This window comes from Pseudomonas sp. SZ40 (assembly GCF_052958135.1).
The window spans coordinates 1-55,546 of record NZ_JBQWIF010000003.1 but is presented as its reverse complement, the minus strand read 5'-3'; the positions used below and the strand labels follow the sequence as shown (position 1 = coordinate 55,546).

Below are 55,546 nucleotides of genomic sequence, written 5' to 3'. Positions count from 1 at the left end.
CTCCATCTCGAACAGCTTGCCGTACTGCTTGGTCAGTGCGTTCTTCGGTTCGGTAAGGATCTGCACCAAAGCAGCCTCATCGAGCTCTTCGAGGGTCGCGATAACCGGCAAGCGACCTACGAACTCGGGGATCAGACCGAACTTGACCAGATCATCCGGCTCGATTTCACGCAGCGATTCACCGATTTTCTTATCGGCTTCCTTGCTGCGCACTTCAGCCCCGAAACCGATGCCACCTTTGGTGGAACGGTTCTGAATGACCTTCTCGATGCCGGCGAAAGCACCACCGCAGATGAACAGGATATTGCGCGTGTCGACCTGCAGGAACTCCTGCTGCGGATGCTTGCGACCGCCCTGCGGCGGAACCGAGGCAACGGTGCCCTCGATCAGCTTGAGCAGCGCCTGCTGAACACCCTCCCCCGACACGTCGCGGGTAATCGACGGGTTGTCAGACTTGCGGGAAATCTTGTCGATTTCGTCGATGTAGACGATGCCCATCTGGGCCTTCTCGACATCGTAGTCGCACTTCTGCAGCAGCTTCTGGATGATGTTCTCGACATCCTCACCCACATAGCCGGCTTCGGTCAGCGTGGTAGCGTCAGCGATGGTGAACGGTACGTTGAGCAGACGCGCAAGCGTTTCGGCTAGCAGAGTCTTGCCCGAACCGGTCGGGCCGAGCAGCAGGATATTACTCTTGCCGAGCTCGACATCATCCTTCTTCTCGCGCTGATTGAGGCGTTTGTAGTGGTTGTACACTGCGACTGCCAGGATTTTTTTCGCGCGCTCCTGACCGATCACGTACTGATCGAGGATCGAGCTGATTTCCTTGGGAGCCGGCAATTTGTGCGCGTTATTCTCGGCCTGTGCTTCCTGCACCTCCTCGCGGATGATGTCATTGCACAGGTCAACGCACTCGTCGCAGATAAAGACGGAGGGTCCGGCAATCAACTTGCGCACTTCATGCTGGCTTTTGCCGCAGAAGGAGCAATAAAGCAGCTTGCCGTTGTCTTCGCCATTGCGGGTGTCAGTCATTCGTTCGATCCAAATCCGATAGGCTTACACAGAAGATGAAGGCTCTTGCGGGCTTTTTCAAGCCCGCAAATGATCAGACTAGCCGATCAAATCCATTCTGAACGGATTGAGTCAGGCTGGCCGCTGAGCGATGACTTCGTCGATCAGCCCATACTCAAGAGCGGCATCCGCACTCAGGAAGTAGTCACGGTTGGTGTCGCGCTCGATTTCTTCAAGCGTACGCCCACTGTGCTTGGCCATCAGCGTGTTGAGGCGCTCACGGATGAACAGGATTTCCTTGGCGTGGATTTCGATATCCGACGCCTGCCCCTGGAAACCGCCCAGCGGCTGGTGAATCATCACGCGCGAGTTCGGCAGGCAGTAACGCTTGCCGGCTGCCCCAGCGGTCAACAGGAATGCACCCATGCTGCATGCCTGACCGATACAGGTGGTCGAGACATTCGGCTTGATGAATTGCATGGTGTCGTAGATCGACATACCAGCTGTCACCGAACCGCCTGGCGAGTTGATGTAGAGGTGGATGTCCTTGTCCGGATTTTCCGCCTCGAGAAACAGCAGTTGCGCACAGATCAGGTTGGCCATGTAGTCCTCTACCGGTCCAACCAGAAAGATCACGCGCTCTTTGAGCAACCGCGAATAGATGTCATAAGAGCGCTCACCACGGGCGGACTGCTCGACAACCATAGGGATCAGACCGCCAGCGGCCTGAATATTGGGCATTTGCTGCATGAAAGGATTGTGCGACATTTCCAGCACTCGCTCCCTAATAAAAGTCATGTCTCGAATACGCATAAGCCAGCACTGAGGCTGGCTTATGGTTTTCTCGAACGAGGTGAAGAAATCAGGCGGCTTGTGGAGCTTCTGCCGGCTTGACTGCTTCTTCGTAAGAGACCGATTTGTCAGTCACATTGGCCTTCTGCAAAACAGTATCTACAACTTGCTCTTCCAGTACAACCGAACGCACTTCGTTCAGCTGCTGGTCGTTCTTGTAGTACCACGCCACGACCTGCTCTGGCTCCTGGTAGGCCGAGGCCATTTCCTGGATCAGCTCACGGACGCGGGCGTCATCCGGCTTCAGTTCGAACTGCTTGACCACTTCGGCGACGATCAGGCCGAGGGACACGCGGCGCTTGGCCTGCTCTTCGAACAGCTCAGCCGGCAGTTGGTCGGGCTTGATGTTGCCGCCGAACTGCTGAACGGCCTGCACACGCAGGTTGTTCACTTCGTTGGCGATCAGCGCTTTCGGCACGTCGACCGGGTTGGCAGCCAGCAGGCCTTCCATTACCTGGTTCTTGATCTTGGACTTGATGGCCTGACGCAGCTCACGCTCCATGTTCTTGCGAACCTCGGTACGGAAACCTTCCAGGCCGCCTTCCTTGATACCGAACAGGGTGAAGAACTCATCGTTCAGCTCTGGCAGTTGCGGAGCGGAGACGCTGTTCACCTTGACGGTGAATTCGGCGGTCTTGCCGGCCAGATCGAGGTTCTGGTAGTCCTCGGGGAACGTCGGGTTGATCACGCGCTCTTCACCGGCTTTGGCGCCGACCAGGGCGTCTTCGAAGCCAGGAATCATGCGGCCGGAGCCCAGAACCAGCTGAGTGCCGGTAGCGGAACCGCCAGCGAAGGCTTCACCGTCGATCTTGCCGACGAAGTCGATGTTCAGCTGGTCATCTTTCTCGGCAGCACGCTCGACAGCTTCGAAACGGGTGTTCTGCTTGCGCAGGATATCCAGCATGTTGTCTACGTCGGAATCGGCAACGTCAGCCTGCTGACGTTCGATGGCGATGCCCTCGAGGCCACCGACCTTGATTTCCGGGAACACTTCGAACGTGGCGACGAACTCCAGGTCCTTGCCCTTCTCCAGCACTTTAGGCTCGACCGAAGGCTGGCCGGCTGGAGCGAGCTTCTGCTCGGCAATGGCTTCATAGAAGGAGGACTGGATGACGTCACCGACCGCTTCCTGACGCGCGTCAGCTTCGAAACGCTGACGGATCACGCTCATTGGCACTTTGCCAGGACGGAAACCGGGGATCTTGGCCTTCTGTGCAGTCTGCTGCAGACGCTTGTTGACCTGAGTCTCGATACGCTCGGCCGGCACAGTAATGCTCATGCGGCGCTCGAGAGCGGAAGTGCTTTCAACAGAAACTTGCATGGATATTCCTCGTTGCACAGACGTATGCCGGCCGTTTACCGGCCCCATTCAAGGGCATGCATTCTAGAGGGAGGTGTTGCAGAAGTCACCCTAGATGCAGGTGGCAAACGGGAGGGGCGCTAAATATGGTGCGGACGGAGAGACTCGAACTCTCACGCCTTGCGGCGCTGGAACCTAAATCCAGTGTGTCTACCAATTCCACCACGTCCGCGTGGTAATACATTTTTTACAAACAAAAACGCCAGGCTTTTTAGGGCCTGGCGCTTTCAGAATATGGGGTGGACGAAGGGGATCGAACCCTCGACACCAGGAGCCACAATCCTGTGCTCTACCAACTGAGCTACGCCCACCATATTGCTTTACCGCTTCACTTGTGCCGATTCACCTAGTGGCGCACCCGGCAGGACTCGAACCTGCGACCATCCGCTTAGAAGGCGGATGCTCTATCCAGCTGAGCTACGGGCACTTATCCATCCACTAGAGCAGACTTCAAGCTTCGACTGGAGCGGCGACTTTCGTTGCTGCCTTTGCCGCTTTACCCTGTCACTTGCTGTGCTCGCCAAGTGGTGCGCATCTTATAGAGGCACCCCAAAGCCGTCAACACCCAAATCTAAAAAAATTCATTTAGATAAAGGAGTTACACCAAATCTGCTGTCTGGCGCCTTTGCCCTTCCTTAATGCCATGCGAGAATGCGCGTCCTTTTTCACTCCCCTTCAATGGTTAATCGAGCGCAATGACCGCACAACTGATAGATGGCAAAGCGATTGCCGCCAATATCCGCCAGCAGATCGCCCAGCGCGTCGCCGAACGGCGCCAGCAAGGACTGCGTGCGCCCGGCCTGGCAGTGATCCTGGTCGGCAGCGACCCCGCCTCTCAGGTTTATGTCGCGCACAAGCGCAAGGACTGCGAGGAAGTCGGTTTCGTTTCCCGCGCGTATGACCTGAGCGCCGAAACCAGCCAGGACGAACTGCTGGCCCTGATCGACTCGCTGAATGACGACGCCAGCATCGACGGCATTCTGGTTCAGTTGCCGCTGCCGGCACACCTCGATTCCTCGTTGCTGCTCGAGCGCATCCGTCCGGACAAGGACGTCGATGGCTTCCATCCCTATAACATTGGCCGCCTGGCCCAGCGCATGCCGCTGCTGCGCCCCTGCACCCCCAAGGGCATCATGACCCTGCTGGCGAGCACCGGCCAGGATCTCTACGGCCTGCACGCCGTGGTGGTAGGCGCTTCGAACATCGTTGGTCGGCCAATGGCCATGGAGCTGCTGCTGGGCGGCTGCACCGTGACCGTCACGCACCGTTTCACCAAGGATCTGGCCGGCCACGTGGCCCAGGCCGATATCGTCGTGGTGGCGGCCGGTAAACCCGGACTGGTAAAGGGTGAATGGATCAAGGAAGGCGCCATCGTCATCGACGTGGGCATCAACCGGCAGACGGACGGCAAACTGATTGGCGACGTGGTGTACGAAACCGCCCTGCCCCGTGCGGGCTGGATCACCCCGGTGCCAGGCGGCGTAGGCCCGATGACCCGCGCCTGCCTGCTGGAAAACACCCTGCATGCAGCGGAGCACCTGCACGCCTGATGGCGTTTCGCAGCAACGAAAACGGCGCCTTCGAGGCGCCGTTTCTATTTCAGTGCACCCGTCGCTCCCTGCGGCTTGCGCACGAACCACAGTACCCGGCTGACGCCGCGGGTCACCGCCACATAGCCCAGGCGCAGACTTTCATCGGCCATGGCCTGATCGTAGCTGTTGGCGAAGAAGCCACAATAGGCGTACAGCGCGTTGCGCAACGGATGAGGCGTTGACGGCAGGCAGTCGTCGATGATGATCGCCACCTCGGCCTGCAGGCCCTTCGCGCGATGGATGGTGTAGGCCTTGACCGGGAGCTTGCGATCGAGCCCGGCCTGCACCTCCTTGAGGGTCTCGTTACGCCGCCCCAGCAGCAGCACCGCGGTGCGCTCCCCGGAATCGATGGAGCTGGCGTATGCACACTGGGCGGCGATTTCCTTCAGCAGATCGGGCATCTGCCGGGCCAGATCGAATGGCGTCACCAGTTGCACGCCATGCCCGCCGGGCGGCGTGGCCCTGATCGCTTCGGTGGTCTTATCCTGCTTCACGGCCACTTCGCGCAGTATCGACTCGGCGTCACGGATCACCGGCTGGATCGAGCGGTAATTGGCCTGCAGCATCAGCACCGCGCTCTTGCCCTTGCCTTTGCTCGGGAAGTGCCGATCGAAGGCCATGAACAACTCCGGCGAACTGCCGCGCCAACCGTAGATCGACTGCCAATCGTCACCGATGGCCGTCAGGCTCACCGCCACCGAAGCGCCGGCCAGGCGCCGATGCACGGCCTGCAGCCATTGCACGATCTGCGGTGAGACATCCTGGAATTCGTCGATCAACAGGTGGGTGAAGCTGGCCAGCGCCTCGGCGGGCAGCCGCTCGTCGCCGTCCTCGAGCATCTGCGTCAGTTGTTGAAAGGCGCCGTTGAAAGTCATCAGGCCCTGCTCGCCAAGACGCTGCCGCAGTGCCTGCCAGAAAGCCTGCAAGGCGAGGAGAAAAAGGCGCTCCTGATCCGAACAAGGCACCGCGGCCACCGCCAGCTGGTCGATACGAATGCCGATGCTCTCGATAAAGCCCGCCTGCCCGTGGAACACCTCGAACAGTGGTGCGGCATGCAGCTCGCCTGCCAGCCTGAATGGTTGCATTGGCGCTTTGGGCAAAGGCTTCTGCTCATCCGGCGCTGGCGAACCCAACAAGGCGTGAACCTGCGAGCGAAACGCCGGACTCTCGGCGTAGCACGCCTGGTAGACCTCTTTGAGCAGCCGCCCCTGCGCAGCCCCCAGACGCCCGCCGGCCAGCGGATTATCGGGCTCGCCGGGCGAGGCCTGTCGATCACCGAGCTGCTCGAACCAGCCTGGATTGCCCAATACCTGACGGGCCAGCACGCCCATGGCGGAGTGAAAGGTACGCACGCACTGCTGTACAGCCCGCTCGTCGACCGGCGACGACCAGAACCCCAGCACCTTGAGCAGCCGCTCGCGCAGCTCGACGCAGGATGCGTTGGTAAAGGAAATCACCGTCAACCGCTCGGGCTCGATGTTCAGGTGACAGAGCATGAAGACCACACGCAGCACCAGCGTCGTCGACTTGCCCGATCCTGCACCGGCAAAGATGCGCGTCAATGGCGCGCGCCCCAGGATCATCGCCCACTGCTCGTCGGAGGGCGCACCGACCACTCCGACCGCTACGGCTCGGGCGACGGTGTCACGCATGGCCTGCTCCTGAGCCGAGCTGATTTTCATCGCTGCAGCCGAGTAGATACCGGCGCTCGTGCGCCTAACGGGCTTTTTTGTTGCGGAGCTTGCGCCCTTCCCTGCGCGTTTTGGAGCTGCAGCTTTTTTGGCAGAGGTGGTTTTTCCTCTGGCTTTCGGTGCAGCCTTCAGGCGTTCGGCCGCCGCATGCTTCTCAGCCTCGAGATAAGCGGCGGTACGCGGAAAATAGCGGGCCAGCGTGGTGGACAACAGAAGTTTGTAACGCGTCAGCATGGTTTTCCCATAGCGAATTGGATGCAGGCTTCTGGAAACGAAAAGGCCGCATCAGCGGCCTTTTCGTTGCGACGCTCGCTTACTCGGCGAGTCGCCAGGTGGTGCCACCTTTGCCATCCTCGAGCACCACGCCCAGCGCAGTGATCTGATCACGGATACGGTCGGACTCGGCCCAGTTCTTCTCGGCACGAGCCTGCAGGCGCGCAGCGATCAATGCCTCCACTTCGGCCGCATCGACCTTGCCTTCGGCGCCGGCCTTGAGAAACGCATCCGGCTCCAGTTGCAGCACCCCCAGCAGACCAGCCAGCTGTTTGAGCTGAGCGGCCAGACCAGCAGCGGCCTGCCGGTCGCTTTCGCGCAGGCGGTTGATCTCGCGGATCAACTCGAACAGCACCGCGCAGGCTTCCGGCGAGTTGAAGTCGTCATCCATCGCCGCGCCGAAACGCTCGACGAACGCCTCGCCACCGGCCGGAGCGACGTCGGGCAAGCCTTTGAGACCGTTGTAGAAGCGTTCCAGGGCGCCCTTGGCTTCCTTGAGGCTTTCTTCCGAGTAGTTGATCGGGCTGCGGTAATGGCTGGACACCAACAGGTAGCGAACCACCTCCGGGTGGTACTTCTCCAGCACCTCACGGATGGTGAAGAAGTTGCCCAGGCTCTTGGACATCTTCTCGCCATCCACACGCACCGCGCCAGCGTGCATCCAGGCATTGGCATACTGCTTGCCGGTCGCCGCTTCGCTCTGCGCGATCTCGTTCTCGTGGTGCGGGAAGACCAGGTCCGGGCCGCCGCCGTGGATGTCGAAGGTCTCGCCCAGGCAGCAGGTGGACATTACCGAGCACTCGATGTGCCAGCCCGGCCGGCCGGCGCCCCAGGGCGACGCCCAGCTCGGCTCGCCCGGCTTGACGCCTTTCCACAGGACGAAGTCCAGCGGGTCCTGCTTGATCTCGTCGACCTCGATGCGCGCGCCGATTTTCAGGTCTTCGATCTTCTTGCGCGACAGCTTGCCGTAGCCGACGAACTTGCCGACGCGGTAGTACACGTCACCATTTCCCGGCGCATAGGCATAGCCCTTGTCGATCAGGGTCTGAATCATCTCGTGCATGCCGGCAATATGCCCGGTGGCACGTGGCTCCTGGTCCGGGCGCAAGACCGACAGGCGCGCTTCGTCTTCGTGCATCGCCGCGATCATACGTTCGACCAGCGCCTCGAACGGCTCGCCGTTCTCGTTGGCACGCTTGATGATCTTGTCGTCGATGTCGGTGATATTGCGCACGTAGGTCACGTCATAGCCGCGATGACGCAGCCAGCGGGTGACCACGTCGAACGCGACCATCACCCTGGCATGGCCGATATGGCAGAAGTCGTAGACCGTCATGCCGCACACGTACATGCGCACGTGATTGCCGACCAGCGGCTTGAAGGGCTCTTTGACCTTGCTCAGGGTGTTGTAAATGCTCAGTGCCATTTACTGCCCCCAGGAATCGCGCAGGGTGACGGTGCGGTTGAAGACCAGAGCCTCCGGCTTGGAGTCCTTGGCGTCCAGGCAGAAATAGCCTTCGCGCTCGAACTGGAAGCGATCTTCGACAGCAGCCTGGGCCAGCGACGGCTCGGCGCGGCACCCCTTGAGCACCACCAGGGAGTCGGGGTTGATGTTGTCGAGGAAGCTGCCGCCCTGCTCGCCATCTTCACCGGCCTTCTCCGGGTTGGCCGAACGGAACAGGCGGTCATACAGGCGCACCTCGCACTCGACGCTCTCGGCCGCCGGGACCCAGTGGATCACGCCCTTGACCTTGCGGCCTTCCGGGTTCTTGCCCAGGGTGTTTTCGTCGTAGGAGCAGCGCAGCTCGACGATATTGCCGGCGGCATCCTTGATCGCTTCGTCGGCGCGAATCACGTAGCTACCGCGCAGGCGCGCTTCGCCGCCAGGAACCAGGCGCTTGAAGCCGTCCGGCGGGGTTTCTTCGAAGTCGCCGGCGTCGATGTAGATCTCGCGGGAGAACGGCAGCGCGCGGGTGCCGATATCCTGCTTGGGATGGCGCGCCAGCTCCAGGTTCTCGACCTTGCCTTCCGGGTAATTGGTGATCACCACCTTGAGCGGCTTGAGCACGCACATGGCGCGCGACGCGTTGGCGTCCAGGTCTTCGCGGATGGCGAACTCGAGCATGCCGATGTCCACCAGGCCGCCGGCGCGGTTGACGCCGATCATGTCGCAGAAGGTGCGGATCGAAGCCGGCGTGTAACCACGGCGACGGTAGCCCGAGAGCGTCGACATGCGCGGGTCATCCCAGCCATTGACGTGCTTCTCGTCGACCAGTTGCTTGAGCTTGCGCTTGCTGGTGATGGTGTAGTTCAGGTTCAGCCGGGCGAACTCGTACTGACGCGGCTGCGCCGGCACCGGCAGATTGGCCAGGAACCATTCGTACAGCGGGCGATGGTCTTCGAACTCCAGGGTGCAGATGGAGTGGGTCACGCCTTCGATGGCATCCGACTGACCGTGGGTGAAGTCGTAGCTCGGGTAGATGCACCACTTGTCACCGGTCTGGTGATGATGGGCGTGGCGGATGCGATAGAGAATCGGGTCGCGCAGGTTCATGTTGCGCGACGCCATGTCGATCTTGGCGCGCAGGGCGCGGGCACCATCCGGGAATTCACCGGCTTTCATGCGTGCGAACAGATCGAGGTTCTCGGCGACCGAGCGCTCGCGGTACGGGCTGTCCTTGCCGGGCGTATTCAGGGTACCGCGGTATTCGCGGGCCTCGTCCGGCGACAGATCGTCGACATAGGCCTTGCCCGCCTTGATCAGTTCGACGGCCCAGTCATGCAGCTGGTCGAAGTAATTGGAGGCATAACGCTCCTCGCCGGCCCATTTGAAGCCCAACCACTCGACATCTGCCTTGATGGCATCGATGTATTCCTGATCTTCCTTGGCGGGGTTGGTGTCGTCGAAACGCAGGTTGCACTCGCCACCGAACTCCTCGGCCAGGCCGAAATTCAGGCAGATCGACTTGGCATGGCCGATATGCAGGTAGCCGTTGGGCTCCGGCGGGAAACGGGTGATGATCTTGGCGTGCTTGCCAGCGTCCAGATCAGCCTGAACGAGGGGACGCAGGAAGTTGGCGGCTTTTTCGACGGTGGGCTTGCTCATGGTGTCCTTAGCGCGTGCGGATTGCGGCACAGGGTAGGCCGACTAAAACAAAGCGCTTATCATAGCCCAAGCTGTCAACCCCCTGACAGGCCTTGGTGCCTGCTCCTGACCTTCGGGCGACATAAATGTCCGTACCGAACCGGGAGCAGCCCGCGATTTTCTCGACAGAGCGATAACCACATGATCAAGCTGCACACCAACCACGGCGTCATCACCCTCAACCTGTTCGAAGACAAGGCGCCGGAAACCGTCGCCAACTTCAAGGAATACGTGAAGAGCGGCCATTACGACGGCACTGTGTTCCACCGCGTGATCGGCAACTTCATGATCCAGGGTGGCGGTTTCGAACCGGGCATGAAGCAGAAGCCGACCAAGGCGCCGATCAAGAACGAAGCCAACAATGGCCTGAGCAACAAAACCGGTACCGTGGCCATGGCTCGCACCATGGAACCGCATTCGGCGTCCGCGCAGTTCTTCATCAACGTCGCCGACAACACGTTCCTCGACCACAGCGCACAGACCGTACAGGGCTGGGGTTATGCCGTGTTCGGTGAAGTGGTCGAAGGCCTGGACGTGGTCGAAGCCATCAAGGGCGTCGCCACTACCATGAAATCCGGCCATCAGGATGTTCCGGCTGAAGACGTGATCATCGAGAAGGCCGAGATCGTCGAGTGATCCTGCTGATCTCCGACCTGCATCTTGAAGAGGAGCGCCCGGATATCAGCCGGGCGTTCTTGCATTTCCTCGCCCACCGGGCGCCCCAGGCCGAGGCGCTGTACATCCTTGGCGATTTTTTCGAAGTCTGGATTGGCGACGACGCCATGACCCCCTTTCAGCGCGGCATCGCCCAGGCGCTGCGTCGCTTGAGCGACAGCGGCACGCGGGTCTACCTGATGCACGGCAACCGTGACTTCCTGCTTGGCAAGGCTTTCTGTCGCGAGGCCGGCTGCACGCTGCTCGGCGATCCTCACGAAGTGCGCTTCGCTGGCGAGAAGGTGCTGCTCATGCACGGTGACAGCCTGTGTACCCTGGATGTCGGCTACATGAAGATGCGCCGTCTGCTGCGCAACCCCATCAGCCTGTTCATCCTGCGCAACCTGCCGTTGAGCACCCGCCACAAGCTGGCGCGCAAGCTACGCTCGGAAAGTCGCTCGCAGACCCGCATGAAGGCCAGCGACATCGTCGACGTCACGCCGGATGAAGTGCAGCGGGTGATGGCGGCCCATGGCGTACGGACACTGATCCACGGCCACACCCACCGCCCTGCCACCCACGACGTGCTGATCGATGGCCAACCGGCACGGCGAATCGTCCTGGGCGACTGGGATAAACAGGGCTGGGCGCTGCAGGTCGATGAAAACGGCTTCAACCAGAGCGCCTTCGCCCTGGATTGAAACGACAGGTAGCCCGGCGTAGAGCGAAGCGATACCCGGGAATGACCTCTCATCCCCGGATGATGCGCAAGACTGATCTACGCCTGCGGGACGCCACTGTGGAAGCGAAACTCCGTATCGGGTGATTCGATGAGCTCCTGCTCGACCGCCCTCACCCGCTCGATGGCCTGATCGACATCCGCCGCATCGCCATATTGATAGGCGAGCTTCAGGTAACCCTGAAAGTGCCGCGCCTCGCTTTTCAACAGGCCGAAGTAGAATTTGCCGAGCTCTTCGTCCAGATGCGGCACGATCGCTTCGAAACGTTCGCAACTGCGCGCCTCGATAAAGGCACCGACCACCAGGGTGTCGACCAGCTTGTACGGCTCGTGATTGCGCGTCACCTTGCGCAGGCCCGAAGCGTAGCGCGCGGCGGAAACCGGACGCAGGCCGATCCTGCGGCGTTTCATGATGCGCAGCACCTGCTCGTGGTGCACCAACTCCTCACGGGCCAGGCGCGACATCATGGTGATCAAATCCGCGTGGCAACTGTACTTGGCGATCAGGCTGAGCGCCGTGCTGGCGGCCTTGAACTCGCAGTTCTTGTGGTCGATCAGCATGATTTCCTGGTTGGCCAGGGCAGCATCGACCCAGGCCCGAGGCGTGCGGCAACCGAGAAATTCATGGATTTCCGGCAGGTTCGGCATGGCGCTGCGGCGGCTGGGCGATGGCTGATCGGGAGCAGTGGCTGGAAACAACACGGGTCTGGGCTCTGGCGGCTGGTTAGTCGATAAGCCGGCCATTATAAGGCCGCCAGAGCGGCGCGTCCTGCCTATCGACCCGCGCAGAGCGTGGATTGGTCGAACGGCTCAGTTTTCCAGCCAAGCCTTCATCTGGGTGATTTCCTGCTCCTGCGCGGCGATGACCTGTTTGGCAAGCTTCAGCACTGCCGGGTCGGAACCGTAAGCCAGTGCGACCTTGGCCATGTCGATGGCGCCCTGATGGTGCGGAATCATCCCGCGCATGAAGTCCTGATCGGCGTCACCGCTCAAATCAACGGCCATGGCACCGTGCATACGATGGTTGACGGCCTCGAACGCGGCCTTGACTTCAGCGCTCCTGCCGGCGTCGACGGTAGCCTCGTATCGCGCCGCGTTAGCGGCCAGCCACTCGTTCATCAGGCCGATCTCCTGATCCTGCGCGGCAATGACCTCGCTGGCCAAGGCACGCACCCTTGCATCGCTGCCGTACTGCAGCGCGACCTTGGCCATCTCGATGGCGCCCTGATGATGGGGAATCATGCCGCGCATGAAATCCACGTCGGCACTGCCCGTCAGGGTGACGGCCATCGCCTTGTGCATCCTGTCGTTGATCGCCCGGTAGGCGGCCGTCGAGGCACCGGCCTTCGCCGACGCGACCTCGGCCGAGTGTGCGGCATGCCCGCCCGCATGACCATTGGCGGCATCTTGAGCGGCCGCCAGGCCGGCGGTCAGTGCGGACGCCCCGGCAAACAGAAGTAAACCCAGCGCTTTGGCTTTCATTGACGGTCCTCGACCATTGATAGGAGCTCAGAACCTACACCTTGCCACGACGGGAAGGTCAAGATGCAGCCTGCCGCCGCAGCTTGCGCCACCGAGCCACGGTCCGAGGCGCATCAAGCCATCTATAGTGAATAGGGCGAGCCATACGCCGAGGAAACCCCATGCAAGCCATCCGCAGCATTCTCGTTGTCATCCAGTCGGATCATCTGGAGGCACTTGCCCTGAAACGCGCCAAGCTGATTGCTGGCGTGACACAGTCTCATCTGCACCTGCTGATTTGCGATGAATCGGGCGAACATCACGGCCACCTGCGGCTGCTCAGCAATGCACTGCAGCAGGATGGCTACAGCGTCAGTACCGAGCAGGCGTGGCATGGCAGCCTGCATGAAACGGTCAGTGTCGTGCAGCAAGCCGAGGGCTGCGGTCTGGTGATCAAGCAGCACCTTCCTGACAACCTGCTGAAAAAGGCCCTGCTCACGCCCGATGACTGGAAGCTGCTGCGCTACTGCCCCTGCCCGGTGCTGCTGGTGAAGACTCAGACGCCCTGGATCGGCGGCACGGTATTGGCAGCCGTCGACGTAGGCAATGCCGACAGCGAGCACCGGGCGCTTCACACCCGTATCGTCGACCACGGCTATGACCTCGCCAACCTGGCGAAAGCCGAACTGCACGTGCTCAGCGCCCATCCATCGCCCGTGCTGGCTGCCGCAGACCCAACCTTCCAGTTGCGCGAAACCATCGAGGACGGCTACCGCGAACAGTGCCTCGCGTTCCAGCAGGCCTACGACATCGACGACCAACACCTGCATATCGCCGAAGGCCCGGCCGACGTACTGATCCCCCACTTCGCCCAGCAGTTGCAGGCGGCCGTGACGGTGATCGGCACCGTCGCGCGTACCGGCTTCAGCGGTGCGCTGATCGGCAACACCGCCGAGGTGATCCTCGACAGCCTGGAAAGCGATATTCTGGTGCTCAAGCCCGACAGCATCATCGAGCATCTGGAACAGCGGCTCAGCGAGCGCTGATCACTCGCGAAACGGCTGCCGCGGTTTGCTGCGCAAGGGGTCGAGCAGCGATGACAGGCCGTTGTGATCGATTTCCTGCATCAGCGCCAGCAACTGACCGATCTCGCCCTTCGGGAAGCCCTCACGGGCGAACCAGTTCAGGTAATGCCCCGGCAGATCGGCGATCAGCCGCCCCTTGTATTTGCCGAAGGGCATTTCTCGGCTCACCAGCAATTTCAGGTCTTCGGGTTTCATCACATCGGCCATCGGAGTTGCATGAGCGGGGCATTATGCCGCAACCGCCAGGCGGTTGGGCCGACCGCTCAACTCGGGTAAGCTGCGCGCCGTTCACATCTGCAGGTACTCTCCATGATTATCAAGGCACTGCGCCTCGGCCTAGGCCAACTGATCGTTCTCGGCGACCTCGCCACCCGTCCGGCCAAGATGAAGCGTGCACCTGAAGCACAGGCTGCCGTCGACCAGGCCGCAGGTGATCTGGCGCTCTACCAGTTCAAGGCCTGCCCATTCTGCGTGAAGGTTCGCCGCAAGCTGCACACCCTCAATGTGCCTGTCGCCCTGCGTGACGCCAAGAACGACGCCACCTCGCGCCGCGAACTGGAGAGCCAGGGCGGCAAGATCAAGGTGCCGTGCCTGCGTATCGAGGAAAATGGCCAGAGCACCTGGCTGTATGAATCCAAGGCCATTGCAGCCTATCTGGATCAGCGTTTCGCGGGGTGAAGCGTTCGTAGGGCGCCTCTAGCAGTCCAGGCGGCTTTCAACCCAGGTGGTTCCTGGACGCACCTCAATGCTGATGGCTGCGCCCGACATGGGACACATCCTTCTCGGCATGCAGGTTGTCGCTGGTGCTGAGCTGGCGAATGATCTCGCAGGGCGACGATTGCTGATCCGCCAAGCAACTGTTGCGCAGCTCGACCAGTTGCCCCTGCAACGACTGCAGGCTGGCGATGCGTGCACTGACGTGTTCGATGTGTTCATCGATCAGGGTATTGATGGCTTCGCAGTTTTCCGATGGACGGCCGCGCAGGCTGAGCAGCTCGCGAATTTCGTCGAGGGTCATGTCCAGGGTGCGGCAATTGCGGATGAAGGTCAGCCGTTCGACGTGCTCCGGCCGGTACAGCCGGTAATTACCCTCGCTACGCTGCGGCGCAGGCAGCAGCCCTTGGTGCTCGTAAAATCGAATGGTCTCCACCTGGCACCCGGTGACTGCCGCCAATTCGCCAATTTTCATGATCCGATCCTCGAATGCTTGACCCTATAGTGGCTACAGGGTGTTCACTCCGCAACAGGTTATTCGGAGAAGCACCATGACCAACTGCTGCGATCACGACAACACCCCCAAGCCCGTTCGCCCCCAGGACGCTTGCTGCGCGGGCGACAACACATCGCCTTGCTGCGACTCGGGCAACCCATTGATCACCGCAATCGCTGAGCCCGTGGCCGCCCACACCGGCCCGGCGATGGAGAACAGTAGCTTGCGCATCGAGCAGATGTGCTGCCCTACGGAGGAAGGTCTGATTCGCGGCAAGCTGCAGCATCTGCCCGAAGTGCACGCCATGCAGTTCAATCTGCTCAACCGCACGCTACTGGTCGAGCACCAGGCGGGCGCGGCCCCCTTGCTGGTCAAGGCCATCGCCAGCCTGGGCATGCAGGCATTGCCGCTGGCAGCACAGACCCGGGTGCGCATCGAGCAGATGGACTGTCCCACCGAGGAGCGCCTGATCACCGACAAGCTCGCCCGTCAGCCCGGTATCGAGGCCCTGCAGTTCAACCTGATGCAGCGGGTGCTGACCATTCGTCATCGTCCGGACGCCCTCGAGCCAGCGCTGCAGGCCATACGTGAACTGGGGTTCACCCCGCAGCCCGAAGGCGATGAAAGCCAGAGCGTAGTTGCCGAGCAACCCCATGATGGCTTGCCGTGGCGACTGATAGTGGCTGGCGTGGCGGCATTCATGGCCGAGCTGGTGCACTTCACCGACACCGCGCCGGAGTGGGTGGTCGCGCTGATCGCGCTGGGTGCGATCCTTACGGCCGGGCTCGATGTCTACAAGAAAGGCTGGATCGCCCTCAAGAATTTCAACCTGAACATCAATGCGCTGATGAGCATCGCCGTGACCGGCGCCGTGCTGATTGGCCAGTGGCCCGAAGCGGCAATGGTCATGGTGCTGTTCGCCATCGCCGAGCGGATCGAGGCGAAATCCCTGGATCGCGCGCGCAATGCCATTCGTGGCCTGATGGCACTGACCCCGGAGCAAGCCACGGTGCGTCAGGCCGACGGCAGCTGGCAGACAATGGACGTCACGCAGGTGGCCATCGGCAGCGTGGTTCGCCTGCGCCCCGGCGAACGCATCGGCCTGGATGGCCAGGTGCTCGATGGGCACTCCACGGTCGACCAGTCACCGATCACCGGGGAGAGCCTGCCCATCGAGAAAAGCGTGGGCGACACCCTGTTCGCCGGCACCATCAACCAGAGTGGCGCGCTGGACTACCAGGTCAGCGCTGCCGCCAGCAACAGCGCCCTGTCACGCATCATCAAGGCCGTGGAAGAAGCCCAGGGCGCGCGGGCACCGACCCAGCGTTTCGTTGACCGTTTCGCACGCATCTACACCCCACTGGTGTTCCTGCTCTCCCTCGCCGTGGCCGTGGTACCGCCGCTGCTGCTCAATGGTGACTGGTTCGAGTGGGTCTATCGCGCGCTGGTCCTGCTGGTGGTCGCCTGCCCCTGCGCCTTGGTGATTTCCACGCCAGTGAGCATCGTCAGCGGTCTGGCGGCGGCGGCGCGCAAGGGCATTCTGGTCAAGGGCGGCGTGTACCTGGAGAACGGCCGGCACATCACCCACCTGGCGCTGGACAAGACCGGTACCCTGACCCACGGCAAACCGGTGCAGACCGACTATCAGGCCCTGCAAGGCGATGCCGATGCCTGCCGCAAACTTGCGGCCAGCCTGGCCGCTCGCTCCGATCACCCGGTGTCCCAGGCGGTGGCCAAGGCAGCCGAGGAGCAAGGTATCGCGCTCGACGACGTGCAGGCATTCGAGGCGCTGCCCGGGCGCGGGGTGCGCGGCGTGATCGACGGCCAGCGCTACCAGTTGGGCAACCATCGCCTGCTCGAAGAGCTGGGTCTGTGCTCGCCGGAGATCGAAGCTCGGCTCGACGCACTGGAACGTGAGGGCAAGACGGTGATTCTGCTCAGCGACGATAAACGCGCCCTGGCGCTGTTCGCGGTCGCCGACACGCTCAAGGCCAGTAGCCGTGAAGCTATCGCCACCCTGCATGAAATGGGTATCAAGACCCTGATGCTCACCGGTGACAATCAGCACACCGCCCAGGCCATCGCCGCTCAGGTGGGCATCGATGAAGCACGCGGCGACCTGCTGCCCGCCGACAAGCTGGCCACGGTGGAGGGCCTGCTCGGTCAGAAGGGCGTGGTCGCCATGGTCGGCGACGGCATCAACGACGCCCCTGCCCTGGCCCGCGCCGATGTCGGCTTCGCCATGGCGGCGATCGGCACCGACACGGCCATCGAAACCGCCGACGTGGCGATCATGGACGACGATTTGCGCAAGATCCCCACGTTCATCCAGCTGTCCCGGCAGACCGCTGCGATCCTCAAGCAGAACATCGCCCTGGCCCTGGGCATCAAGGCGATCTTCCTGGCGATGACCGTCACCGGGCACGCGACCATGTGGATGGCGGTGTTCGCCGATGTGGGGGTGAGCTTGCTGGTGGTCTTTAACGGGTTGCGGTTGTTGCGAAAGTAGCAGCGCCCACGTATTCATTGTGGGAGCGCGCCATGCGCGCGACAGCTTCCTGGATCCGGGCTAATGGATTGGGCCGCGTAGGTGAAACCCATAAACAAGGTGATGGGTTTCACCCATCCTACGCGGCTGCCTACTCCACATTTCCCTTGTGGGAGGGCGCCATGCGCCCGATTCGCGGGCATGGCCCGCTCCCACAGGATATTGTCCGCCGCGAGACCACTCAAAACGCAGGATGGACGATGGGTTGCGCCCCCACCCTCCGCAAAGCCGATCAGCCCAGCATGGTCACGTGCTGCGGGTGGCTGGCGACACGATCGAGCCAGGCGTTGACCGCCGGGTAGCCGCTCAGGTCGAAACCGCCCTCGTGAGCCACGTGGGTATAGGCGTACAGGGCGATATCGGCGATGGAGTAGCGGTCACCGACCAGATACGGAGTCTGCTCCAGCTGACGCTCCATGACCCGCAGCGCCTTGTGGCCGCGCACCTGGCACACCTTGTACTCCTCGGCGCGTGCCGCTGGCATGCCTTCGAGCCACTGAATGCGACGAGCCACGGCAATGTAGGGCTCATGGCTGTATTGCTCGAAGAACTGCCATTGCAGCACCTGAGTGCGCAGGCGTGGTTCGGTCTGCAGGAACTCGCTGCCATCGGCGAGGAAATTGAGAATGGCGTTGGACTCCCAGAGGTACGAGCCGTCCTCCAGCTCCAGCACCGGAATCCTGCCATTGGGGTTCTTGGCCAGGAACTCGGGGCTCTGTGTCTCGCCCTTGAAAATATCGATGGGCACCCATTCGAACGGTTTGCCGAGCAGGGTCAGCATCAGCTTGACCTTGTAGCAGTTGCCGGAACGGTAATCGCCATACACCTTGTACATGTTCAAGTCCTCTTGTCCGATAGTCACGCCGCGTTCGCGGCCAGTCCCTGCCGCACCACACCCGCCAGCCGACGCAGCCCTTCCCCCAGGCGTTGCGGTGCCACGTGGCTGAAGTTCAGCCGCAGGTAACCGTGCTCGCGATCCGGGTCGATGAAAAACGGCTCGCCCGGCATGAATGCCACGTTCTGTGCCAGCGCCGCGTCGAGCAGCAGACGGGTGTCCTGGGGCTGCTTGAGGCGCAGCCAGAAGAACAGACCGCCCTGGGGAATCTGCCACTCGGCCAGGTCATTGAAATGTTCGACGAGCGCCGCCTGCATCGCATCACGCCGCAGGCGATAGAAATCCCGCAATTCAGCCAGATGCTCGCTGTAGCGCTCGGTACCCAGCCATTGCAGCGCCTGCCACTGACCTACGCGATTGGTATGCAGATCCGCCGACTGCTTGAGGCGCAGCAAATGCGGGTACAGATCCGCCGTGGCGATCAGGTAACCGACGCGCAGCCCCGGCAACAGGGTCTTGGAGACGGTCCCCGTGTAGATCCAGCTGGCCTTGCGCAGGCGGCTTACGATCGGTGTGGCGCTGCCTGCATCGAACACCAGTTCGCGGTAAGGCTCGTCCTCGATCAGCGTCACCTGGTAACGGTCCAGCAGGGCCGCCACGGCGTCACGTTTGGCCTCGCTGTAGCGCACGGCACTGGGGTTCTGGAACGTCGGAATCAGGTAGGCGAAAGCTGGGCGCTGGCGTTCCAGCTGCTCTTCGAGCGCCTGCAACTGCGGGCCATCGGCCTCCTGCGGCACGGCGATGCAGTCGGCGCCGAACAGCTGGAAGGCCTGCAGCGCAGCCAGGTAGGTTGGCGCCTCGAGCAGCACCTTGGTACCTGGGTCGATGAACAGCTTGCTGGCCAGGTCGAGGGTCTGCTGCGAGCCGCTGACGATCAGCACCTGGCTCGCCTCGCACGGCACGCCCAGGGCACGGGCTTCGGCGGCGATGGCTTCACGCAGCGCCGGCTCCCCCTCGCTCATCCCGTATTGGCCCATGCTGGTAGGCATCTGCGACCAGTCGAGCGTGGGCAGCATCTCTTCGGCAGGCAGGCCACCGGCGAACGACATCACCTCCGGACGCTGGGCAGCAGCGAGAATCTCTCGGATCAGGGAGCTTTTCAGGCGGGTGATGCGTTCGGAGAAGGCCATGGAGGTCACCGGGTGATAAGTCGGGAAAATTGAGTCAAACTGGTTGACCGAAAGTACGACGCCCGAGATATATACGTCAACATGATTGACCTTAAAAATTCAGCTGCTCAGCAAGCGGCCATGGAAGCCTTCTTCTTCGGTTACCAGGCGTTCACCGCCAAGGCCGACGAAATGCTCGCGCGCCGGGGGCTGTCGCGGGTGCACCAGCGCATCCTGTTCTTCATCGCCCGCCATCCCGGCTTGAGCGTCAAGGAACTGCTCGGCTACCTGGGGGTGAGCAAGCAGGCACTGAGCATTCCCCTGCGCCAGCTGCTGGAGATGCACCTGGCGCAGAGCGTCACCGCCGAAGATGACAAGCGCAAACGCCTGCTCGGCCTTACCGCCGAAGGCGCCAATCTGGAGCGGGCCTTGCGCCGGGAACAGGTAAAGCTGCTGCAGCGCGCCTTCGATGACAGCGGCAAGCACGCGGTCGAGGGCTGGCTGGCGGTGAACAAGGCATTGAGCGGTACAGGTCGCACAGCCGAGTAACCCGGGCGCGACTGTATGGCTGCTTATAGCGGCCTCTGTACCGCGACGAACGCGCTGGCAGCCCCTATCGTGGCAACTCAACCACGAGAATTCGCCATGACACCGGAACTGCTGATCGCCTTCATCGCCTTTGCCTTCGTCACCTCGGTGACACCTGGCCCCAACAACATGATGCTGCTCGCCTCCGGGGTGAACTTCGGCCTGCGCCGCAGCGTGCCGCACATGCTTGGTATCAGCCTCGGTTTCATGGTGCTGGTGATGTGCGTGGGGTTCGGTCTGGGTCAGGTATTCGAGCAGGTACCGGCGCTTTACACCCTGCTGCGCTACCTGGGGGCGGCCTATCTGCTCTACCTGGCTTGGAAGATCGCCGGCTCCGGCGCTCCGGACAGCACGACGGGCGAACGTGGCAAGCCCTTCACCTTTCTTCAGGCCGCCGCTTTTCAGTGGGTCAATCCCAAGGCCTGGGTGATGGCCATCGGCGCCATCACCACCTACACGCCGCAGGAGAACTTCCTGGTCAACGTGCTGCTGATCGCCGGGTTGTTTGCGCTGGTCAACTGCCCCAGCGTGGGGCTGTGGACGGTGGCCGGCTCGCTGCTGCGCAACTGGTTGCGCAACCCCCGTGTACTGCGTGCCTTCAACATAGGCATGGCGGTGCTGCTGGTGGCCTCGCTGTACCCGATCTTCGCCGACATGAAAGGAGTGCTGTGATGCTCGAGAGCAGCCATGCGCGCCTGCGTCCGCTGGCCGACACCTCGACCTCCGCCGTGGTGGCCGGCTTCATCGGCATGCTCACGGGCTACACCAGCTCGCTGGTGCTGATGTTCCAGGCGGGCCAGGCTGCCGGGCTCAGCGCCGGGCAGATTTCCTCGTGGATCTGGGCGCTGTCGATCGGCATGGCGGTGACCTGCATCGGTCTGTCCCTGCGCTACCGCGCGCCGATCATGGTCGCCTGGTCGACCCCCGGCGCGGCACTGCTGATCACCAGCCTGCCCGGCGTGCCTTACAGCGAGGCGATTGGCGCCTATATCCTGTGCTCCGCGCTGATTCTGATCTGCGGCCTGACCGGCAGCTTCGACCGCATCATGCGGCGCATCCCCGGCTCCATCGCCGCCGCCCTGCTGGCCGGCGTGCTGTTCAAGATCGCCCTGGAAATCTGCGTGGCCGCCGAGCAGCAACCGTTGCTGGTGATCGCCATGCTGTTCGCCTACCTGCTGGGCAAACGCCTGCTGCCCCGCTACGCCGTACTGGCGGCGCTGCTGGTCGGCTGTGTGCTGGCTGGCACCCTGGGGCTGCTGAATTTCTCCCAGTTCGAGTTGCAACTGGCGACGCCGGAATGGACCACACCCAGCTTCTCCATCGCCGCGGCGATCAGCATCGGCATTCCTTTGTTCATCGTCGCCATGGCCTCGCAGAACCTGCCAGGCATGGCGGTGCTGCGCGCCAACGGCTATGACGTTCCGGCATCGCCACTGCTCAACACCACCAGCCTGGTGTCGATCCTCTTGGCACCGTTCGGCTCCCACGGCATTCACATGGCGGCCATCAGCGCGGCGATCTGCGCTGGCCCCGAGGCCCATGAGGATCCACGCAAGCGTTACACGGCGGCGATCTGGTGCGGGGTGTTCTACGGCATCGCCGGGCTGTTCGGCGCCACCCTCGCCGCCCTGTTCGCTGCACTGCCCAAGGCGCTGATCCTGTCCATCGCCGCCCTGGCACTGTTCGCCTCGATCATCGGCGGCCTGACCCAGGCCATGAGCGAACCCAAGGAACGCGAAGCGGCGCTGATCACCTTTCTCGTCACCGCATCGGGAATGACCCTGTTCGGCGTCGGTTCGGCGTTCTGGGGCATCGTCGCCGGCTTGCTGACTCTGGCGCTGCTCAATGGCGGCAAACGTGTCTGAGCGGCGATGAACATATCGAGGCCCCTGGCATGCCGTTGAGCTTTCACAAGATGCACGCCAATGGCGATGACTTCGTGGTGGTCGACTCACGCAACTCGCTCAACCCGATAACAAGCGCCCTGGCTCGACGCCTGGGCGATCGCAAGCGCGGTATCGGCTTCAATCAACTGGCTGTGATACTCGATTGCGCTGATGCCGACGCACGCCTGACGTTCTGGAACGCCGATGGCTCGATGCTGGATGCCTGTGGTAGCGCGACGCGGGGCGTTGCGGACCTGCTGATGCGCGAGTCGAGCGTCACCAGGCTGGTACTGCGCAGCAACCGGGGCTTGCTGACCTGCGAACGTACCAGCAATGCAGCCATTGTCGTGAGCATGGGGGAGCCGCTGTTCGGCTGGGCGAATATCCCCCTGGCCGAGGAGCACGACACAGTTGCCTTACCGCTCGCCGGCACCCCAGCGGCCTGCAGCATGGGCAATCCGCACTGCACCTATTTCGTCGATGACCTGACAGCGCTGGATATCGCCACACTCGGCCCGGTGCTGGAGATCAACCCACTGTTCCCCAGCAAAAGCAATGTGCACTTCGTGCAGATCATCGACCGAAAACGCATCAGGCTGCGCATCTGGGAACGCGGCGGCGGCATTCCCCTCGGCTCGGGGTCCTGCTGCTGCGGCGCCGCGGTCAACGGCATGCGTCGCGGCCTGCTGGACGACACCGTCGATGTCGAATGCGATGGCGGCACGGTGACGGTTCACTGGGATGGCAGCGGCGCGGTATTTCTCACCGGACCGGTAGCGCACAGCTTTTCCGGCGTTATCGCGGATAGCGTATTGTCCACGACCAGCACCGGACTACCTGAACCCGCGACTCGAAGCGCCCGCCTCTAGGCGCTACGCTCGGCCTCCGTCGCCAGCTGCTTGCCATGGGCCGCATTGACCCACCAGCCGAATGCGGCGGCGGTGAAGAACATGATGATGCTGTACAGCGCCGCGGGAATCGCCATGGTGCTGTTGTTCAGCAATACCGGGCTGAGCGCCAGGGCGATGGCCAGGGTGCCGTTGTGGATGCCGATCTCCATGCCGATGGCGATGGCCTGCCGCAGGCTCAGTTTGAGCAGGCGCGGCACGAAGTAGCCCACCGCCAGGCTCAGCAGATTGAATGCCAGGGCCGCGGCACCGACTACCGGTGCGTAATCGAGCACGGTCTGCCAGTCCTTGACCAGTGCCAGGACGATGATCAGCAGCAGGAACAGCGCCGAGATGATCTTCACCGGGTTTTCCATGCGCAGGGCGAAGCCTGGAAAGCGGCTACGCAGGAACATGCCGATGGCCACCGGCCCCAGTACGATGGCGAAAACCTGCACCACCTTGGCGAACTGCAGCGGAATCGCCTGATCGCCCTCCATGAAGTAGGCCAGCGACAGGTTGACGATGAAGGGCATGGTCAGCACCGCGACAACCGAGTTCACCGCCGTCAGGGTGATGTTCAGCGCCACGTCGCCATGTGCCAGGTGGCTGTACAGGTTGGCGGAGGTGCCACCAGGCGACGCGGCCAGCAGCATCATGCCCACGGCCAGGGCAGGCGCCAGGCCGAATGCCTGCACCATGAAGAAACAGGCCACCGGTAACAGCAGCAGTTGGCAGAACAGGCCGATCAGCACCGGTTTGGGGTACTTCACCACCCGGGCGAAATCCGCCAGGGTCAGGGACAAGCCCAGGCCGAGCATGATGATGCCCAGAGCCAGGGGAAGAAACACGCTCAGCAAAGGACTTGCAGTCATCGGTACATCTCCGCGGTCTGACTTCCGTGATCCTGATCCACACTGTAGCGGGCAATCGCCGGCCTGCGCATGAGGCGCGGCAGCAAACCCAGCCCCATCAGTTCGATGGATCGACAGACATTCGGCCACTGCGACATCCTTGTCCAATACCCCGGCGAGGATTATCACCACTGCTTATTTCAACGGAGGTTTTCCATGTCCACTCAGCTCAACCGCCAGTTTCTGCTCGCCAAACGCCCGACCGGTATGGTCAGCCGCGATACGTTCGATTACGTGGAAAAACCGATCGGCGAACCTGGCAGCGGGCAGATCCTGGTCAAGAATCTCTATCTGTCGCTGGATCCGGCCATGCGCGGCTGGATGAACGAAGGCAAGTCCTATATCGCGCCGGTTGGCCTGGGCGATGTGATGCGCGCACTCGGCGTGGGTGAAGTGATTGCCTCCAACCACCCGGACTACGCAGTCGGCGACCACGTCAACGGCGCCCTGGGTGTGCAGGACTACTTCCTCGGCGAGCCGAAGGGCTTCTACAAGGTCGATCCGCAGCGTGCACCCCTGCCAGTCTACCTGTCGGCCCTCGGCATGACGGGCATGACCGCTTACTTCGCCCTGCTCGACGTCGGCGCGCCGAAGAGCGGCGACACCGTGGTGCTTTCCGGTGCAGCCGGAGCGGTGGGCAGCATTGCCGGGCAGATCGCCAAGCTCAAGGGCTGCCGGGTCATCGGCATCGCCGGTGGCGCGGAAAAATGCGCCTACCTGACCGATGAGCTGGGCTTCGATGCGGCCATCGACTACAAGAGCGAGTCGCTGCCCGAGGCGCTCAAGCGCGAGTGTCCGAAAGGCATCGACGTGTACTTCGACAACGTCGGTGGCGACACCCTCGATGCGGTACTCGGCCGCCTGGCTCCCAAGGCGCGCATCGTCATCTGCGGCGCCATCAGCCAGTACAACAACAAGGAAGCGGTCAAGGGCCCGGCCAACTACCTGTCCCTGCTGGTCAACCGCGCACGCATGGAGGGCTTCGTGGTGATGGATCACGCGGCCAACTTCGCCAGTGCAGCGGCTGAAATCGGCGGTTGGCTGGCCAGCGGCAAGGTCAAGTCGAAGGAGCACGTGGTCGAGGGCCTGGAAACCTTCCCGGAAACCCTGCTCAAGCTTTTCAAAGGGGAAAACTTCGGCAAACTGGTGCTCAAGGTCTGAGCCATTCGGCGAGCGGCCCCCTGCCGCTCGCCGTCAGTGATCACGGACCAAAAAAAGATGGCCATAAGCCAGCAAATGACTTGAGTCGTTGTAGACAGTTCGGGTAGTTTCGCCGCCATGCTGTTCGCCCACCGGGGCAGGCTGATCCTTCACGCCAGGAGCCCTGATGGAACTTGTCTTCACTGTCATAGCGATCGTGCTGGTCGGCACTGCCTATCTGCTGTTACAGCACTTTCGCGGAGGCGCGGCGCAGTGCCGCCGCCCCATCGGCGAGTGGTTGTCCAGCTACCAGGCACGGAGCCCGGTCGAGCAGCACGAAATGGCTGAAATGCTGCTGCGGCGGTCCATACGCCTGGCTGCCAACATGGGCGTGCAGATCAACCTCGACGAACTCCTCGGCAACGGCGCGGAGCCCGCCGACCTGATCGCTGCCTGGCAGGCTCGACTGCCCGGCGTCATACCGGCAGCCTATCTGCCAGGCACCCCGGCGAGCACCGTCGGCGCCCTGCTGTTGATTCAGCAGGTCGAACCGTCGCGCTTTCATGAATTGCTCGGGCAATCCGCTGCTGGCTGAAACGAGCCAGCCCCTGCCCATCGCCAACCACAGCGAACGCAGTTCGGATGCGTCGATCCGCCAGATGATCGGCCAGCGGAACGATGATTGCGCAGCAGGTCAGAGGCTGCGCATGAGGATGATCGGCAAGGCAGTGAACAGTGCGGTAACCAGAAGCAGAATCAGCAGCAGATCCAGGCTATAAAAAGTCACGTCATCCTCCAGGCGAGCATACTTGGTGCTCGCATCGGGTTTAACAGCATCTACGGCAAGGTTGTCGTTGGTCGCGCTGCACGGCCGCGCCCGGCCGGCGTCGCTGATGAGCGCCCAGAGCCCTTGCCGATCGCTGCCTCTACACGATAGCTCAGACCTTCGCTCGTGACACGCGGGTGTGCGGCGGTAGTGCAGAACCCGCGGACCATTGAGGGGGAACTTCTGGGCCCTGAGGCCTACAGAAAACTGTATTGGCTTTTTCAGGGGACCCGAAATGGAACAGTGGAACATCTGGCTCGATCGCGAATTATGGCTCGGCGTCGGTATCGTCGTGATCGCTACTGCACTGATCTACACCGTGCTGCGTACCGTGGTCGGCGTCGTGCACAAGCGCCTGACCACCTGGTCGAAAGGCCAGGACGGTAATTGGCAGCACTTCGTCGCGGTGGTGATCGGGCGGACCAGCCGCTTGCTGCTGCTCGCCTTCTCGCTGCTGCTGGCACTGCGCCTGCCGGACCTGCCCGGCAGTTGGCAGGCAGCCCTGAGCCACACCTGGTTCGTTGCCCTCGCCCTGCAGATCGCCTTGTGGGTGGATACCGGCGTACGCCTTTGGGCACGCAGCCTGGTGGTCGGCAAGAACGGGGGCGGCAGTTTCAACCCGGTAATGACCACCATCGTCAGCATCATGGTGCTGATCGTGGTGTGGTCGGTGATGCTGCTGTCGATCCTCGCCAACCTGGGTGTGGACATCACCGCGCTGGTGGCCAGCATGGGGGTTGGCGGTATTGCCATCGCCCTGGCAGTGCAAACGGTGCTGGGCGACATATTCGCCTCGCTGTCGATTGGCGTCGACAAACCGTTCGAGATCGGCGATTTCGTGGTTTTCGGAGAAGTGGCCGGGAGCATCGAGCATATCGGCCTGAAAACCACGCGCATCCGCAGCCTCAGCGGCGAACAGGTGGTGTGCGCCAACGCCGACCTGCTGCGCCAGATCGTGCACAACTACAAGCGCATGGACACGCGGCGCATCGTCTTCAAGTTCGGCGTCAGCTACGACACCCCGAGCGACAAGGTTCGCCAGGTATCGGAGAAGGTCGGCGACATCATCCGTGCGACCCCGAAGGCCAAGTTCGACCGCGCGCACTTTCTCGGCTTCGACGAGAGCCAGCTGACCTTCGAAGTGGTCTACATCGTGCAGAGTTCGGACTACAACCAGTACATGGATATCCAGCAGGAGATCAACCTGCAGCTGCTCGATGCCCTGCGCGAACTGGATGTGCGCTTCGCCCTGCCGCGTCGCGATCTGCGTTTGGTGGGTGAAAAGATGCCGACGCTGAAAGTTGCCGGGTTGCCGCAGCACGAACAGCAGGACGATTCGGCCGAGCGCGACCAGCGCCTGCCTCGGTTCAGCTGACGCCAGGCTGGGCGCAGAGCGTGGGGCCGTCCAGTCGAAGGCAACGGCTGCCTATCGGCAGCCCATCATGCGGTTGCAGTTGACCCGCTCACGCTCGCCGTTGGAGCTGGAAAGCCGGCTGACCACGTTCCAGCCGATGCGCCTGCTGGAGCCCACCCACAGCTCGCCATTGCTGGCGACGCCGGTGAACAGCTGCAAGCGGCCATAGGTGGTGCTGGTCTGCGCCCAGGTCTGCCCGCTGATAGCGTCGAAGCCACGCATCAGCGTGTCGTTACCGCGCTGAGCGATACCGTAGTGGTTGCCGAAACGATCCGCGCAATTGAGCAGCGTGGCGCTGCGGGTGCAGCGCATGGCATCGCCGGGCAAGGTGAAGGCGGCCTGCACCGGCACGGCCCAGGACAGGGCCAGCAGGCACCCGGCAGCGAGTTTCAGACGGATCGACACGGGTAGCTCCAGCAGCGTGAATCGCCCCATGCTACCGCACCCTGCATGCTGGCTTGGCGGCTCATGGTTGCGTGCTATTACGGCTCAAACCGGCCATGTGTCGGGCCAAGCCGAAAGCCGCAGCCAGGCCAATGCCGACCAGCGCCCACCAGAGTAACTGTGGCGGCGCCTGCTCAGCGGGCAGCAGCCGGCCGATCAGTACATTGCCGAACAACGCCGCCAACCCGCCCACACCGGCGAAGAAGCCGTAATAGGCGGCCAGCTGCCCGCGCCGGGCGTAATGAGGCACGTGGGCCGACAGCAGCGGCAGTACCAGCAGGCTGCCGAGGCTAAGCAAAGCGGCCATCAGCAGAACCGCCCAATACGGGCTCAACAGACTGGCGAAAGGTTCGGCCAACAGCGCGTAGCTGACCGCCATCAACGCCAGGCCGAGGCCCATGCCCTGCCCCTCGCTGAGCCAACGCTGGCGTAGCGCGCTGATCGGCATCTGCAGCAGCACGCCAACCAGCGCGGTGATCACGAATACCCGTGTGATCCACGCCTGGCCGCCGCCGTGGGCGTGGCTGTAGGCCGGGATCGCCAGATAAAGCGGATGGAACAACAACGGATAGGCTGCAGCCAACAGGGCGAAGCGCAGGAATGACCACTGCTGGAGCATGTCCAGGCACTGGCGCAGCATGGTCACCGGCTCGTCACCGGAAACCAGCTCCTTGCTCGGCAGAAAGCGCCACTGCACCAGGGTCATGAGCAGAAACAGCCCGGCTGCCACACTGCCGGATACCGCGAAATCGATGCCGATCAGCAGCAGGCCTGCCAGCGGCCCGAGCAGCATGCCGGCGGTGCTGGCCATGTTCTGCAGGGCGAAGGCGCGCTTGCGCTGCTGCATGTCCTGGCACTCATCGGCCAGGTAGGCCTGGGCACAAGGCGTGAACAGCGCACCGGCAAAACCGCTGACGCAGGCGGCCAGCAGCAGAATCGCCAGGCTTTCCGAGAAGCCGAGCACGGCAAACCCCACGCAGCGCACCAGGCAACCGATGAGAATGGCGCGACGGTAGCCGATGCGGTCACCCAGCAAGCCGCCGAACAGGAACAGCCCCTGCTGGCTGAACACACGGATGCCGAGCACCAGGCCCACCGCCCAACCCGCCAGCCCGAGGCTCTCGCTGAGGTGCCCGGCCAGATACGGCACCAGCATGTAGAAGCCGAAGTTGAACGCCAGGCTGTTGAGCACCAGCACCCGTGCGGCGGGTGACAGGCTGGCGAAGGTACCCAGCACCCGGCTCATGGCTGGCTCATTCGCTCGCACGCTGGACGATCTGTTCCAGACGCTGCCTGGCTCGCGCCGGCAGTTGCGCGGGAATCTGCGCCGCGCTGACCGGCTGATCACCGACCTGAATGAGCATCACCATGCCCATCGCCAAGTGCGGAATGCACTGGATGCCATAGAGCCCTGCCTCATTGAAAGTCACCTCGATCTCTTCGTTGATCTTGCCCTTGAACGGCTCGGCGCCCTCCGGCAGGAGGCCGGGGATGCTGGCAGCGTTGTGGGTCGGGTGAGTGGCGATGAACGTCACGCTGTCACCGGGGGCGATGGCCAGGAAATCCGGTTCATAGACCATCGAACCGGACTCCCCACGGTTGAGCATTTTCACTTCGTGGGTTTCGGCCAATGCCGGAGCTGTGAACACAAGCGTAGCGAGCAAAGCGAAGAGCGGCGAAAAACGCATGACAAAAGACTCGTCTCAGATAGGTTGAAAGCGCAGTACCCGGGCACCGTCTTCAGGGTCGACCAGGTAGCGGGCGCGTACGCCGAAGGTGTCGCGCAAACGCTCGGTGGTCAGCACCTCGGCCGGTGCCCCCAGCGCCACCAGTCGACCGCGCTCCATCACCCCGAGGCGGTCGCACTCAAGGGCCTGGTTGAGGTCATGCAAGGCGATCAGCGTGGTCACCGGCAGCGTTCGTACCAGATTGAGGATCGACAGCTGGTGCTGGATATCCAGATGGTTGGTGGGTTCGTCGAGTAGCAGGATCTGCGGTTTCTGCGCCAGTGCCCGAGCGATGTGCACGCGCTGGCGTTCACCGCCCGACAGGGTGCTCCAGGCTCGCTCCGGCATTTCGGCCATGTCCACATCGGCCAGTGCCTGAACGACGATCCGTTCGTCCTCCGCCGACCAGGGCTGCAAGGCCGACAGCCAGGGCGTGCGGCCCAGTTCGACGGCATCGCGCACCGTCACCGCGTCACCGGTGTCGGCCTGTTGCTCGACGAATGCCAACTGGCGGGCGACATCCCGGCGACTCAGGCCACCCAGCGGCTTGCCCTGCAGGTGCACCTGGCCGCTGCCCGGCGTGCGGATGCCGGACAGCAGCTTGAGCAAGGTCGACTTGCCCGAACCATTGGGACCGATCAGGCCGAGCGTCTCGCCCTGATGCAGTTGCAGATCGACGCCGGCGACGATCGCCCTACCCTTCACCGACCAGCCCAGGTCGCTGCACTGCAGCACCGTACTCACCGCGCCCGCCTCCCGCGTACCAAAATCACCGCGAAGGCCGGCGCACCGATCAACGCGGTGACCACACCGATGGGCAGTACCTGGCCCTTGATCACCGTACGCGACAGCACGTCGGCGGCGATCAGGAACACCGCGCCAGTCAGGGCCGCGACCGGCACCAGCCGGCCATGCCGCACGCCGACCAGCAGCCGTGCAGCGTGAGGGATCACCAGACCGACGAAGCCGATGGAGCCGACGATCGACACCATCACCGCCGTGACCAGCGCCGCGCAGGCGATCAACGTGGCCTGCACCCGGCGCACCGGTACGCCCAGCGACGCAGCCGATTCGGCACCGAAGGTGAAGGCATCCAGCGCGCGGGTATGCCAGGCCACCAGCAGCACCCCGGCCAGCGCCACGGGTACGGCCAGGGCGACATCGTGCCAGTTGACACCACTGAGGTTGCCGAGCAGCCAGAACATGATGCCCCGGGCCTGCTCGGCGCTGGCCGACTTGGTGATCAGGAACGAGGTCAGCGCGTTGAACAGTTGGGAGCCGGCGATACCGGCAAGAATGATCTGCCCGGTGCCATTCAGCGCACCGCCGCCCGCAGCCCTTGCCAGCAAGGCGACCAGGCTGAAGGCGGCGATCGCACCGATGAAGGCGCCCATGGACAGCGACAGCATGCCTGCGCCGAGCCCCAGCAGCGCCACCGAAACCGCTCCAGTGGAGGCACCTGCGGAAATCCCCAGCAGATAGGGATCGGCCAGCGGATTGCGCAACAGCGCCTGCAGCACCACACCGGAAACCGCCAACCCGGCGCCGCAGCAGGCGGCCACCAGGGCCCGGGTCAGGCGGTAGTTCCAGACGATTCCCTCGTCGATCGGATCGAGCACGAAGCCCGCCCCGAACAGTTTGTTGGCCAGCACCTGAAAGACCACCGACAACGGGATGCGGGTTTCACCCAGCGCCACACCGACGACCACCGCCACGGCCAGCAACAGCAGGCAGACGATGGTCAGCAGGAACAGGCGGGAGCCACGGGCAATCATTTCTGCAGATCGAACCCGTCAACGGCCTTGGCCAGGGTTTCGATGCCGGTGATCATGCGCAGCGAAGCCTGCATGCCGTCGGCATCGAGAATCACGATGCGGCCGTTCTTCACCGCATCCATGTGCTTGGCGACCGGATCATTACGCAGGAACTCGAGTTTCTTCTCCACGTCGTCAGCCGGGAAACGGCGGCGATCCATGCGCGCAAGCACCAGCACGGTCGGGTTGGCCTTGGCCAGGGTTTCCCAGCCGACGGTTGGCCACTCTTCGCTGGACTCGACCACGTTTTGCAGCCCCAGCGACTTCATCATGTAATCGGCAACGCCTTTCTGACCGGCCATGTAGGGGTCGAGATCCAGGTCGGCGCTGGAGAACCAGAACGCGGCGGAGATCTGCTTCGCCTGGCGCTGCTCGGCATTTGCAACCGCCTTGCCGAGTCGCTCCTGCAGGCTGCCGACCAGCTTGTCGCCCTCAGCCTGCACGTCGAATATCTGCGCCAGCTGCTGAATGCTCTTGTACAGGCTGTCGATCTGGAACGGCTGCAGGCGAGTACCGTCGGCACCTACCAGATTGTCCTTGCCCTCGCAGTCGGACGGCATGATGTAGGTCGGAATCTTCAGCGCGTGAAACTGCTCACGGGTGCCGACCACGCCCTGCTTGCCCACCATCCACTCGAACTGCACGGCCACCAGCCCGGGGCGCTTGTTGATCACCGACTCGAAGCTCGGGTCGTTATCGGCCAGGCGCTCGACCTTGGCATTCTGCGCCTCGAACTCGGGCAGCACGTTGCTGAACCACAGCGAGGTACCCACCAGACGGTCGCCAAGCCCGAGGGAATAGAGAATTTCGGTGCCGGCCTGACCGATGGTCACGGCGCTCTTCGGCGCAGCGGCGAAGCTCAGCTCATGGCCGCAGTTCTCGAGGGTCAGGGGGTAACGAGTCGGGGTGGCGGCCAGCGCCATCGAAGACAGGCCAAGGGTGGCGGCCAGAACGGCAAAACGAGACACGGTCATGCGGGTGATCTCCCAATCAACAGATACGCATAAATGGCAGTGCGCAGGCTGGAGAACACATCACGCCAAGCGGCCATGGCCGCACCTGTCCATGAGGAAGGTGATTACGGATGCCCCCTCCCGGACACCCCGCCGGCTGGTTCGATTGCAGTGTCCAAACACAGCTGGATTGCAGCTGATCGGACCGACGCCGGCAGGTCTCCTGACTGGTACGTCGCGGCAGCGCTGTGGCCTTCCCGGGGTCGCCCCCAGTGACACGAATGCAGCGCTGCTCGGTACCTACAGTTGCGGGGGCAGTTCCGTTTGGCCATTAGAAATGGCGACGGATTCCCTATTAATTCCTCGCGGAAACCGGCGGGCGGCATCTTAAACGATTAGGTCGCTGCCCTGCAGCGCTTCGCTGCAGTTTCTGCGCATTCATCTCGACATACCGAAGCCGTTGCAGCACCTGTGCGGCTAATGCTGGCGGCCATTATTGTTACAATATAACAATTTAGCAAGTCGAGTTGAGTGCTCGCTTCAGCTCCTGATCGAAAGATCCATGGAGCCGATCGACACCGTGGTGGAAAAATTCGGATTCGGGCTTGAAATGAGAACCAAAATCAACAAGACTTGATATTGTTACCTTATAACGTATTTATTGGAGTGCTCATGAAACCTGGTATCCACCCCGACTACCGCCCCGTGCTGTTTCACGATGTCTCGGCCGACACCTATTGGCTGATCGGTTCCACCGTCAGCACCGACAAGACCCGCGAGCACAGCGACGGCAACACCTATCCCTACGTCACGCTCGATATCTCCAGCGCGTCGCACCCGATCTACACCGGCCAGCAGCGCCAGACGGCAAGCGAAGGTCGGGTGGCCGGCTTCAACAAACGCTTCGCCGGTTTCGCAGGAGCCCGCTCATGAAAGTCGTCGCCTCGCTGAAACAGGCCAAACTGCGCCACCGCGATTGCCAGATCGTCAAGCGCCGGGGTCGCATCTACGTGATCTGCAAGACCGAACCACGCTTCAAGTGCGTGCAAGGCCGGCCCAAACCGCAGCGCAAGAACAAGGGCTAAGCGCCTGCATCAGCCTCTCGGCGCGGCGCGTTCACAGCCGTCTCTCCAGGTCTGTGGCGCGACAACCATTCGCCCGCAAGCGGGCTCCTACAGTATCGAGGCGCCTGCAAAATCGTTGGGGTGAAGCCATTCCGGTAGGAGCGCCGCCCTCGGCGCGAATGCGATGCTAGCCGTTCTCTGCATCCGCGCCGTACCCACCATTCGCCGCGGCACGGTCCGACGGCATCGGGGCGCCTGCGAAATCGTTGGGGTGAAGCCATGCCGGTAGGAGCGCCGCCCTCGGCGCGAATGCGATGGTAGCCATTCTCTGCATCCGCGCCGTACCCACCATTCGCCGCGTGGCACGGTCCGACAGCATCGGGGCGCCTGCGAAAATGGGTGTTCGACGCCATTTTCTGGTCGCCGCGGGGCGATTTCGCTCATTCCGCGGCTGACGCCGTGACGAGCAGGCCATGCGACAAGCCCGGTCAACTCAACCTGCCACCTCCCCCAGTTCACGCAAATAGCTCCAGGGGTAGATGCCGCGGTCGTGGCCATCGTCGAACACCAATTGCAGCCCATAGCCCTGTGCGTGAACTGCCGTGATGCGGACGCCATCCGCTACCACGTCGATGCGCTGCGCCAGCCGAGCCGCCCGGCATTTCGAGCACGGACACCCGGCACGCAGGCGCCCGTGGGCAAGCACCTGTACCTGCCCTTGCCCCCAATCCACGCTCAATGTCGCTTGCGTGGCACTGTTACGTATTGCGACGGGTACCTGGTTCATGACTTTTGCAGTCGCAACTGGCCGATGGCGATACGCACCGCCTTGCGCACTTCCGGGTCGGCATCGTGCTCGACGGCCAGCAATGCGGGCAGTGCCTGAGCGTCGCCCAGCTCGCCAAGCGCCAGCGCGGACTCCTTGCGCAGGTTGCTGATGGCGTGCCCGAGCAGTTCCACCAGCGCCTCAAGGGCCGCGGCGAATCGCAGGCGGCCGAGCGAGCGCACCGCACGCAGCCGCACCTGCCAGTAGCTGTCGCTCAGCGCCTCCAGCAGCGCAGGGCCGGCACCCGCGTGGCCAACTTTGCCGAGGGTGGTGGCGGCCTCTTCACGCACCTGCCATTCGCGATCCTTGAGCGCCGTCTGCAGGGCTGGCAGCACGCTGTCGTCGCTGGCCAGCCCCAGCGCACCGGTGGCGGCACGGCGTACTTCGGTATCGGTATCGTCGCTGGCCAGGCGCGCCAGTTGCGGCAGCGCATCGGACTGTTTCAACCAGCCGAGGATACCTACCGCTTCACGGCGCACGAAGGCATCGCTGTCCTGCAGCGCGGCGACGGCGGTGGGTACGCTGTCGATCAGCCGCAACTCGCGCAGGGCTCGCAAGGCACTGGCCCGCACGAACGGGTCGGCATGCCTGGCCCAGGGCAGCACCACGCGACCGGCGTCGGCGGTTTTCAACTCGCTGAGGCTCTGGGCTGCGGCGCCGCGCACGCGGGCGTCGGCATCGGTCAGGGCAGCGCACAGGCCATTTACCACTTCGGGATCCTCCCAGGCCTCCAGCAGGCGAGCCGCCTCGGCGCGCACGTCGGCAGACGCGTCCTGGGTCAGGGCATGGGTCAGCCAGGGCAAGGCGTCCGGCTCCTCCAGGTCGGCCAGTTCGATCAGGGCGATGCGGCGCACGCCGGCGTCCTCATCTTGCAGGCGTGGCAGCAGGTCGAGAATGTCAGGGTTATCGGTGCTTACATAGGTGCTCAGGTCGGTCATAGGGCAACTCGCAATGGCGGATGTTCGGTGGGCAGCCCGAGCGGGGTCAGGCGTGGCAGCTCGCGACCTTCTTCATGGCGCAGCAGCTCCAGGCAGTGGCGCTTGAGCTGCACGAATTCCGGGCTGGTCAACAGGCCAGCATGCCGCGGACGGCGAAAGTCCAGGCGCAGGTCTTCGATGAAACGTCCCGGCCGCGGACTCATCACCAAGATGCGATCGGCCAGGAACAGGGCTTCGTCGATATCGTGGGTGACGAACACCACGGTGGTGCGCACCCTGCCCCAGATATCCAGCAGCAACTCCTGCATCTTGCTGCGGGTCTGCGCGTCCAGCGCGCCGAAGGGTTCGTCCATCAACAGCAGGCGTGGACGGTTGATCAGCACCCGGGCGATCTCGGCGCGCTGCTGCATGCCGCCGGAGAGCTGATTGGGCCAGCGCGCAGCGAAATCCTGCAGGCCGACCAGGTTGAGAAACTCACGCGCCCGCTGCTGCCGTTCAGCCTTGCCGATGCCCTGCATCTTCAGACCGAAGGCGACGTTGTCGAGCACGCTGCGCCAGGGCAACAGGGTGTGATGCTGGAACACCATGCCACGCTGCGGTGACGGGCCATCCACCGCCTGGCCATCGACTCGCAAGCTACCGGCGCTGGGCGTCAGGTGTCCGGCCAGGGCGCCGAGCAAGGTCGACTTGCCGCAGCCGGAGGGGCCAAGAATGCACACGAATTCGCCAGCGGCGATGGAGAAGTCCAGCGCCTGCACGGCTTCGAACGCCTGCACGCCCTCGCCGAGGCGGATGGTCAGCTTCTCGATATCGATGCGTCCGGCCGACAGGCCGGTTTCATGAATGCTCATCAGCGACGCCCTCCGCTGCGATACCAGGGCGTCAGCAGGCTGCCGAGGCGCTTGACCAGCAGGCTGCTGCCCATGCCGAGCAGGCCGATCAGCAGCATGCCGACGATGATGTCCGGGTAGTTCTGGATGGTGTACGACTCCCAGGTGTAATAGCCGATGCCGAACTGCCCGGAGATCATTTCCGCGGTGACCAGGCAGAACCAGGAGGTGCCCATGCCGATCGCCAGGCCGGTGACGATGCTCGGCGCAGCGCCCGGGAGGACCACCTCACGCAGGATCGCCAGGCGCCCTGCGCCAAGGCTGCGGGCCGACGCGATCAAACGGGCATCGACACCCTCCACCCCGTGCACGGTATTGAGCAGCACCGGAAACAGCGCACCGGTGAAGGTGATGAAGATCATCGACAGTTCCGACGAGGGAAACATCAGGATCGCCAGGGGAATCCAGGCCACGGCAGGAATCGGCCGCAGTACCTCCAGCGGCGGCAGCAGGCTGTCTTCGGCCCAGCGGGAACGGCCGATGGCGATGCCCAGGGTGACGCCCAGCAGCGCTGCGATCAGATAACCGCTGAATACCCGCCCCAGGCTGGCGCCGACGTGATCCCAGAGTCTGCTGGATTCGATCAGCGCGATGGCCGCATCGACCACCGACTTGGGCGTGGGCACGTAGATGAAGGTGAGCAGCCCCAGATCCAGGCGCGAGCTGGTCGCCACCTGCCAGAACAGCAGGCAGAACGCCAACGACGCCAGGCGCAACGGCCAACGGTGTAGAGAAGTCATCATCAGGCTCCAGTAAGGTGCTGCGCCACGGGAGGCATGGCGCAGCGGGCCGATCAGCGTGCGGCTACCAGGCGCTGGTTGGCGCTGCCGAAGTCCAGCGCTTCACCACCGTGAGCCTTGGCATAGGCTTCAGCCTGGCCCTTGAGCAGGAAGGCGTTGAGTTCGCCCTTGCCGTTGCGTACGAACCAGGCCTGGTTGGCCAGCAGCTTGATGCCGCTGTCGCTGGCCTGGGCGTAGATGGCACGGATGTCCTTGCCCTCTTCCTCGAGCTGCGCCAGCGCCTTGAAGGCCGCTTCCGGTGAGGCGTAGTGACGTACCTTGCTTTCGCCACGCACCCAGATCTGCGCCACGCGCTTGAAATCGGTGATCGGCTGGCCGGTCACGGCATCATTGGCTTTCAGCGGCAGCTGTGCGTAATTGGCCAGCGCCTGTGCGTAATCACCACCTTCGGCCTTGAAGGCAGCCTTGATGTACTGATCGTCGACGAATTGCTCGACGTTCAGACCGCGGTCGGTCTTCTTCAGCAACTTGAGGGTTTCGATGGAGGTGGTGACCGCCTGGCGGTACTCGGGCTTCCAGGTCAGGTCACGGGTCTGCAACCCGAGCGGGCCGTGGAACAGGTAATTCACCTCGGCCTCGATACCGGTGACCTTCTCGATCAGCTCGCTGTACTTCTCCGGCTCGGCTGCGAACAGGCGATCCGCTTCCAGGCCGGCGCGCAGGTACGCGGTGACCACTTCCGGGTACTTCTTGGCGTAGTCGGCATCCACCAGCGCACCATGGAAGGTGGGTGCATCCGCCTGGGAGCCGTCGTAGATCTTGCGCGCGAAGCCACGGTTGGGGAACAGTTCGGCGAACGGCACGAAGTCCGCGTGGGCCTCGATGCGATTGCTGCGCAGCGCCGAGCCGGCGATTTCCGGGGCCTGGGCGATGATGCGCACGTCCTTCTGCGGATCCCAGCCCTGGGCGGCAACGGCGCGCAGCAGCATGCCATGGGCGGTGGACGCGAACGGCACGGAAATGGTCTTGCCCTTGAGCTCGGCCAGCGATTGCACGCTGGAGGATGCCGGCACCACGATGCCGTTGCCACTGCCCTTGGTGCTGCCCGACAACACGGTGATGAACAGGCTCTGCTTGCCGGCATCGCGGTGGGCCACACCATTGAACGAACCGGGGAAGTCAGCCATGGCGCCAAAGTCGAGCTTGCCGGCGACCATTTCGTTGGTCAGGGGCGCGCCGCTGGTGAAGTTCTTCCACTCCACTTCGTACTTGGCGTCCTTGTACTTGCCGTCGCGCGGCAGGTACTTGTCGAGCAGGCCGAGCTCGCGGATCAACAACCCGCCGGTGGCGCAGTTGATGGTGGTGTCCTGAGTGCCGATGGCGATACGAATCGGCTCCTGGTTGGATTGCGCCTGAGCAGTGATGCTGCCGATGGCCAGCGCGAGGCCGACCAGAGTGGTACGCAAGTGCATGGGTGTCTCCCCTCGAATCAATAGGTATTGGAATCGTCTCCGCCGGGTGGTCGGCCGGTGGGAAACGAGGGGTCTGTTGATCAGGCGTCCGGTGGTTGGCCGGATGGCGTGTTGCTTTTTTATGTTGGATATTCGGTGGATAAGCTTCGCGCTAGCTGCAGAGTCTCGAGCGTTGAATTCCGTAGGCGCCCGCTTGCGGGCGATGCTTTCCCGTTGATCGCCCGCAAGCGGGCGCCTACAAAACTCCAGGTCGCGCTTTGTTCAACGCAGCAGATAAGGAATCTCGACGCGCACCGCATCGGTCGGGCAATCCTTCTCGCACGGCATGCAGTACCAACACTCGTCGAAAGCCATGTAAGCCTTTTGCGTCGCCGGGTTGATCGCCAGCAGATCCATCGGGCAGACATCGACGCACACGGTGCAGCCCTTGTGGGCGATGCACTTGTCTTCGTCGATGGTCACGGGCGCATTGCTGCGAAACAGGATTTCCTGGGGCTGGAAGGCCATATCACGGTGTCCTCGGAGCCTGTGGCTCTCGTGTTTTTCTAGGATGTAGGGTGGGCCCACGGCAATCCGCTTCAGCCCACCGGGAAAGCTCAGCCTGATGCCACTTGGTGGGCCAAAGCCCACCCTGCTCACGCCGCTTCGGTCTTTACCCGCAGGCGGTTGTAGGCCTGCTGCTCCTCATCATCCAGAGCGATCAGGTAGGGCTCGACCGGCTTCTTGAAGCTGACCATCTGGCCGTGTTCGTCCTTTTTCAGGTGGCAGTGCACGAACCATTCGGCGTCATTGCGCTGCGGGTGATCGACCCGGTGGTGATACAGGCCCCAGCGGCTTTCCTTGCGAAACAGCGAGGCGCGGGCGGCCATCTCGGCGCAGTCGCGGATCACGCTGACTTCCATGGCGCGCATCAGTTCGTGGGCGTTGCTGGCCTTCAGCTCGCCCAGATCCGCTTCGATGGCAGCGAAACGCTGCAGGCCGATCTCCATCTTCCTGGTGACCTTGGGTGGCTGCAGGTAATCGTTGACGAAGCGGCGCAGCTTGTACTCCACCTGCGCCGGCGGCAGGCCGTGCTCGCGGTTCAGCGGCGCGTAGACCCGCGCCCGCTCGGCGTCGATCTGCGCCTGATCCAGTGCGCTGTGGTCGCGTTCGGCGACGAAGTCGGCAGCGTTGTTGCCCGCGAACCAGCCGTAGGTGAAGGCGCCGAGCATGTAGTTGTGCGGCACCGCTGCCATGTCTCCGGCCGAATACAGGCCCTTGACCGAGGTTTCCGCCCGCTCGTTGACCCACACGCCGGAAGCGCTGTGGCCACTGCAGAAGCCGATCTCGGAGATGTGCATCTCGACCATGCTGGAGCGGTAGTCGGTGCCACGCCCGGCATGGAACTGGCCGCGGCTGGGGCGCTCGTTGCTATGCAGGATTTCCTCGATGTTCTGGATGGTTTCCTCGGCCAGGTGATCGAGTTTGAGGAACACCGGGCCGTTGCCGCCCTCGAGTTCCTGATGGAACTCCCACATCATCTGGCCGCTCCAGTAGTCGCATTCGATGAAGCGCTCGCCCTTGTTGTTGGCGGTATAGCCCCCCAGCGGGCCGGTCACGTAGGCGCAGGCCGGGCCGTTGTAATCCTTGATCAGCGGGTTGATCTGGAAGCACTCCAGATTGGCCAGCTCGGCACCGGCGTGATACGCCATGGCGTAGCCATCGCCGGCATTGGTCGGGTTCTCGTAGGTACCCATCAGGTAGCCGGAAGACGGCAGCCCGAGACGTCCGGCCGCGCCGCAGCAAAGAATCACCGCCTTGGCCTTGATCACGTGGAAATCGGCGGTGCGGCAGTCGAAACCCATCAGGCCGTTGACCGCGCCGTCGGCATCGGTCAGCAGGCGTGTGGCCACTAGGCGATTGGTTATTTCCACCCGGGCGCGCTTGAGCTGGCGATACAGCACCTTCTTGATGTCGTGCCCTTCGGGCATCGGCAGCACGTAGGCGCCCATGTGATGCACCTTCTTCACCGCGTAGTCGCCGGTTTCGTCCTTCTCGAACTTCACGCCCCAGCGGTCGAGCTGCTCGATGGTTTCGAAACTGTGGGTGGCATAGGCGTACACGGCGGCCTGATTGACGATGCCGTCATTGGCCACGGTGATTTCCTTGGTGTACTGCTCGGGCGTGGCGTGGCCGGGCACGATGGCATTGTTGAGACCATCCATGCCCATGCTGATCGCTCCGCTGCGCTTGACGTTGGCCTTGTCGACCAGCAGCACGCGCAACGCCTTGTTGCGTTCCTTGGCCTTGATCGCGGCCATGGGGCCGGCGGTACCACCGCCGATGATGACGATGTCGTATTCCTGTTCCAGGGTGTTGATGCTCATGGCTGCACGCCCTTCTGTCGGTCGATGCGCAGGCGATACTGGAAGGCATCGCCACGGTAATAGAGGTGTTCGAAATCCAGCGGTGTGCCATCGGCGGTGTGGGTCAGGCGCTCGATACGCATGATCGGCGAGCCCTCCTCCACGGCCAGCGCCTGGGTCAGGTCGCTGTCGGCAAGCACGGCATCGATGGCCAGATCGGCATGACCCAGGGCGATGCCGCAGTCGTTTTCGAGGATCAGGAAGATGTCACGCGTGACCAGATCGGCCTTCTCCAGCTTTTCGCCCACGGCATGGGGCAGCCAGGTGATTTCCAGGGAAATCGGCTCGCGGTTGATCAGCCGCACCCGGCGGATTTCCGTGACGGTGCTGCCCTCTGCCACCTGCAGGCGCTCGGCAACCAATGCCGACGCCGGAACGTGGCGCAGGCTGCGCAACTTGTTGATCACCTCATAGCCCATCTGCTTCATCGATTCGCCCAGGCCCTGCAGCGTGCTGACGTTCTGGAACGCCTTTGGCTTGGCCACGAAGGTGCCCTTGCCGTGGATCTTGAAGATCAGCCCTTCCTTCTGCAGGTCACCCAGCGCCTGGCGCACGGTGATGCGGCTGACGCCATAGGTCTGGCCCAGCTCGTTCTCCGAGGGCATGCGGCTGTGCGGCGCATAGGTTCCATCAAGGATGCGCGAGCGCAGCAACTCCTTGAGCTGGCTGTACAGGGGAACGGGCGAAAGCGGTATGAGCTGAGACATGTGAATCCTTTTTGATCAACTTGTCATAACAAGTAGTGACGAGAAAATAGCGAATAACCGGGCTGATCTGAAATACGATTAAGAAATAAGCTTATGGCGGAGAATTTCAGCGATCAGGATCGCCGTCGAATGCTCACGAAAAGGAAAAGGCCGTGCCCAAAATGGTTAAAGATGATTATTCTATCGAGGCATTTTTCCTGCCCTTAATATGTGAGTACCTGAGATGAAGATCGATGACATGGATGCATTCGTCGCCGTCATCCGCTGTCAATCGACCAAGCTGGCTGCCGATGCTCTGCAACTGACTCAACCGGCGATCACTCGCCGCGTGCAGAATTTCGAAGAGGATCTGGGCGCCAATCTGCTCGACCGCAATACCAAGCCGCTCAAACCGACCCCCATGGGCCTGCGTGTCTACGATCAGTGCAAGGCGATCCTGCGCGAGATCGACTCGCTGCGCGAACTGGTCGCCAGCGATGGCTCGCCCAGTGGCTCGTTGCGCCTGGGAGTGCCGCAAACCATCAGTGACGTGGTGCTGCTCGACGCCCTGCAGCAGATTCGTGAAACCTTCCCGGAACTGAAGACCCAGGTCATCAATGGCTGGGGCAGCACCCTGATCGCGCGCATGGAAAACGGTGAGCTGGATGCCGCCGCAGTGCTTTTCCCGGCGGGCAAGATCTTCCCCGAAGGCATCGCCAGCCGCTCCATCGGCCGCATGCCGCTGCTGGTGGTGGCCGCCAAGGGCGCGATGCGCAAGCGCAGCTGCAAGCTCAAGGACTGCTACCAGCAAGGCTGGGTGCTCAACCCCGACGGCTGTGGTTTCCGCGCAGGCCTGCAACGCGCGCTGTCCGAACAGGGCCTGTCGTTGCAGATCAACCTGGAAACTTTCGGCACCGAACTGCAATTGGGCCTGGTCGCCAGCGGCATGGGTTTCGGCCTGGTGCCCGCGCCCCTGCTCGAGCGCAGCGGGCACCGCGAGCAACTGGACGTGATCAACGTCAGCGACTTCAAGCCGATGATCGATCTCTGGCTGCTGCACCCGCAGTACCTGGGCAACCTGCAGGACGCCGTGAACCTGTTCAGCGACGTCGCCGCGCAGCGTTTGCGCTCGCAATAGGGCCGGGCGAAGTTCCGAGCCATTATCGCGCCCTGTGATCGATGGCAGTGGCTCCTCGCCCTTTGCAACCCTCAGCGTGAGCGGCGCGAGTCGCTGACGCTGGGCCAGATCGCTGGTCGCTACTGGCCGTAAGCCGCTGGCGGTACCGACACGCAATTCTTACGCCCCTCAAAATTCCACAAACGCATAACAACAAAATTGTTAATTCAGAAAAGCTGATAATTAGCTTAGAACCAAAAAGACTTTTACAGCGTAAAGCTATAAGAATACGGTCTCACCCAGGCCACCTCATCACCCTGGGGCGCTCAGAAATCGAACAGGCATTGCCTGCCATCTGCGCCCGTGATGAGAGACCCATGACGCAATCCGCCGACACCCTCGCCTTCCCCACCCATCGCGTATCCCCGGAGCGCGACGAGGCCCGCTTCGCCCGCCAGCTCGATGAAATCACCGCGACCCTGGCCGCCAGCGCCGCGCGTTTCGATCGCAGTGGCGAATTCCCGGCCGAGAACTTCGCCCTGCTGCAGCGCCACGGCCTGCTGGGGTTGACGGTGCCGAAGACACTGGGTGGGGGTGGCGCCGATCTGCCTACCGCGCGGCGGGTGATCAGCGCGGTGGCCAAGGGTGAGCCGTCCACGGCGTTGATTCTGGTCATGCAGTACCTGCAGCACTTCCGCCTGCAGCAGAACCTCAACTGGCCCGAGCAGTTGCGTCGCCAGGTCGGTATCGATGCGGTGGAAAACGGCGCACTGATCAACGCCTTTCGCGTCGAACCCGAACTCGGCACGCCGGCGCGCGGTGGTCTGCCAGCGACCACTGCCCGGCGCACCCGCGAAGGCTGGCGCCTGAGCGGCCGCAAGATCTATTCGACCGGCAGTCACGGCCTGACCTGGTACCTGGTGTGGGCACGCAGCGACGATGCCGACCCGCTGGTTGGCGGTTACCTGGTACATCGCGACACCCCCGGCATTCGTATCGTCGAGGACTGGGACCACTTGGGCATGCGCGCCACCTGCAGCCATGAAGTGCAGTTCGACGACGTGCTGATCCCTCTCGATCACGCCGTCAGCGTCAGCCCGTGGAGTGCACCCAGGCCGGAACTGGACGGTGAAGGCATGTTGTGGATGTCGGTATTGCTGCCCGCCATCTACGATGGCGTCGCCCAGGCGGCGCGGGACTGGCTGGTGGGCTTTCTCGAACAACGCACGCCGTCCAACCTCGGCGCACCGCTCTCCAGCCTGCCGCGCTTTCAAGAGATCGTCGGGCGCATCGATACCCTGCTGTTCGCCAACCGCACCCTGCTCGATTCGGCTGCCGCAGGCCAGGTCGAGGCAGCGCACGCCGGGCAGATCAAGCAACTGGTGAGCAGCAACGCCATACGTGCCGTGGAGCTCGCCATCGAGGCATCCGGCAACCCGGGGCTGTCACGCAAGAACCCGCTGGAGCGGCATTTCCGTGACGTGCTGTGCAGCCGCATCCATACCCCGCAGGACGACGTGGCGCTCAGCGCCGTCGGCCGTAGCGCCTTCGCCCAGGCTCGGGAGGCAGCACGATGAGCCAGACCATCGTCAGCCAGCTGGATGCCGAGGCCAATGCCTATCTGCGCGAGCGCCTGCCGCAGCAGCGCATCGTCGAAATCCCTTTTGGCCCGGAGGGCCTGGCGCAGATTCCCGCTGACGCCAGCACGCTGATCGTACGCCCCATCAACGTCCGCGGCGTCGAACTCAAGGAAGCGCCAGCCGGCTGGCCGTGGTCGTTGCAATGGGTGCAACTGGCCTCCTCGGGCATCGATTTCTACCCGCACTGGCTGTTCGACGTAGAGCAGGTTGCCAGCGCCAAGGGTGCCAACGCCAACCATGTCGCCGAATTCGCCCTGGCGGCGATCTTCAGCGCAGCCAAGCAGCTTCCGGACATCTGGGTAAAGAACGACGATTGGCATTTCACCTACCTGCGGCCGGTCAAGGGTGCGACCCTGGGTATTCTGGGCCTCGGCTCGATTGGCCAGAGCCTGGCGCACAAGGCGCAGGCCCTGGGCATGCGCGTCATCGCCCTGGGTCGCCCTGGCCACGCCATCGCCGAAATCCCCGGCATCGAGGCCGCCCGCGACATTCACCATCTGTTCGCCGAAGCCGACCACCTGGTGGTGGTTGCGCCGCTGACCGCGGATACCCGCCACCTGCTCGACCGCGACGTGCTGGGCAGCGCCAAACCTGGCCTGCACCTGATCAACCTGGCTCGTGGGGGCCTGCTCGATCAGAACGCCCTGCTCGAGGCGCTGGACAACGGCAGCATCGGCCGCGCCACCCTGGATGTCACCGACCCCGAGCCGCTACCGAACGATCACCCGCTGTACCTGCATCCGCGGGTACGTATCTCACCCCACACCAGTGCCCTGTCCACCGATGGAAAGCGCAAGTTCGTCGACGATTTCGTCGCCAACTTCCAGCGTTTCCAGGCGCAAGCGCAACTGGAAAACCTCGTCGATATCGGACGCGGTTACTGAACAGACAGCCCACCAGGGCCTGGAGATTGCCATGAGTTCACTCGCTACCCTGCACAGCATTCCTTCCGTCCAGGAGCGCGTCAGCCCTGAAGAATGGGAAGTGCGCGTCAAGCTGGCTGCCGCCTACCAGTTGGCTGCGCTGTTTCGCTGGACGGATCATATCTACACGCACTTCTCCGCCCGTGTGCCGGGGCCGGACGAACACTTCCTGATCAACGCCTTCGGCCTGCTGTTCGACGAGATCACCGCGTCCAACCTGGTCAAGGTGGATGTCGACGGCACCATCATCGACGACCCGCTGAACCTGGGTATCAACCAGGCCGGTTACGTGATCCACAGCGCCATCCACCGCGCGCGCCCGGATCTGCAGGCCGTGCTGCACACCCATACCCGTGATGGCGCAGCGGTATCCGCCCAGCGCGGCGGGCTGCTGCCGCTCTCGCAGCATGCCCTGGGCTTCTACAGCCGCGTGAAGTACCACGACTACGAAGGCGTGGCGCTGGATCTGGACGAGCAGGAGCGCCTGGTTGCCGACCTCGGCGACAGCAACATCTTCATCCTGCGCAACCATGGCCTGCTCACCGGTGGCATCAGCGTCGAACACGCCTTCCGCGAGCTGCATGGGCTGGAACGCGCCTGCAACATCCAGATCGCCGCACAGGCCGGCGGCAATGCCGATCTGCTGCATGCCCCCGCCGAGGCCATCGAGAAGGTTCGCCAGCAATCGGCGCGTTTTTCCGATGGCAAGGGGCCGGGCATCAAGCTGCACTGGGACGCGCTGATTCGCCAGCTCGAACGGGCTTCAGGCCAGAGCTACAAGCACTGATCAGCGGGAGACCTCCATGACCAACGCCAGCACCATCACCGTGAGCCGAACGGCACAGCCCGCTCGACGCAGCAAATGGACCACGCCGGATTTCGTTCTGCGCCTGATCAGCCCCCTGGCCATTCTGCTGCTCTGGGAAATCGCCTCGCGGGCCGGATTGATTCCAGCCCGCGTGATCGCCGCCCCCAGCGAGATCAGCGGCACCCTCTGGGAATTGACGCGCAGCGGCGAACTGCTGCGCCACCTGCTGGTATCACTGCAGCGCGCCGTGACCGGCCTCGGCATCGGCGTGGCGATCGGCGTTACCGCAGCGCTGATCACCGGCCTGTCGAAACGTGGCGAAATCGCCCTCGACTCCCCCATGCAGATGCTGCGTACCATCCCGTCTCTGGCCCTGGTGCCGCTGTTCATCCTGTGGTTCGGCATTGGTGAATTCACCAAGGTGGCGCTGATCGTCATGGGCACCACCTTTCCGATCTACCTCAACCTGTTCGCCGGCATCCGCAATATCGACCCGAAGTTGATCGAAGCGGCCAATACCCTGGGGCTGAACCGTCGCGAACTCATCTGGCACGTGATTCTGCCTGGCGCCCTGCCCTCGTTCTTCGTCGGCCTGCGTTACTCCCTGGGGATTTCCTGGCTGGCTCTGGTGTTCGTCGAGCAGATCAACACCACCGCCGGTATCGGCTTCCTGGCCAGCGATGCCCGCGACTTCATGCGCACCGACGTGATCGTCATCTGCCTGCTGATCTACAGCCTGCTGGGTCTGCTCATCGACGGCCTGATTCGCACCCTGGAACGCCTGGCTCTGGCCTGGCGCCCCTCGTTCATAAGGACCTGAAGCATGAATGCGCACAGCAAGATCGACTACTCGCCGGCCGTCAGCCTGCGCGGCGTGGTGCGTCAGTTCGGCGACAACCGGGTGATCGATGAACTGAACCTGGACATCGCTCCCGGCGAATTCGTCGCCCTGCTCGGGGCCAGCGGCTCCGGCAAGACCACCCTGCTGCGCTCCCTGGCAGGCCTGGACCCCATCGACGGCGGCGAGCTGATCGCCCCGCAAGCCCGCGCGGCGGTATTTCAGGAGCCGCGGCTGATGCCCTGGAAGCGCGCCTGGAAGAACGTCACCCTCGGCCTGCGCGTGGCCAACCCCAAGCAGCGTGCCATCCAGGCGCTGACCGAAGTGGGCCTGGCCCATCGCCTGGAAGCCTTTCCCGCCACCCTGTCCGGCGGTGAATCCCAGCGCGTGGCATTGGCGCGCAGCCTGGTTCGCGAGCCCAAACTGCTGCTGCTCGACGAACCCTTCGCCGCCCTCGATGCGCTGACCCGCATCCGCATGCACCGCCTGATCATCGATCTGTGGCAAAAGCACACGCCAGCCGTTCTGCTGGTCACCCACGATGTCGACGAAGCCATTCTGCTCGCCGACCGCATCATCGTGCTGCAGGACGGGCGCATCGCCGAAGAACTGCGCGTCGACCTGGGCCGCCCGCGGGACAACGGCCAGACCGGTTTCAACGATATCCGCACGCGCCTGCTGGCACTGCTCGGCGTGGAGAAGGACGACCCGGACAGCCTCGGTCGTGATCACAACCCCTTTCTCGCGTCGGGCTACCCGCTCAGCGCCATCGCCATCTAAGGCAGGAGGTCAGTCATGAAACGCTATCTTTCCCGCCTCGCCAGTCGCCTGCTCGACAACCTGCATGGCGACAGCGTCAGCACACTGATCGGCTGGCCGGGTGTGCCGCCGGCAGACAACGGCGAGCGAATGTGCCGCCAGCGCTGATCGTCTAACCGGATAGCCCACCGGACAGACCACGCAAGAACTGGAGCGACCTACCACCGCCTTGTCGCCCCCACCACTGCAAGACAGCCCGCACGTGAAAACGCGCGTCAGGGTTTCGTGCGCCTTGCGTACGGCAGTGGACACCTTTCCGGGCGACGCCATATTGGCTGTCGCCCCAGCCTTTCAGACAGGGACAAGCGCCATGGCAACACCTTTTTCCAGCACACGCCTGCGCCATCTGCGCAGCGCCCCGGCTCGCGCAGGACTGACCTTCTCGGTACTTTCACTGGCCTGCCTGTTGGCGCCCAGCGTGCAGGCGCAGAGCAGCGAAACACGCCTGGAAACCGTCAACGTGATCTCCACCGGCATCCGCGGGCAGCAACGCACGGTTGCCGACAGCCCGACGCCAATCGACATCATCAACAGCGAGCAGCTGCTCAAGACCGGGCGCGCCGAGCTCTCCGAAGCGATTTCCAAGCTGCTGCCCTCGTTCAACTTCGGCACCAACATCGCCGGGGTCAACTCCTCGATTCGCCCGCTGAGCAACCGTGGCCTCGGCCCGGCGTACACGCTGGTCCTGGTCAACGGCAAACGCCGTCATAACGGCGCTGCACCCGCCAATGGCAGCACCGATAACAGCGGCGCGAACGCCGTGGACATCGATCAGATCCCGGTCAGCGCCGTCTCGCACATCGAAGTGCTCAAGGACAGCGCCGCCGCCCAGTACGGCTCCGACGCCGTCGCCGGGGTGATCAATATCATCCTCAAGGGCAATACCTCTGGTGGCCATGTGGAGACCAGCTACGGGAAGCTCTTCTCCGGCCAGGGCGAAACCATCAAAACCGCCGCCGACCACGGCTTCGCGCTGGGCAACGACGGGGGCTTCGTGCACCTTTCCGCAGATGCGCGCAAGCGCGGCACGGCGACCTGGGTCGGGAAGTCGCCGAGCACCGTCCAAGCCTATTTCGAGCCTGAACGTCAGGCCGCCTGGGATCGAGTGAGCACCAAGAATGGCGACCCCGACCTGAAGGCCTTCAACCTGGCTTACAACGCCGAGCTGCCTTTGGCCGATGATCTGAAACTGTACTCGTATGCGACCTACGGCGAGCGCAAAACCGAGGCGCTGAATCAGTTGCGCACGGCCAGGGGCGCGGCCTCGATCCCCGAACTGTTCCCCGACGGCTACTACCCGCTGAACAACCTCAAGGACACGGATTACCAGTTTCTGTTTGGCGGCAAAGGCAACGTGGCGGACTGGGATTGGGATCTGTCCACCACCTACGGCCGCAACAAGATCGAGCATTCCAGCGACCTGACCATCAACCCCACCTATGGCGCCGCATCGCCCACCTCCTGGGATGACCTGGCCAGCCTGCAGTTCGAACAGTGGGTCAACAATTTCGATGTCACCCGCTCCTTCGACGGGTTGTTTGGCCTGTCTCTACCGACTCAGGTCTCTGCAGGCGTGGAGCATCGCTGGGAGCGCTTCCAGACTTTCGCAGGCAGTGATCCACGTGCCTGGAGCGTCGGCCCCTACACCTTTCCAGCCGGCAGTCAGCAGAATGCCGCCAACGGCGCGCAGCCATCGGTCGGCGCCCAGGCTGTCGTGGCCATTCGCCCGGAGGATGAAGCCGACATCAAACGCAACAACCTCGCAGGCTATCTGGATTTCGGCTTCGACCTCAGTGATCGCTGGTACCTGGGCCTTGCAGGCCGCCTCGAGCACTATGACGACATCAAGGAAAACACCTTCAGCTTCAAGCTCAATTCGCGCTACGAATTGACCGACCAGGTAGCGCTACGCGGGACGGTTGGCTCGGGCTTCAGGGCGCCGTCTCTGACTCAGTTGGGCTATACCGTCTCCGATAACCGCACGGCTGCAGATGCCAACGGCAACGCGGTCCCGGCCCTGCGCTATACCGCCACGCCGGATAGCGCTCTGGGCCAAGCCTTGGGCGCATCCGATCTGAAGCCGGAAAAGTCGCGCAACCTGGGTTTGGGCGTGACCTGGCAGCCAGCCCCACGCACCAGCTTCACTGCCGACGCCTACCTGATCGACATCGACGACCGCATCGTGCTCAGCGACAACATCGCAGCGCCGGGCGGCGGCGCCGGTCCAATCGGTGACATCCTCGAGTCCGCCGGCGTGGCACGCAACACCTGGGTCAGCTACTACACCAACGCGTTCAACACCCGTACCCGAGGCATCGATCTGGTGGCCGATCACCGCAGTCAGTTCGGCGCCTGGGGCGATGTGCGCTGGAGCGCCGCATTCAACTACAACAAAACCACTGTTCGCGATAAGCGAAACAACCCGTCGTTCTTGCAGAACGCCGGTATCGAGGTGGCCGGGCAAGCCTCCGAAGGCCTGGTGGTCGCCGCCACGCCACGCAGCAAATGGGTGCTGGGTGCGAACTGGAGCCTGGGCAACTTCGCCGCCAACCTGCAGACCACTCGCTACGGCAAGGTCGAAACCTGGCAGCAGAACGCCGCCCAGGATCGCACCTTCGGAGCCAAGTGGATCACCGACCTCGATCTCTCCTACCTGCTGTTCGACAGCCTGACGGTCAGCGTGGGCGGCACCAACATCTTCAACGTTAAGCCTGACAACAACGGCATCACCCAGGCGGCCTTCAAATACAACTACGGCAACCCGCCTTTCCACCCTGGTGGCGGCTTCTGGTACACCAAACTCGCCTACGACTTCTGACTACAAGGCCGCATTGCCCAAGAGCAGTGCGGCCATTTTGCCTGGAATCCCTGCATGCACCTCATTCGAAACAGTGGGAAGAAGAGATGAAGAAAACCCGCCTTGCGACGCACCTGCTGGCCTCCTGCGCCCTTGCCCTCAGCCTGATCGGCTGCTCGCCCTCCGCTGATGAAGCCGCCAGCAAAACCCTGAACATCGCCTTCTTCGGCGACAACACCACCCTGGTCAGCGTCGACCCCTTCCAGGTGTACTGGCTGGAGCATCGCGTGCTGCTGCGCAACGTCGCCGAGTCGCTCACCGACCAGGATCCGGACAGCGGCGAGATTATCCCCTGGCTGGCCAAGAGCTGGGACGTCAGCGATGACGCCCTCAACTACACCTTCAGGTTGCGTGACGACGTCACCTTCAGCAACGGCGAACGTTTCGACGCCAACGCCGTGAAGGCCGCCTTCGACAGCAACAAGGCCCTGGCCACCGAGCTTCCCGCCACCTTCGGCGCCACCTACCTGGCAGGTTTCGACCACGCCGAAGTGGTCGACGACTTCACCGTCAGGCTGGTGCTGTCGCGGCCGAACGCCGGCTTCCTGCAGGCCACTTCCACCACCAACCTGGCGATCCTCGCCCCCGCCTCCTACGCGCTCAGCGCCAAGGAGCGCTCGCTCGGCAAGATCATCGGCACCGGCCCGTTCGTACTCGATCACTACACGCCCGAAGTCGGCGCCAAGCTGCTCAAGCGCCAGGGGTACGCCTGGGCGTCGGCCAACGTCAAGAACCGCGGCGAAGCCCATCTGGATGCCGTGGAAATCAGCTACATCCCCGAGGAGAGTGTCCGCAACGGCCTGTTCCTGCAGGGCCAGGCAGACATCCTCTGGCCACGCAATCCGTTCTCCGAAGTGGACCTCAAGCTGTTCCAGTCCAAGGGCGCGACCATCCAGAGCCGCTCCCTGCCGGGACCTGCGCTGAACCTCTACCCCAACACCCGCGGTGAGCGCCTGCTGGCCGACAAGCAGGTGCGCCTGGCGCTGCAGAAAGGCATCGACCGCAAGACCTACGCCAGCACCGTGTACAACGCCGACTTCCCGGTGGTGAAGGGCATCTACGATGTCACCACGCCCTACTTCAAGGACCAGGGCGACAAGCTCGCTTATGACCCTCAGGGTGCCGAACGACTGCTCGACGCGGCGGGATGGCACAAAGGCGCCGATGGCTATCGCAGCAAGGACGGCAAGCGCCTGAGCCTGAGTTACAACATTCAGGGTACGGAAACCGCCGGTGACGTGCTGATCCAGGATCAGCTGCGCCAGATCGGCATCGAGCTCAAACTGGCGGTGGTCACTCGCGCCGAGTGGGTAACCACCAACTCTCAGGGCAACTATGACCTGACTTCAACCTACATGACCCGCGCCGATCCGATCATCCTGCAGACCATCCTCGATCCGCGTACCGCCAACAGCTCGACCCTGGCCACCAACTTGTACGAGCCACAGACACTGGACAAGGCCCAGGCCCTGTTCGATGCCGGCATCACCGCCACGCAGACCGAACAACGTGCACAGGCCTATGGTGACCTGCAGGATCTGCTGGTCGACGAGGCATCCGCGTTTCCGATCTACGAGCGCGTCTGGCAGGCCGCCACGGCGCAACGGGTGAAGAACTTCCGCTGGACCGCCGAGGGCTTCGCGCTGCTCAACGACATCGAGGTCGGTGAACCATGAACCGCTACCTGATCGGCCGGGTCGGCCAGGCGCTGCTGGTGCTATGGGGTGCCTACAGCATCACCTACTTCATCCTCTACCTGCTGCCGGGTGACACCCTGTCGATCATGCTCAGCGCCTCGGGCATGGAGGCCGATGCGCTGTCGGCAGAAGATCTGGCCAAGGCACAAGCCTACTACGGCCTGGACAAGGGCATTTTCGAGCAGTACTTCAGCCTGCTCTGGAACGCCATCCAGGGCGACTTCGGGCAATCACTGTCGCTCAATCGCCCGGTCAGCGAGCTGCTCGCCGAGCGACTGCCGCAAACCCTGTCGCTGGCCGGCCTGGCCATCGTGTTATCGATGGTCGGCGGCATCGGCCTGGCCTACCTGACGGCCTACGTGCGCTGGCAGCCCCTGAAAGTGGCGATGGCCCGCCTGCCTTCCCTGGGTTTTTCGGTGCCGGTGTTCTGGATGGGTCTGCTGCTGATCCAGGTGTTCGCCTTCAGCCTCGGCTGGTTCCCGGCCACCGGTAGCCGCGGCTTCGACAGCCTGATCCTGCCGGCCGTGACCCTGGCGATCCCCAGCGCGGCGGTGTATGCCCAGGTACTGCAACGCGGCTTTCAGGGCGTGTGGCAGGAACCCTACATCGCCACGGCCTATGCCAAGGGCCTGAGTCGCTGGCAGGTGCAGGCCCGCCACGGTTTCAAGAACGCCGCCCTGCCGATCCTCACCCTGATCGGCCTGCAGGTGGGCAACACGGTGTCCGGCGCGGTGCTGGTGGAGACCATCTTCGCCCGCAACGGTGTCGGCCGCCTCGCTCAGGAGGCGGTACTGCGCCAGGACATTCCGGTGGTGCTGGCGATCGTCGCCGTGTCGGCCGCCGCCTTCGTGCTGGTGAACCTGATCGTCGACCTGCTCTACCCCTACCTCGATCCGCGCATCGCCCACACGCCGAAGGTGTCCTGACCATGAATGCCGATAGCCGCATTTCCTCGTTGTCCCACTCACCGGCCAGCGTGGCGTTGACCTGGCGGCGCCGCAGCCGCCTGCAACGGGCCACAGCGGCGCTACGCCCCTTGCTGCGCAAACCGGGCTTCAGCCTGGCATTGGCGGTGGTGCTGTTCGCCCTGATAGCGGCGCTGGTGCCGCAACTGCTGACAGGCTTCGACCCCTACGCGACCTCGCCGACGGACAAACTCACCGCGCCCAACGCGCTGCACTGGTTCGGCACGGATGAGCTGGGTCGCGACCTCTATACCCGCGTGGTCTATGGCTCCAGCCTGTCGGTACAAGCCGCTTTGCTGGCGGTGGGCATCGCCCTGTTCGGCGGGCTCGGCCTCGGTGTGCTGTCCGGCTTCGCCGGCGGGCGTATCGATGCGCTCATCATGCGTTTCGTCGATGTATTGCTGGCCCTGCCCGGGCTGCTGCTGGCGCTGGCCATCGTCACCGCTATCGGCTTCGGTACCATCCCGGTGGCGATTGCCGTGGGCGTGGGCATCATTCCCGGCTTCGCCCGCACCACCCGCGCCGAAGTGCTGCGGGTGAAAACCCTACCCTATGTGGAAGCGGCGCGCCTGGGTGGCGCCAGCTGGAGCCGCACTCTGCTGCGACACATTCTGCCCAACGCCTGGGGCCCGGTTGCGGTACTCGCGACCCTGGACTTCGGCGCGGCCATCCTGGCCACCGCCGGGCTGTCGTTCCTCGGCTTCGGCGCCGCGCCACCGGCCGCGGAATGGGGCACGCTGATCGCCAACGGTCGCCACTTCCTGATCACCGCCCCCTGGGTATCGCTGCTGCCCGGGCTATTCGTGGTGGCCGTGGTGTTCAGCCTCAACCATATTGCCCGCACCCTTGAGGAGACCCAGCGATGAGCAGCAGCCCACTGATCGACATTCGCGACCTGGCCGTCAGCTATCGCTCCGCCGGGCAGACCACCGATGCGGTAAAAGGCCTGTCTTTTTCCGTCGCGCAAGGGGAAACGGTGGCCATAGTCGGGGAGTCCGGTTCGGGCAAATCGACCCTGGCCAACGCCATTCTCGGCCTGCTGCCCGACAGCGCGGCGATCACCGCTGGCGAGCTGCACGTCGAGGGCGTCGACCTGAGCCACGCCAGCGAGCGGCAAAAGCGCGGCCTGCGTGGCCGGACCATCGGCCTGGTGCCACAGGACCCGATGGTCAGCCTCAACCCGACCCTGCGCATCGGCAAGCAGATCGGCGAAGCGCTGATTCTCGCCCACGGCCGTCGCTACCCCGGTGTCGATGCCGACGTGATCGAACTGCTCGAGCAGGTCGGTCTGGACAAGCCGCTGTTGCGCGCCCACCAGTATCCACACGAGCTCTCCGGCGGCATGCGTCAGCGCGTGCTGATCGCCATCGCCCTGGCCGGCAACCCGCGGCTGATCATCGCCGACGAGCCGACCAGCGCCCTGGACGTCACCGTGCAACGGCGCATCCTCGACCACCTGCAACGCCTGGTCGCCGAGCGTGGCATTTCCCTGCTGATCATCACCCACGACCTGGGCGTGGCCACGGATCGTGCCGACCGCATTCTGGTGATGAAACAGGGCGAACTGGTGGAACAGGGCCCGCCTAAGCAGATCCTCACGGCGCCTCAGCATGATTACACTCGCGCCCTGATCGCCGCTGCACCGGCCTTTTCCAACCGCCGCAAGGTGCGCCCGCAAGAGCAGGCAGTGGCCGCTAGCACGCCGATCCTGAGCCTGCATAGCGTCGGCAAGCGCTTCGCCCTGCCGCGGGTCAAGGGTGAAGACAGCAGCTTCGTGGCATTGGAAAACCTCAGCCTGCAGGTCTACCCCGGCCAGACCCTGGCCATCGTCGGCGAGTCCGGCTCGGGCAAGAGCACCGCGCTGCGTATCGCGCTGGGCCTGGAGAAACCCAGCCAGGGCCGCGTGCTGTTCGAGCAGCAGGACGTCACCGACCTCAGCTGGCGCGAATTCCGCCCACTGCGCCAACGCATGCAGCTGGTGCAGCAGAACCCCTTCGCCGCCCTCGACCCGCGCTTCACCATCTTCGACAGCATCGTCGAACCACTGGTGTCTTTCGGCCTGCTCAAGGGGCCGGCACTGGAACAGGCCGCACGGGAGCTGATCAGCCGTGTGCACCTGCCGGTCAGCTACCTGGATCGCCTGCCCCGTGAGCTCTCCGGCGGCCAGCGCCAGCGCATCGCCATTGCCCGCGCTCTGGCACTCAAGCCCGACCTGGTGCTGCTCGACGAACCGGTCTCGGCACTGGACGTCTCGGTGCAGGCACAGATCCTCGACCTGCTCCTCGAACTGCAGCGCGAGCTGGGCATCGCCTACGTGCTGGTGTCCCACGACCTGTCCGTGGTGGCCAACGTCGCCGACCAGGTGCTGGTACTGCGCAACGGCAAGATGATCGAGCAAGGTCCGGTGAGCCAGGTGTTCGAACACCCCGCCAGCGACTACACCCGTGAACTGATCGCGGCCATTCCGGGCCGCCGCCCGGCCATTGCGGCGGCCTGAAGATGCTGCATTGCGGATCGCCGAAGGCAGACTGGATTCGCTACTCGCGCCCCTGCACCACGCCGATGAATCGATTCGCCCGCGAGCGGGCTCCTACGGGTTAGAACTCCGGCCGTGTAGGAGCCCGCTTGCGGGCGATTGGTGAT

At 63.3% G+C, this 55,546-nt stretch carries 53 protein-coding genes, 3 tRNA genes, 1 pseudogene and 1 riboswitch (1 of these 58 cut by a window edge); of the genes and pseudogenes, 27 read left to right on the top strand and 30 right to left on the bottom strand.

Annotated elements, in window-relative coordinates:
* The 6 genes from clpX to ACT9T4_RS04040 form a co-directional block, all read right to left on the bottom strand.
* Window positions 1–1,032 carry the 5' portion of an ATP-dependent Clp protease ATP-binding subunit ClpX gene (gene clpX, locus ACT9T4_RS04065; RefSeq protein WP_042552576.1) on the bottom strand. The gene continues 249 nt to the left of window position 1, outside the view, so only the first 1,032 of its 1,281 coding nucleotides appear in the window; the start codon lies at window positions 1,030–1,032; its stop codon lies off the left edge, out of view.
* A 111-nt stretch (window positions 1,033–1,143) separates the two neighbouring features.
* A complete protein-coding gene (gene clpP, locus ACT9T4_RS04060) occupies window positions 1,144–1,779 on the bottom strand; it encodes an ATP-dependent Clp endopeptidase proteolytic subunit ClpP (RefSeq protein WP_042552575.1) in 636 nt (211 codons plus the stop codon).
* A 94-nt stretch (window positions 1,780–1,873) separates the two neighbouring features.
* Window positions 1,874–3,184, bottom strand: coding sequence for a trigger factor (gene tig, locus ACT9T4_RS04055; RefSeq protein WP_179538199.1), 1,311 nt, complete (start codon window positions 3,182–3,184; stop codon window positions 1,874–1,876).
* 126 nt (window positions 3,185–3,310) lie between these two features.
* A tRNA-Leu gene (locus ACT9T4_RS04050) sits at window positions 3,311–3,395 on the bottom strand.
* Between the two features lie 63 nt (window positions 3,396–3,458).
* Window positions 3,459–3,534: transfer RNA gene (locus ACT9T4_RS04045), tRNA-His, on the bottom strand.
* A gap of 39 nt (window positions 3,535–3,573) precedes the next feature.
* Window positions 3,574–3,650: transfer RNA gene (locus tag ACT9T4_RS04040), tRNA-Arg, on the bottom strand.
* Window positions 3,651–3,918: 268 nt separating this feature from the next.
* Between ACT9T4_RS04040 and folD the strand changes: the two genes are divergently transcribed.
* The gene (gene folD, locus ACT9T4_RS04035; protein ID WP_042552573.1) at window positions 3,919–4,773 is read left to right on the top strand and encodes a bifunctional methylenetetrahydrofolate dehydrogenase/methenyltetrahydrofolate cyclohydrolase FolD; all 855 of its coding nucleotides are present in this window, start codon (window positions 3,919–3,921) and stop codon (window positions 4,771–4,773) included.
* Window positions 4,774–4,817: 44 nt separating this feature from the next.
* Here folD and ACT9T4_RS04030 read toward each other — a convergent pair whose 3' ends face one another.
* The 3 genes from ACT9T4_RS04030 to ACT9T4_RS04020 form a co-directional block, all read right to left on the bottom strand.
* Entirely contained in the window at window positions 4,818–6,740 is a 1,923-nt protein-coding gene (locus ACT9T4_RS04030; RefSeq protein ID WP_499115615.1) for a UvrD-helicase domain-containing protein, read from the bottom strand.
* Between the two features lie 79 nt (window positions 6,741–6,819).
* Window positions 6,820–8,205 carry a cysteine--tRNA ligase gene (gene cysS / locus ACT9T4_RS04025; protein ID WP_499115613.1) on the bottom strand — a complete coding sequence of 462 codons (1,386 nt, stop codon included), beginning with the start codon at window positions 8,203–8,205 and terminating at the stop codon, window positions 6,820–6,822.
* Window positions 8,206–9,885 carry a glutamine--tRNA ligase/YqeY domain fusion protein gene (locus ACT9T4_RS04020; protein WP_179538201.1) on the bottom strand — a complete coding sequence of 560 codons (1,680 nt, stop codon included), beginning with the start codon at window positions 9,883–9,885 and terminating at the stop codon, window positions 8,206–8,208.
* 180 nt (window positions 9,886–10,065) lie between these two features.
* Between ACT9T4_RS04020 and ACT9T4_RS04015 the strand changes: the two genes are divergently transcribed.
* Entirely contained in the window at window positions 10,066–10,560 is a 495-nt protein-coding gene (locus ACT9T4_RS04015; protein ID WP_499115611.1) for a peptidylprolyl isomerase, read from the top strand.
* The gene (gene lpxH, locus ACT9T4_RS04010; RefSeq protein WP_499115609.1) at window positions 10,557–11,279 is read left to right on the top strand and encodes a UDP-2,3-diacylglucosamine diphosphatase; all 723 of its coding nucleotides are present in this window, start codon (window positions 10,557–10,559) and stop codon (window positions 11,277–11,279) included. The genes ACT9T4_RS04015 and lpxH overlap by 4 nt, the downstream gene beginning before the upstream one ends.
* 77 nt (window positions 11,280–11,356) lie before the next feature.
* Here lpxH and ACT9T4_RS04005 read toward each other — a convergent pair whose 3' ends face one another.
* Both ACT9T4_RS04005 and copM read right to left on the bottom strand, forming a co-directional pair.
* Window positions 11,357–11,965 (bottom strand): MiaE family protein, encoded by a 609-nt coding sequence (locus tag ACT9T4_RS04005; protein ID WP_042552674.1) that lies wholly within the window; start codon window positions 11,963–11,965, stop codon window positions 11,357–11,359.
* A gap of 162 nt (window positions 11,966–12,127) precedes the next feature.
* Window positions 12,128–12,799 carry a CopM family metallochaperone gene (copM, locus tag ACT9T4_RS04000; protein WP_042552567.1) on the bottom strand — a complete coding sequence of 224 codons (672 nt, stop codon included), beginning with the start codon at window positions 12,797–12,799 and terminating at the stop codon, window positions 12,128–12,130.
* 161 nt (window positions 12,800–12,960) lie between these two features.
* Here copM and ACT9T4_RS03995 point away from each other — a divergent pair, with 161 nt between their 5' ends.
* Complete coding sequence (locus ACT9T4_RS03995) at window positions 12,961–13,824, top strand: universal stress protein (RefSeq protein WP_042552566.1); 864 nt, start codon at window positions 12,961–12,963, stop codon at window positions 13,822–13,824.
* On the opposite strand, the gene ACT9T4_RS03990 is transcribed toward ACT9T4_RS03995, so the two are convergent.
* Window positions 13,825–14,058, bottom strand: coding sequence for a DUF3820 family protein (locus tag ACT9T4_RS03990; RefSeq protein ID WP_042552673.1), 234 nt, complete (start codon window positions 14,056–14,058; stop codon window positions 13,825–13,827).
* Between the two features lie 114 nt (window positions 14,059–14,172).
* On the opposite strand from ACT9T4_RS03990, the gene ACT9T4_RS03985 reads away from it, so the two are divergent.
* Window positions 14,173–14,541, top strand: coding sequence for a glutathione S-transferase N-terminal domain-containing protein (locus tag ACT9T4_RS03985; protein ID WP_042552565.1), 369 nt, complete (start codon window positions 14,173–14,175; stop codon window positions 14,539–14,541).
* A gap of 64 nt (window positions 14,542–14,605) precedes the next feature.
* On the opposite strand, the gene cadR is transcribed toward ACT9T4_RS03985, so the two are convergent.
* On the bottom strand, window positions 14,606–15,052 hold the full coding sequence (cadR, locus tag ACT9T4_RS03980; RefSeq protein WP_042552564.1) for a Cd(II)/Pb(II)-responsive transcriptional regulator: 447 nt from the start codon (window positions 15,050–15,052) through the stop codon (window positions 14,606–14,608).
* 415 nt (window positions 15,053–15,467) lie between these two features.
* Between cadR and ACT9T4_RS03975 the strand changes: the two genes are divergently transcribed.
* On the top strand, window positions 15,468–17,582 hold the full coding sequence (locus tag ACT9T4_RS03975; RefSeq protein ID WP_499115822.1) for a heavy metal translocating P-type ATPase: 2,115 nt from the start codon (window positions 15,468–15,470) through the stop codon (window positions 17,580–17,582).
* Window positions 17,583–17,853: 271 nt separating this feature from the next.
* On the opposite strand, the gene ACT9T4_RS03970 is transcribed toward ACT9T4_RS03975, so the two are convergent.
* Together ACT9T4_RS03970 and ACT9T4_RS03965 are read right to left on the bottom strand one after the other, a co-directional pair.
* Window positions 17,854–18,456, bottom strand: a complete 603-nt coding sequence (locus tag ACT9T4_RS03970) for a glutathione S-transferase family protein (RefSeq protein ID WP_042552563.1) — start codon at window positions 18,454–18,456, stop codon at window positions 17,854–17,856.
* A 23-nt stretch (window positions 18,457–18,479) separates the two neighbouring features.
* A complete protein-coding gene (locus ACT9T4_RS03965) occupies window positions 18,480–19,646 on the bottom strand; it encodes an aminotransferase-like domain-containing protein (protein ID WP_042552562.1) in 1,167 nt (388 codons plus the stop codon).
* An 81-nt stretch (window positions 19,647–19,727) separates the two neighbouring features.
* Between ACT9T4_RS03965 and ACT9T4_RS03960 the strand changes: the two genes are divergently transcribed.
* The 4 genes from ACT9T4_RS03960 (at window position 19,728) to dapF (ending at window position 22,968) form a co-directional block, all read left to right on the top strand.
* Window positions 19,728–20,174, top strand: a complete 447-nt coding sequence (locus ACT9T4_RS03960) for a MarR family winged helix-turn-helix transcriptional regulator (protein WP_042552561.1) — start codon at window positions 19,728–19,730, stop codon at window positions 20,172–20,174.
* A gap of 96 nt (window positions 20,175–20,270) precedes the next feature.
* Complete coding sequence (locus ACT9T4_RS03955) at window positions 20,271–20,885, top strand: LysE family translocator (RefSeq protein WP_042552560.1); 615 nt, start codon at window positions 20,271–20,273, stop codon at window positions 20,883–20,885.
* The gene (locus ACT9T4_RS03950) at window positions 20,885–22,078 is read left to right on the top strand and encodes a benzoate/H(+) symporter BenE family transporter (protein ID WP_042552559.1); all 1,194 of its coding nucleotides are present in this window, start codon (window positions 20,885–20,887) and stop codon (window positions 22,076–22,078) included. Before ACT9T4_RS03955 ends, ACT9T4_RS03950 begins: the two co-directional genes overlap by 1 nt.
* A 29-nt stretch (window positions 22,079–22,107) precedes the next feature.
* Window positions 22,108–22,968 (top strand): diaminopimelate epimerase, encoded by an 861-nt coding sequence (gene dapF, locus ACT9T4_RS03945; protein WP_499115603.1) that lies wholly within the window; start codon window positions 22,108–22,110, stop codon window positions 22,966–22,968.
* Here dapF and ACT9T4_RS03940 read toward each other — a convergent pair.
* Window positions 22,965–23,861 carry a bile acid:sodium symporter family protein gene (locus ACT9T4_RS03940; RefSeq protein ID WP_042552557.1) on the bottom strand — a complete coding sequence of 299 codons (897 nt, stop codon included), beginning with the start codon at window positions 23,859–23,861 and terminating at the stop codon, window positions 22,965–22,967. The two genes, dapF and ACT9T4_RS03940, sit on opposite strands and share 4 nt — an antisense overlap.
* A 195-nt stretch (window positions 23,862–24,056) precedes the next feature.
* Here ACT9T4_RS03940 and ACT9T4_RS03935 point away from each other — a divergent pair, with 195 nt between their 5' ends.
* The 3 genes from ACT9T4_RS03935 (at window position 24,057) to ACT9T4_RS03925 (ending at window position 27,241) form a co-directional block, all read left to right on the top strand.
* Entirely contained in the window at window positions 24,057–25,061 is a 1,005-nt protein-coding gene (locus ACT9T4_RS03935; RefSeq protein WP_499115601.1) for an NADP-dependent oxidoreductase, read from the top strand.
* A gap of 166 nt (window positions 25,062–25,227) precedes the next feature.
* A complete protein-coding gene (locus ACT9T4_RS03930) occupies window positions 25,228–25,635 on the top strand; it encodes a hypothetical protein (RefSeq protein WP_499115599.1) in 408 nt (135 codons plus the stop codon).
* 466 nt (window positions 25,636–26,101) lie between these two features.
* Window positions 26,102–27,241 (top strand): mechanosensitive ion channel family protein, encoded by a 1,140-nt coding sequence (locus tag ACT9T4_RS03925; protein WP_499115597.1) that lies wholly within the window; start codon window positions 26,102–26,104, stop codon window positions 27,239–27,241.
* A 51-nt stretch (window positions 27,242–27,292) separates the two neighbouring features.
* On the opposite strand, the gene ACT9T4_RS03920 is transcribed toward ACT9T4_RS03925, so the two are convergent.
* From ACT9T4_RS03920 to ACT9T4_RS03895, 6 genes are all read right to left on the bottom strand, one after another.
* Window positions 27,293–27,679 carry a hypothetical protein gene (locus ACT9T4_RS03920; protein ID WP_373565146.1) on the bottom strand — a complete coding sequence of 129 codons (387 nt, stop codon included), beginning with the start codon at window positions 27,677–27,679 and terminating at the stop codon, window positions 27,293–27,295.
* Window positions 27,680–27,746: 67 nt separating this feature from the next.
* Window positions 27,747–28,970 carry an MFS transporter gene (locus ACT9T4_RS03915; protein WP_499115595.1) on the bottom strand — a complete coding sequence of 408 codons (1,224 nt, stop codon included), beginning with the start codon at window positions 28,968–28,970 and terminating at the stop codon, window positions 27,747–27,749.
* A gap of 7 nt (window positions 28,971–28,977) precedes the next feature.
* Entirely contained in the window at window positions 28,978–29,412 is a 435-nt protein-coding gene (locus ACT9T4_RS03910) for a pseudoazurin (RefSeq protein ID WP_042552551.1), read from the bottom strand.
* A gap of 15 nt (window positions 29,413–29,427) precedes the next feature.
* Window positions 29,428–30,195 (bottom strand): ABC transporter ATP-binding protein, encoded by a 768-nt coding sequence (locus ACT9T4_RS03905; protein WP_499115592.1) that lies wholly within the window; start codon window positions 30,193–30,195, stop codon window positions 29,428–29,430.
* Complete coding sequence (locus ACT9T4_RS03900; RefSeq protein ID WP_499115591.1) at window positions 30,192–31,226, bottom strand: FecCD family ABC transporter permease; 1,035 nt, start codon at window positions 31,224–31,226, stop codon at window positions 30,192–30,194. Before ACT9T4_RS03900 ends, ACT9T4_RS03905 begins: the two co-directional genes overlap by 4 nt.
* A complete protein-coding gene (locus tag ACT9T4_RS03895) occupies window positions 31,223–32,239 on the bottom strand; it encodes an ABC transporter substrate-binding protein (protein WP_042552548.1) in 1,017 nt (338 codons plus the stop codon). Before ACT9T4_RS03895 ends, ACT9T4_RS03900 begins: the two co-directional genes overlap by 4 nt.
* A gap of 175 nt (window positions 32,240–32,414) precedes the next feature.
* A riboswitch (cobalamin riboswitch) is annotated at window positions 32,415–32,610 on the bottom strand.
* A 280-nt stretch (window positions 32,611–32,890) separates the two neighbouring features.
* Between ACT9T4_RS03895 and ACT9T4_RS03890 the strand changes: the two genes are divergently transcribed.
* Both ACT9T4_RS03890 and ykgO read left to right on the top strand, forming a co-directional pair.
* Window positions 32,891–33,151, top strand: coding sequence for a type B 50S ribosomal protein L31 (locus ACT9T4_RS03890; protein WP_042552547.1), 261 nt, complete (start codon window positions 32,891–32,893; stop codon window positions 33,149–33,151).
* Complete coding sequence (gene ykgO / locus ACT9T4_RS03885; RefSeq protein ID WP_042552546.1) at window positions 33,148–33,303, top strand: type B 50S ribosomal protein L36; 156 nt, start codon at window positions 33,148–33,150, stop codon at window positions 33,301–33,303. The genes ACT9T4_RS03890 and ykgO overlap by 4 nt, the downstream gene beginning before the upstream one ends.
* A 472-nt stretch (window positions 33,304–33,775) precedes the next feature.
* Here ykgO and ACT9T4_RS03880 read toward each other — a convergent pair whose 3' ends face one another.
* The 8 genes from ACT9T4_RS03880 to ACT9T4_RS03845 all read right to left on the bottom strand — a co-directional run bounded on the left by ACT9T4_RS03880 (window position 33,776) and on the right by ACT9T4_RS03845 (window position 41,260).
* A complete protein-coding gene (locus ACT9T4_RS03880) occupies window positions 33,776–34,069 on the bottom strand; it encodes a DUF971 domain-containing protein (RefSeq protein ID WP_499115588.1) in 294 nt (97 codons plus the stop codon).
* Window positions 34,066–35,046, bottom strand: a complete 981-nt coding sequence (locus ACT9T4_RS03875) for a HEAT repeat domain-containing protein (RefSeq protein ID WP_499115586.1) — start codon at window positions 35,044–35,046, stop codon at window positions 34,066–34,068. The genes ACT9T4_RS03880 and ACT9T4_RS03875 overlap by 4 nt, the downstream gene beginning before the upstream one ends.
* The gene (locus ACT9T4_RS03870) at window positions 35,043–35,897 is read right to left on the bottom strand and encodes an ABC transporter ATP-binding protein (RefSeq protein WP_042552542.1); all 855 of its coding nucleotides are present in this window, start codon (window positions 35,895–35,897) and stop codon (window positions 35,043–35,045) included. The genes ACT9T4_RS03875 and ACT9T4_RS03870 overlap by 4 nt, the downstream gene beginning before the upstream one ends.
* Window positions 35,897–36,679, bottom strand: coding sequence for an ABC transporter permease (locus ACT9T4_RS03865; protein ID WP_042552541.1), 783 nt, complete (start codon window positions 36,677–36,679; stop codon window positions 35,897–35,899). The genes ACT9T4_RS03870 and ACT9T4_RS03865 overlap by 1 nt, the downstream gene beginning before the upstream one ends.
* A 50-nt stretch (window positions 36,680–36,729) precedes the next feature.
* Entirely contained in the window at window positions 36,730–38,148 is a 1,419-nt protein-coding gene (locus ACT9T4_RS03860; protein ID WP_179538215.1) for an ABC transporter substrate-binding protein, read from the bottom strand.
* A gap of 261 nt (window positions 38,149–38,409) precedes the next feature.
* Complete coding sequence (locus ACT9T4_RS03855; protein ID WP_042552539.1) at window positions 38,410–38,655, bottom strand: 4Fe-4S dicluster domain-containing protein; 246 nt, start codon at window positions 38,653–38,655, stop codon at window positions 38,410–38,412.
* 128 nt (window positions 38,656–38,783) lie between these two features.
* On the bottom strand, window positions 38,784–40,508 hold the full coding sequence (locus ACT9T4_RS03850; RefSeq protein WP_499115819.1) for a fumarate reductase/succinate dehydrogenase flavoprotein subunit: 1,725 nt from the start codon (window positions 40,506–40,508) through the stop codon (window positions 38,784–38,786).
* 2 nt (window positions 40,509–40,510) lie between these two features.
* Window positions 40,511–41,260, bottom strand: a complete 750-nt coding sequence (locus tag ACT9T4_RS03845; RefSeq protein ID WP_499115583.1) for a GntR family transcriptional regulator — start codon at window positions 41,258–41,260, stop codon at window positions 40,511–40,513.
* A gap of 223 nt (window positions 41,261–41,483) precedes the next feature.
* Between ACT9T4_RS03845 and ACT9T4_RS03840 the strand changes: the two genes are divergently transcribed.
* The 12 genes and pseudogenes from ACT9T4_RS03840 to ACT9T4_RS03785 all read left to right on the top strand — a co-directional run bounded on the left by ACT9T4_RS03840 (window position 41,484) and on the right by ACT9T4_RS03785 (window position 55,400).
* Window positions 41,484–42,377 carry a LysR family transcriptional regulator gene (locus ACT9T4_RS03840; RefSeq protein ID WP_042552536.1) on the top strand — a complete coding sequence of 298 codons (894 nt, stop codon included), beginning with the start codon at window positions 41,484–41,486 and terminating at the stop codon, window positions 42,375–42,377.
* A 356-nt stretch (window positions 42,378–42,733) separates the two neighbouring features.
* Window positions 42,734–43,933: an acyl-CoA dehydrogenase family protein gene (locus ACT9T4_RS03835; protein ID WP_499115581.1), complete on the top strand. Its 1,200-nt coding sequence runs from the start codon at window positions 42,734–42,736 to the stop codon at window positions 43,931–43,933.
* A complete protein-coding gene (locus ACT9T4_RS03830; RefSeq protein ID WP_499115579.1) occupies window positions 43,930–44,880 on the top strand; it encodes a D-isomer specific 2-hydroxyacid dehydrogenase family protein in 951 nt (316 codons plus the stop codon). Before ACT9T4_RS03835 ends, ACT9T4_RS03830 begins: the two co-directional genes overlap by 4 nt.
* Before the next feature lie 31 nt (window positions 44,881–44,911).
* Window positions 44,912–45,706: a class II aldolase/adducin family protein gene (locus ACT9T4_RS03825; protein WP_042552534.1), complete on the top strand. Its 795-nt coding sequence runs from the start codon at window positions 44,912–44,914 to the stop codon at window positions 45,704–45,706.
* 82 nt (window positions 45,707–45,788) lie between these two features.
* Window positions 45,789–46,547: pseudogene (locus ACT9T4_RS03820) on the top strand (ABC transporter permease); the annotation flags it as partial.
* Window positions 46,548–46,550: 3 nt separating this feature from the next.
* Window positions 46,551–47,345, top strand: coding sequence for an ABC transporter ATP-binding protein (locus ACT9T4_RS03815; protein ID WP_179538217.1), 795 nt, complete (start codon window positions 46,551–46,553; stop codon window positions 47,343–47,345).
* 15 nt (window positions 47,346–47,360) lie between these two features.
* Complete coding sequence (locus ACT9T4_RS03810) at window positions 47,361–47,492, top strand: hypothetical protein (protein WP_257026851.1); 132 nt, start codon at window positions 47,361–47,363, stop codon at window positions 47,490–47,492.
* A 202-nt stretch (window positions 47,493–47,694) separates the two neighbouring features.
* Entirely contained in the window at window positions 47,695–50,202 is a 2,508-nt protein-coding gene (locus ACT9T4_RS03805; protein ID WP_499115576.1) for a TonB-dependent receptor plug domain-containing protein, read from the top strand.
* Between the two features lie 86 nt (window positions 50,203–50,288).
* On the top strand, window positions 50,289–51,917 hold the full coding sequence (locus ACT9T4_RS03800) for an ABC transporter substrate-binding protein (RefSeq protein ID WP_042552530.1): 1,629 nt from the start codon (window positions 50,289–50,291) through the stop codon (window positions 51,915–51,917).
* Entirely contained in the window at window positions 51,914–52,864 is a 951-nt protein-coding gene (locus ACT9T4_RS03795) for an ABC transporter permease (RefSeq protein WP_042552529.1), read from the top strand. The genes ACT9T4_RS03800 and ACT9T4_RS03795 overlap by 4 nt, the downstream gene beginning before the upstream one ends.
* Before the next feature lie 2 nt (window positions 52,865–52,866).
* The gene (locus ACT9T4_RS03790) at window positions 52,867–53,769 is read left to right on the top strand and encodes an ABC transporter permease (RefSeq protein ID WP_156152658.1); all 903 of its coding nucleotides are present in this window, start codon (window positions 52,867–52,869) and stop codon (window positions 53,767–53,769) included.
* Window positions 53,766–55,400, top strand: coding sequence for a dipeptide ABC transporter ATP-binding protein (locus ACT9T4_RS03785; RefSeq protein WP_499115574.1), 1,635 nt, complete (start codon window positions 53,766–53,768; stop codon window positions 55,398–55,400). Before ACT9T4_RS03790 ends, ACT9T4_RS03785 begins: the two co-directional genes overlap by 4 nt.
* Window positions 55,401–55,546: the final 146 nt, after the last annotated feature.

Bases quoted from the DNA above. Each gene is read 5' to 3' on its own strand.
- ACT9T4_RS03875 (WP_499115586.1), bottom strand. From the start codon at position 35,046: ATGACCGACCTGAGCACCTATGTAAGCACCGATAACCCTGACATTCTC.
- ACT9T4_RS04015 (WP_499115611.1), top strand. From the start codon at position 10,066: ATGATCAAGCTGCACACCAACCACGGCGTCATCACCCTCAACCTGTTC.
- ACT9T4_RS03910 (WP_042552551.1), bottom strand. From the start codon at position 29,412: ATGCGTTTTTCGCCGCTCTTCGCTTTGCTCGCTACGCTTGTGTTCACA.
- ACT9T4_RS03965 (WP_042552562.1), bottom strand. From the start codon at position 19,646: ATGGCCTTCTCCGAACGCATCACCCGCCTGAAAAGCTCCCTGATCCGA.
- ACT9T4_RS03900 (WP_499115591.1), bottom strand. From the start codon at position 31,226: ATGATTGCCCGTGGCTCCCGCCTGTTCCTGCTGACCATCGTCTGCCTG.
- ACT9T4_RS03855 (WP_042552539.1), bottom strand. From the start codon at position 38,655: ATGGCCTTCCAGCCCCAGGAAATCCTGTTTCGCAGCAATGCGCCCGTG.
- ACT9T4_RS03810 (WP_257026851.1), top strand. From the start codon at position 47,361: ATGAAACGCTATCTTTCCCGCCTCGCCAGTCGCCTGCTCGACAACCTG.
- ykgO (WP_042552546.1), top strand. From the start codon at position 33,148: ATGAAAGTCGTCGCCTCGCTGAAACAGGCCAAACTGCGCCACCGCGAT.
- ACT9T4_RS03915 (WP_499115595.1), bottom strand. From the start codon at position 28,970: ATGAGCCGGGTGCTGGGTACCTTCGCCAGCCTGTCACCCGCCGCACGG.
- ACT9T4_RS03950 (WP_042552559.1), top strand. From the start codon at position 20,885: ATGCTCGAGAGCAGCCATGCGCGCCTGCGTCCGCTGGCCGACACCTCG.
- ACT9T4_RS03935 (WP_499115601.1), top strand. From the start codon at position 24,057: ATGTCCACTCAGCTCAACCGCCAGTTTCTGCTCGCCAAACGCCCGACC.
- cysS (WP_499115613.1), bottom strand. From the start codon at position 8,205: ATGGCACTGAGCATTTACAACACCCTGAGCAAGGTCAAAGAGCCCTTC.
- folD (WP_042552573.1), top strand. From the start codon at position 3,919: ATGACCGCACAACTGATAGATGGCAAAGCGATTGCCGCCAATATCCGC.
- ACT9T4_RS03975 (WP_499115822.1), top strand. From the start codon at position 15,468: ATGCAGGCATTGCCGCTGGCAGCACAGACCCGGGTGCGCATCGAGCAG.
- ACT9T4_RS03985 (WP_042552565.1), top strand. From the start codon at position 14,173: ATGATTATCAAGGCACTGCGCCTCGGCCTAGGCCAACTGATCGTTCTC.
- ACT9T4_RS03930 (WP_499115599.1), top strand. From the start codon at position 25,228: ATGGAACTTGTCTTCACTGTCATAGCGATCGTGCTGGTCGGCACTGCC.
- dapF (WP_499115603.1), top strand. From the start codon at position 22,108: ATGCCGTTGAGCTTTCACAAGATGCACGCCAATGGCGATGACTTCGTG.
- ACT9T4_RS03835 (WP_499115581.1), top strand. From the start codon at position 42,734: ATGACGCAATCCGCCGACACCCTCGCCTTCCCCACCCATCGCGTATCC.
- ACT9T4_RS03995 (WP_042552566.1), top strand. From the start codon at position 12,961: ATGCAAGCCATCCGCAGCATTCTCGTTGTCATCCAGTCGGATCATCTG.
- ACT9T4_RS04030 (WP_499115615.1), bottom strand. From the start codon at position 6,740: ATGCTGACGCGTTACAAACTTCTGTTGTCCACCACGCTGGCCCGCTAT.
- ACT9T4_RS03790 (WP_156152658.1), top strand. From the start codon at position 52,867: ATGAATGCCGATAGCCGCATTTCCTCGTTGTCCCACTCACCGGCCAGC.
- clpP (WP_042552575.1), bottom strand. From the start codon at position 1,779: ATGTCGCACAATCCTTTCATGCAGCAAATGCCCAATATTCAGGCCGCT.
- ACT9T4_RS03825 (WP_042552534.1), top strand. From the start codon at position 44,912: ATGAGTTCACTCGCTACCCTGCACAGCATTCCTTCCGTCCAGGAGCGC.
- ACT9T4_RS03925 (WP_499115597.1), top strand. From the start codon at position 26,102: ATGGAACAGTGGAACATCTGGCTCGATCGCGAATTATGGCTCGGCGTC.
- ACT9T4_RS03800 (WP_042552530.1), top strand. From the start codon at position 50,289: ATGAAGAAAACCCGCCTTGCGACGCACCTGCTGGCCTCCTGCGCCCTT.
- ACT9T4_RS03955 (WP_042552560.1), top strand. From the start codon at position 20,271: ATGACACCGGAACTGCTGATCGCCTTCATCGCCTTTGCCTTCGTCACC.
- ACT9T4_RS04020 (WP_179538201.1), bottom strand. From the start codon at position 9,885: ATGAGCAAGCCCACCGTCGAAAAAGCCGCCAACTTCCTGCGTCCCCTC.
- ACT9T4_RS03940 (WP_042552557.1), bottom strand. From the start codon at position 23,861: ATGACTGCAAGTCCTTTGCTGAGCGTGTTTCTTCCCCTGGCTCTGGGC.
- copM (WP_042552567.1), bottom strand. From the start codon at position 12,799: ATGAAAGCCAAAGCGCTGGGTTTACTTCTGTTTGCCGGGGCGTCCGCA.
- ACT9T4_RS03845 (WP_499115583.1), bottom strand. From the start codon at position 41,260: ATGTCTCAGCTCATACCGCTTTCGCCCGTTCCCCTGTACAGCCAGCTC.
- ACT9T4_RS03960 (WP_042552561.1), top strand. From the start codon at position 19,728: ATGATTGACCTTAAAAATTCAGCTGCTCAGCAAGCGGCCATGGAAGCC.
- tig (WP_179538199.1), bottom strand. From the start codon at position 3,184: ATGCAAGTTTCTGTTGAAAGCACTTCCGCTCTCGAGCGCCGCATGAGC.
- ACT9T4_RS04005 (WP_042552674.1), bottom strand. From the start codon at position 11,965: ATGCCGAACCTGCCGGAAATCCATGAATTTCTCGGTTGCCGCACGCCT.
- cadR (WP_042552564.1), bottom strand. From the start codon at position 15,052: ATGAAAATTGGCGAATTGGCGGCAGTCACCGGGTGCCAGGTGGAGACC.
- ACT9T4_RS03840 (WP_042552536.1), top strand. From the start codon at position 41,484: ATGAAGATCGATGACATGGATGCATTCGTCGCCGTCATCCGCTGTCAA.
- ACT9T4_RS03785 (WP_499115574.1), top strand. From the start codon at position 53,766: ATGAGCAGCAGCCCACTGATCGACATTCGCGACCTGGCCGTCAGCTAT.
- ACT9T4_RS03895 (WP_042552548.1), bottom strand. From the start codon at position 32,239: ATGACCGTGTCTCGTTTTGCCGTTCTGGCCGCCACCCTTGGCCTGTCT.
- ACT9T4_RS03860 (WP_179538215.1), bottom strand. From the start codon at position 38,148: ATGCACTTGCGTACCACTCTGGTCGGCCTCGCGCTGGCCATCGGCAGC.
- ACT9T4_RS03880 (WP_499115588.1), bottom strand. From the start codon at position 34,069: ATGAACCAGGTACCCGTCGCAATACGTAACAGTGCCACGCAAGCGACA.
- ACT9T4_RS03970 (WP_042552563.1), bottom strand. From the start codon at position 18,456: ATGTACAAGGTGTATGGCGATTACCGTTCCGGCAACTGCTACAAGGTC.
- ACT9T4_RS03830 (WP_499115579.1), top strand. From the start codon at position 43,930: ATGAGCCAGACCATCGTCAGCCAGCTGGATGCCGAGGCCAATGCCTAT.
- ACT9T4_RS03890 (WP_042552547.1), top strand. From the start codon at position 32,891: ATGAAACCTGGTATCCACCCCGACTACCGCCCCGTGCTGTTTCACGAT.
- ACT9T4_RS03805 (WP_499115576.1), top strand. From the start codon at position 47,695: ATGGCAACACCTTTTTCCAGCACACGCCTGCGCCATCTGCGCAGCGCC.
- ACT9T4_RS03990 (WP_042552673.1), bottom strand. From the start codon at position 14,058: ATGAAACCCGAAGACCTGAAATTGCTGGTGAGCCGAGAAATGCCCTTC.
- ACT9T4_RS03870 (WP_042552542.1), bottom strand. From the start codon at position 35,897: ATGAGCATTCATGAAACCGGCCTGTCGGCCGGACGCATCGATATCGAG.
- ACT9T4_RS03815 (WP_179538217.1), top strand. From the start codon at position 46,551: ATGAATGCGCACAGCAAGATCGACTACTCGCCGGCCGTCAGCCTGCGC.
- ACT9T4_RS03795 (WP_042552529.1), top strand. From the start codon at position 51,914: ATGAACCGCTACCTGATCGGCCGGGTCGGCCAGGCGCTGCTGGTGCTA.
- ACT9T4_RS03865 (WP_042552541.1), bottom strand. From the start codon at position 36,679: ATGATGACTTCTCTACACCGTTGGCCGTTGCGCCTGGCGTCGTTGGCG.